At 60.3% G+C, this 55478-nt stretch carries 63 protein-coding genes, 2 tRNA genes and 1 riboswitch (1 of these 66 cut by a window edge); of the genes, 18 read left to right on the forward strand and 47 right to left on the reverse strand.

Annotation, left to right across the window (positions count from 1 at the left end; translation table 11 throughout):
* On the forward strand, window positions 1-559 hold the 3' portion of the coding sequence (locus I6E56_RS03280) for a glycine betaine ABC transporter substrate-binding protein (RefSeq protein ID WP_231606225.1). 335 nt of this gene lie to the left of the window's left edge; 559 of the gene's 894 nt are visible here — the last part of the coding sequence; its start codon lies beyond the left edge, outside the window; it ends in the stop codon at window positions 557-559.
* 109 nt (window positions 560-668) lie between these two features.
* Window positions 669-1904: a glycerate kinase gene (locus tag I6E56_RS03285; protein ID WP_255529366.1), complete on the forward strand. Its 1236-nt coding sequence runs from the start codon at window positions 669-671 to the stop codon at window positions 1902-1904.
* Between the two features lie 38 nt (window positions 1905-1942).
* Here the strand turns inward: I6E56_RS03285 and I6E56_RS03290 are convergent, their stop codons facing one another.
* From I6E56_RS03290 to msrA, 6 genes are all read right to left on the reverse strand, one after another.
* Window positions 1943-2410, reverse strand: coding sequence for a thioesterase family protein (locus I6E56_RS03290; protein ID WP_197136017.1), 468 nt, complete (start codon window positions 2408-2410; stop codon window positions 1943-1945).
* Window positions 2411-2412: 2 nt separating this feature from the next.
* Window positions 2413-4095 carry an energy-dependent translational throttle protein EttA gene (ettA, locus tag I6E56_RS03295; protein ID WP_197136019.1) on the reverse strand — a complete coding sequence of 561 codons (1683 nt, stop codon included), beginning with the start codon at window positions 4093-4095 and terminating at the stop codon, window positions 2413-2415.
* 68 nt (window positions 4096-4163) lie between these two features.
* Window positions 4164-4643: a hypothetical protein gene (locus I6E56_RS03300; protein WP_197136021.1), complete on the reverse strand. Its 480-nt coding sequence runs from the start codon at window positions 4641-4643 to the stop codon at window positions 4164-4166.
* Between the two features lie 70 nt (window positions 4644-4713).
* Window positions 4714-5220, reverse strand: a complete 507-nt coding sequence (locus tag I6E56_RS03305; RefSeq protein WP_231606226.1) for a single-stranded DNA-binding protein — start codon at window positions 5218-5220, stop codon at window positions 4714-4716.
* 202 nt (window positions 5221-5422) lie between these two features.
* A complete protein-coding gene (locus I6E56_RS03310) occupies window positions 5423-5635 on the reverse strand; it encodes a methyltransferase (protein WP_197136023.1) in 213 nt (70 codons plus the stop codon).
* A 127-nt stretch (window positions 5636-5762) separates the two neighbouring features.
* Complete coding sequence (gene msrA / locus I6E56_RS03315) at window positions 5763-6284, reverse strand: peptide-methionine (S)-S-oxide reductase MsrA (RefSeq protein ID WP_197136025.1); 522 nt, start codon at window positions 6282-6284, stop codon at window positions 5763-5765.
* A 90-nt stretch (window positions 6285-6374) separates the two neighbouring features.
* Here msrA and I6E56_RS03320 point away from each other — a divergent pair, with 90 nt between their 5' ends.
* From I6E56_RS03320 to I6E56_RS03330, 3 genes are all read left to right on the forward strand, one after another.
* On the forward strand, window positions 6375-7382 hold the full coding sequence (locus I6E56_RS03320) for an aldo/keto reductase (RefSeq protein WP_197136027.1): 1008 nt from the start codon (window positions 6375-6377) through the stop codon (window positions 7380-7382).
* Between the two features lie 100 nt (window positions 7383-7482).
* Entirely contained in the window at window positions 7483-7731 is a 249-nt protein-coding gene (locus I6E56_RS03325; protein WP_197136029.1) for a hypothetical protein, read from the forward strand.
* A 55-nt stretch (window positions 7732-7786) separates the two neighbouring features.
* The gene (locus I6E56_RS03330; protein WP_197136031.1) at window positions 7787-8443 is read left to right on the forward strand and encodes a hypothetical protein; all 657 of its coding nucleotides are present in this window, start codon (window positions 7787-7789) and stop codon (window positions 8441-8443) included.
* Window positions 8444-8463: 20 nt separating this feature from the next.
* Here the strand turns inward: I6E56_RS03330 and I6E56_RS03335 are convergent, their stop codons facing one another.
* From I6E56_RS03335 to I6E56_RS03355, 5 genes are all read right to left on the reverse strand, one after another.
* Complete coding sequence (locus tag I6E56_RS03335) at window positions 8464-8868, reverse strand: hypothetical protein (protein WP_197136032.1); 405 nt, start codon at window positions 8866-8868, stop codon at window positions 8464-8466.
* A 9-nt stretch (window positions 8869-8877) separates the two neighbouring features.
* Complete coding sequence (locus I6E56_RS03340) at window positions 8878-9315, reverse strand: DUF1801 domain-containing protein (RefSeq protein ID WP_197136034.1); 438 nt, start codon at window positions 9313-9315, stop codon at window positions 8878-8880.
* Window positions 9316-9340: 25 nt separating this feature from the next.
* Window positions 9341-9413, reverse strand: a tRNA-Arg gene (locus tag I6E56_RS03345).
* Window positions 9414-9466: 53 nt separating this feature from the next.
* Complete coding sequence (locus I6E56_RS03350; protein ID WP_197136036.1) at window positions 9467-9769, reverse strand: co-chaperone YbbN; 303 nt, start codon at window positions 9767-9769, stop codon at window positions 9467-9469.
* Complete coding sequence (locus I6E56_RS03355) at window positions 9747-10025, reverse strand: oligoribonuclease (RefSeq protein WP_197105993.1); 279 nt, start codon at window positions 10023-10025, stop codon at window positions 9747-9749. The genes I6E56_RS03350 and I6E56_RS03355 overlap by 23 nt, the downstream gene beginning before the upstream one ends.
* A gap of 67 nt (window positions 10026-10092) precedes the next feature.
* On the opposite strand from I6E56_RS03355, the gene orn reads away from it, so the two are divergent.
* Entirely contained in the window at window positions 10093-10713 is a 621-nt protein-coding gene (gene orn / locus I6E56_RS03360; RefSeq protein ID WP_197136037.1) for an oligoribonuclease, read from the forward strand.
* A gap of 46 nt (window positions 10714-10759) precedes the next feature.
* Window positions 10760-10835, forward strand: a tRNA-His gene (locus I6E56_RS03365).
* A gap of 104 nt (window positions 10836-10939) precedes the next feature.
* Here I6E56_RS03365 and I6E56_RS03370 read toward each other — a convergent pair.
* Entirely contained in the window at window positions 10940-12433 is a 1494-nt protein-coding gene (locus I6E56_RS03370; protein WP_197136038.1) for a CotH kinase family protein, read from the reverse strand.
* 136 nt (window positions 12434-12569) lie between these two features.
* Here I6E56_RS03370 and I6E56_RS03375 point away from each other — a divergent pair, with 136 nt between their 5' ends.
* Both I6E56_RS03375 and I6E56_RS03380 read left to right on the forward strand, forming a co-directional pair.
* The gene (locus I6E56_RS03375; RefSeq protein ID WP_197136039.1) at window positions 12570-12920 is read left to right on the forward strand and encodes a metallopeptidase family protein; all 351 of its coding nucleotides are present in this window, start codon (window positions 12570-12572) and stop codon (window positions 12918-12920) included.
* A gap of 47 nt (window positions 12921-12967) precedes the next feature.
* Window positions 12968-13582, forward strand: coding sequence for a hypothetical protein (locus I6E56_RS03380; protein ID WP_307842747.1), 615 nt, complete (start codon window positions 12968-12970; stop codon window positions 13580-13582).
* A gap of 7 nt (window positions 13583-13589) precedes the next feature.
* Here I6E56_RS03380 and I6E56_RS03385 read toward each other — a convergent pair whose 3' ends face one another.
* The 4 genes from I6E56_RS03385 to I6E56_RS03400 all read right to left on the reverse strand — a co-directional run bounded on the left by I6E56_RS03385 (window position 13590) and on the right by I6E56_RS03400 (window position 16951).
* Window positions 13590-14021, reverse strand: coding sequence for an ATP-binding protein (locus I6E56_RS03385; RefSeq protein WP_231606227.1), 432 nt, complete (start codon window positions 14019-14021; stop codon window positions 13590-13592).
* 109 nt (window positions 14022-14130) lie between these two features.
* Window positions 14131-14886, reverse strand: a complete 756-nt coding sequence (locus I6E56_RS03390; protein WP_197136041.1) for an energy-coupling factor transporter transmembrane protein EcfT — start codon at window positions 14884-14886, stop codon at window positions 14131-14133.
* Window positions 14883-16322, reverse strand: a complete 1440-nt coding sequence (locus I6E56_RS03395) for an ABC transporter ATP-binding protein (protein WP_197138040.1) — start codon at window positions 16320-16322, stop codon at window positions 14883-14885. Before I6E56_RS03395 ends, I6E56_RS03390 begins: the two co-directional genes overlap by 4 nt.
* The gene (locus tag I6E56_RS03400) at window positions 16319-16951 is read right to left on the reverse strand and encodes an ECF transporter S component (RefSeq protein ID WP_197136043.1); all 633 of its coding nucleotides are present in this window, start codon (window positions 16949-16951) and stop codon (window positions 16319-16321) included. The genes I6E56_RS03395 and I6E56_RS03400 overlap by 4 nt, the downstream gene beginning before the upstream one ends.
* 33 nt (window positions 16952-16984) lie before the next feature.
* Window positions 16985-17093: riboswitch (TPP riboswitch) on the reverse strand.
* 26 nt (window positions 17094-17119) lie between these two features.
* On the opposite strand from I6E56_RS03400, the gene I6E56_RS03405 reads away from it, so the two are divergent.
* Entirely contained in the window at window positions 17120-18046 is a 927-nt protein-coding gene (locus tag I6E56_RS03405) for an LLM class F420-dependent oxidoreductase (protein WP_197136045.1), read from the forward strand.
* Between the two features lie 12 nt (window positions 18047-18058).
* On the opposite strand, the gene I6E56_RS03410 is transcribed toward I6E56_RS03405, so the two are convergent.
* From I6E56_RS03410 to I6E56_RS03430, 5 genes are all read right to left on the reverse strand, one after another.
* Window positions 18059-18904 (reverse strand): DUF3097 domain-containing protein, encoded by an 846-nt coding sequence (locus I6E56_RS03410; protein WP_197136047.1) that lies wholly within the window; start codon window positions 18902-18904, stop codon window positions 18059-18061.
* On the reverse strand, window positions 18901-19344 hold the full coding sequence (locus I6E56_RS03415; RefSeq protein ID WP_197136049.1) for a VanZ family protein: 444 nt from the start codon (window positions 19342-19344) through the stop codon (window positions 18901-18903). The genes I6E56_RS03410 and I6E56_RS03415 overlap by 4 nt, the downstream gene beginning before the upstream one ends.
* A gap of 101 nt (window positions 19345-19445) precedes the next feature.
* Entirely contained in the window at window positions 19446-19940 is a 495-nt protein-coding gene (locus I6E56_RS03420; protein ID WP_197136052.1) for an SRPBCC family protein, read from the reverse strand.
* Complete coding sequence (locus I6E56_RS03425) at window positions 19937-21301, reverse strand: glucose-6-phosphate dehydrogenase (protein ID WP_197136054.1); 1365 nt, start codon at window positions 21299-21301, stop codon at window positions 19937-19939. The genes I6E56_RS03420 and I6E56_RS03425 overlap by 4 nt, the downstream gene beginning before the upstream one ends.
* A gap of 35 nt (window positions 21302-21336) precedes the next feature.
* Window positions 21337-21963: a hypothetical protein gene (locus tag I6E56_RS03430; RefSeq protein WP_197136056.1), complete on the reverse strand. Its 627-nt coding sequence runs from the start codon at window positions 21961-21963 to the stop codon at window positions 21337-21339.
* A 146-nt stretch (window positions 21964-22109) separates the two neighbouring features.
* Here I6E56_RS03430 and I6E56_RS03435 point away from each other — a divergent pair, with 146 nt between their 5' ends.
* From I6E56_RS03435 to I6E56_RS03450, 4 genes are read left to right on the forward strand one after another with little or no spacing between them, the layout of a single operon-like run.
* Window positions 22110-22550 (forward strand): hypothetical protein, encoded by a 441-nt coding sequence (locus I6E56_RS03435; RefSeq protein WP_197136058.1) that lies wholly within the window; start codon window positions 22110-22112, stop codon window positions 22548-22550.
* Between the two features lie 58 nt (window positions 22551-22608).
* Complete coding sequence (locus tag I6E56_RS03440; RefSeq protein ID WP_197136060.1) at window positions 22609-23109, forward strand: thioredoxin family protein; 501 nt, start codon at window positions 22609-22611, stop codon at window positions 23107-23109.
* 6 nt (window positions 23110-23115) lie between these two features.
* The gene (locus tag I6E56_RS03445) at window positions 23116-23865 is read left to right on the forward strand and encodes a cytochrome c biogenesis CcdA family protein (RefSeq protein ID WP_197123936.1); all 750 of its coding nucleotides are present in this window, start codon (window positions 23116-23118) and stop codon (window positions 23863-23865) included.
* Window positions 23866-23912: 47 nt separating this feature from the next.
* Window positions 23913-24332, forward strand: a complete 420-nt coding sequence (locus tag I6E56_RS03450; protein ID WP_197106008.1) for a DUF1761 domain-containing protein — start codon at window positions 23913-23915, stop codon at window positions 24330-24332.
* A gap of 64 nt (window positions 24333-24396) precedes the next feature.
* On the opposite strand, the gene I6E56_RS03455 is transcribed toward I6E56_RS03450, so the two are convergent.
* The 7 genes from I6E56_RS03455 to I6E56_RS03485 all read right to left on the reverse strand — a co-directional run bounded on the left by I6E56_RS03455 (window position 24397) and on the right by I6E56_RS03485 (window position 31083).
* Window positions 24397-24693, reverse strand: a complete 297-nt coding sequence (locus I6E56_RS03455) for a DUF1905 domain-containing protein (RefSeq protein WP_197136062.1) — start codon at window positions 24691-24693, stop codon at window positions 24397-24399.
* Window positions 24694-24748: 55 nt separating this feature from the next.
* Window positions 24749-25777 carry an alpha/beta hydrolase gene (locus I6E56_RS03460; protein ID WP_197136064.1) on the reverse strand — a complete coding sequence of 343 codons (1029 nt, stop codon included), beginning with the start codon at window positions 25775-25777 and terminating at the stop codon, window positions 24749-24751.
* Between the two features lie 180 nt (window positions 25778-25957).
* Window positions 25958-26509 carry an OsmC family protein gene (locus I6E56_RS03465; RefSeq protein ID WP_197106011.1) on the reverse strand — a complete coding sequence of 184 codons (552 nt, stop codon included), beginning with the start codon at window positions 26507-26509 and terminating at the stop codon, window positions 25958-25960.
* Window positions 26510-26589: 80 nt separating this feature from the next.
* Window positions 26590-27975: an MFS transporter gene (locus tag I6E56_RS03470; protein WP_197136066.1), complete on the reverse strand. Its 1386-nt coding sequence runs from the start codon at window positions 27973-27975 to the stop codon at window positions 26590-26592.
* 179 nt (window positions 27976-28154) lie between these two features.
* Window positions 28155-28487: a glutamyl-tRNA amidotransferase gene (locus I6E56_RS03475; RefSeq protein WP_231599668.1), complete on the reverse strand. Its 333-nt coding sequence runs from the start codon at window positions 28485-28487 to the stop codon at window positions 28155-28157.
* A gap of 42 nt (window positions 28488-28529) precedes the next feature.
* Window positions 28530-30047, reverse strand: coding sequence for an Asp-tRNA(Asn)/Glu-tRNA(Gln) amidotransferase subunit GatB (gene gatB, locus I6E56_RS03480; protein ID WP_197136068.1), 1518 nt, complete (start codon window positions 30045-30047; stop codon window positions 28530-28532).
* Window positions 30040-31083: a DMT family transporter gene (locus I6E56_RS03485; protein WP_197124117.1), complete on the reverse strand. Its 1044-nt coding sequence runs from the start codon at window positions 31081-31083 to the stop codon at window positions 30040-30042. The genes gatB and I6E56_RS03485 overlap by 8 nt, the downstream gene beginning before the upstream one ends.
* 71 nt (window positions 31084-31154) lie before the next feature.
* Here I6E56_RS03485 and I6E56_RS03490 point away from each other — a divergent pair, with 71 nt between their 5' ends.
* Window positions 31155-31709 carry a CGNR zinc finger domain-containing protein gene (locus I6E56_RS03490; protein ID WP_197136069.1) on the forward strand — a complete coding sequence of 185 codons (555 nt, stop codon included), beginning with the start codon at window positions 31155-31157 and terminating at the stop codon, window positions 31707-31709.
* Here I6E56_RS03490 and gatA read toward each other — a convergent pair.
* The 9 genes from gatA to I6E56_RS03535 all read right to left on the reverse strand — a co-directional run bounded on the left by gatA (window position 31706) and on the right by I6E56_RS03535 (window position 41568).
* On the reverse strand, window positions 31706-33211 hold the full coding sequence (gene gatA / locus I6E56_RS03495) for an Asp-tRNA(Asn)/Glu-tRNA(Gln) amidotransferase subunit GatA (RefSeq protein ID WP_197138042.1): 1506 nt from the start codon (window positions 33209-33211) through the stop codon (window positions 31706-31708). The genes I6E56_RS03490 and gatA overlap by 4 nt on opposite strands.
* A gap of 8 nt (window positions 33212-33219) precedes the next feature.
* The gene (gatC, locus tag I6E56_RS03500) at window positions 33220-33534 is read right to left on the reverse strand and encodes an Asp-tRNA(Asn)/Glu-tRNA(Gln) amidotransferase subunit GatC (protein ID WP_197136070.1); all 315 of its coding nucleotides are present in this window, start codon (window positions 33532-33534) and stop codon (window positions 33220-33222) included.
* Between the two features lie 50 nt (window positions 33535-33584).
* Complete coding sequence (locus I6E56_RS03505) at window positions 33585-34580, reverse strand: serine hydrolase (RefSeq protein ID WP_197136071.1); 996 nt, start codon at window positions 34578-34580, stop codon at window positions 33585-33587.
* Window positions 34580-35947 carry an alpha/beta hydrolase gene (locus I6E56_RS03510; RefSeq protein ID WP_197136072.1) on the reverse strand — a complete coding sequence of 456 codons (1368 nt, stop codon included), beginning with the start codon at window positions 35945-35947 and terminating at the stop codon, window positions 34580-34582. Before I6E56_RS03510 ends, I6E56_RS03505 begins: the two co-directional genes overlap by 1 nt.
* Window positions 35948-36075: 128 nt before the next feature.
* Window positions 36076-38397, reverse strand: coding sequence for an NAD-dependent DNA ligase LigA (gene ligA / locus I6E56_RS03515; RefSeq protein ID WP_197136074.1), 2322 nt, complete (start codon window positions 38395-38397; stop codon window positions 36076-36078).
* A 76-nt stretch (window positions 38398-38473) separates the two neighbouring features.
* Window positions 38474-39637, reverse strand: a complete 1164-nt coding sequence (gene mnmA, locus I6E56_RS03520) for a tRNA 2-thiouridine(34) synthase MnmA (protein WP_197124106.1) — start codon at window positions 39635-39637, stop codon at window positions 38474-38476.
* 36 nt (window positions 39638-39673) lie between these two features.
* On the reverse strand, window positions 39674-39928 hold the full coding sequence (locus I6E56_RS03525; protein WP_197136076.1) for a hypothetical protein: 255 nt from the start codon (window positions 39926-39928) through the stop codon (window positions 39674-39676).
* Entirely contained in the window at window positions 39928-40296 is a 369-nt protein-coding gene (locus I6E56_RS03530; RefSeq protein ID WP_307842354.1) for a winged helix-turn-helix domain-containing protein, read from the reverse strand. Before I6E56_RS03530 ends, I6E56_RS03525 begins: the two co-directional genes overlap by 1 nt.
* A gap of 93 nt (window positions 40297-40389) precedes the next feature.
* Window positions 40390-41568 carry a cysteine desulfurase family protein gene (locus I6E56_RS03535; protein WP_197136078.1) on the reverse strand — a complete coding sequence of 393 codons (1179 nt, stop codon included), beginning with the start codon at window positions 41566-41568 and terminating at the stop codon, window positions 40390-40392.
* Between the two features lie 116 nt (window positions 41569-41684).
* On the opposite strand from I6E56_RS03535, the gene ybaK reads away from it, so the two are divergent.
* Window positions 41685-42161: a Cys-tRNA(Pro) deacylase gene (gene ybaK, locus I6E56_RS03540; protein ID WP_197136079.1), complete on the forward strand. Its 477-nt coding sequence runs from the start codon at window positions 41685-41687 to the stop codon at window positions 42159-42161.
* On the opposite strand, the gene I6E56_RS03545 is transcribed toward ybaK, so the two are convergent.
* Complete coding sequence (locus I6E56_RS03545; protein WP_197136080.1) at window positions 42158-43102, reverse strand: tetratricopeptide repeat protein; 945 nt, start codon at window positions 43100-43102, stop codon at window positions 42158-42160. The genes ybaK and I6E56_RS03545 overlap by 4 nt on opposite strands.
* The gene (locus I6E56_RS03550) at window positions 43099-44847 is read right to left on the reverse strand and encodes a hypothetical protein (protein ID WP_307842750.1); all 1749 of its coding nucleotides are present in this window, start codon (window positions 44845-44847) and stop codon (window positions 43099-43101) included. Before I6E56_RS03550 ends, I6E56_RS03545 begins: the two co-directional genes overlap by 4 nt.
* Window positions 44848-45130: 283 nt before the next feature.
* On the opposite strand from I6E56_RS03550, the gene I6E56_RS03555 reads away from it, so the two are divergent.
* Both I6E56_RS03555 and I6E56_RS03560 read left to right on the forward strand, forming a co-directional pair.
* On the forward strand, window positions 45131-47470 hold the full coding sequence (locus tag I6E56_RS03555; protein ID WP_197136082.1) for a hypothetical protein: 2340 nt from the start codon (window positions 45131-45133) through the stop codon (window positions 47468-47470).
* A gap of 71 nt (window positions 47471-47541) precedes the next feature.
* Window positions 47542-48603 (forward strand): AI-2E family transporter, encoded by a 1062-nt coding sequence (locus I6E56_RS03560; RefSeq protein WP_197136083.1) that lies wholly within the window; start codon window positions 47542-47544, stop codon window positions 48601-48603.
* Window positions 48604-48613: 10 nt separating this feature from the next.
* On the opposite strand, the gene I6E56_RS03565 is transcribed toward I6E56_RS03560, so the two are convergent.
* The 8 genes from I6E56_RS03565 to rpsB all read right to left on the reverse strand — a co-directional run bounded on the left by I6E56_RS03565 (window position 48614) and on the right by rpsB (window position 55243).
* On the reverse strand, window positions 48614-49363 hold the full coding sequence (locus I6E56_RS03565) for an alpha/beta hydrolase (protein ID WP_197138045.1): 750 nt from the start codon (window positions 49361-49363) through the stop codon (window positions 48614-48616).
* Between the two features lie 372 nt (window positions 49364-49735).
* Complete coding sequence (locus I6E56_RS03570) at window positions 49736-50383, reverse strand: lytic transglycosylase domain-containing protein (protein WP_231606231.1); 648 nt, start codon at window positions 50381-50383, stop codon at window positions 49736-49738.
* 43 nt (window positions 50384-50426) lie between these two features.
* The gene (locus tag I6E56_RS03575; RefSeq protein ID WP_197136084.1) at window positions 50427-50978 is read right to left on the reverse strand and encodes a DivIVA domain-containing protein; all 552 of its coding nucleotides are present in this window, start codon (window positions 50976-50978) and stop codon (window positions 50427-50429) included.
* Window positions 50979-50992: 14 nt separating this feature from the next.
* A complete protein-coding gene (locus I6E56_RS03580; RefSeq protein ID WP_197136086.1) occupies window positions 50993-51871 on the reverse strand; it encodes a phosphatidate cytidylyltransferase in 879 nt (292 codons plus the stop codon).
* Window positions 51871-52422, reverse strand: coding sequence for a ribosome recycling factor (gene frr, locus I6E56_RS03585; protein ID WP_197124082.1), 552 nt, complete (start codon window positions 52420-52422; stop codon window positions 51871-51873). The genes I6E56_RS03580 and frr overlap by 1 nt, the downstream gene beginning before the upstream one ends.
* Window positions 52423-52530: 108 nt before the next feature.
* Window positions 52531-53244 carry a UMP kinase gene (pyrH, locus tag I6E56_RS03590; protein WP_197136088.1) on the reverse strand — a complete coding sequence of 238 codons (714 nt, stop codon included), beginning with the start codon at window positions 53242-53244 and terminating at the stop codon, window positions 52531-52533.
* A 167-nt stretch (window positions 53245-53411) separates the two neighbouring features.
* On the reverse strand, window positions 53412-54239 hold the full coding sequence (gene tsf / locus I6E56_RS03595; RefSeq protein ID WP_197136090.1) for a translation elongation factor Ts: 828 nt from the start codon (window positions 54237-54239) through the stop codon (window positions 53412-53414).
* A gap of 11 nt (window positions 54240-54250) precedes the next feature.
* Window positions 54251-55243, reverse strand: coding sequence for a 30S ribosomal protein S2 (gene rpsB / locus I6E56_RS03600; protein ID WP_197136091.1), 993 nt, complete (start codon window positions 55241-55243; stop codon window positions 54251-54253).
* Between the last annotated feature and the right edge of the window lie 235 nt (window positions 55244-55478).

Below are 55478 nucleotides of genomic sequence, written 5' to 3' on the forward strand. Positions count from 1 at the left end.
AGACCTCGGCGCATGGAACAGCGAAGCTGGCCTGACCGTTGCAGTCAACTCTGATGCCCCCATCGACTCGCTCGAAGAGCTCGCAGCAAACGCTGACGAATTCGGCAACCGCATCGTGGGCATCGAGCCTGGTGCAGGACTCACTGAAGCAGTCCTGAACAACACCATGCCGACCTACGGCCTCGACGACATGGAACTTCTCACGTCGTCGACCCCCGCAATGCTTGCTGAGCTGCAGGCTGCACTCGACAACGGCGAGAACATTGCCGTCACTCTCTGGCGTCCGCACTGGGCCTACGATGCATTCGACATCAAGGACCTTGCTGACCCCGAGGGAACGCTCGGAGACGTTGAAGAAATTCACTCCTTCGCACGCGACACCCTGAGCGACGACATGCCTGAGGTCACTGAGTGGATCTCTAGCTTCAAGATGGACTCCGAGCTTCTTTACTCGCTCGAGAACGTCATGTACAACGAGTACGAAGGAACCGACTTCGAGCCCATCGTTGCTGACTGGATTGCAGCGAACCAGGACTACGTAGACGGCCTCACCAGCTAATACTGTTTTAGCTTCCAGCACTTCGGTGCTGTAACTCACGAAAAGGGGTCGCCTTCGGGCGGCCCCTTTTTGCGTGCACGGCATCTTTCCTGTGTCACGCTAGGGTCGAATGGTGCCAGCTAACGAGAACCCCATCGTCATCATCGCTCCTGATTCGTTCAAGGGCAGCCTGACTGCTGCGGATGCCGCGGCAGCCCTCGAGCGCGGAGCCCGCGAAATGCTCCCCGAGTCCGCCACGGTGCTCACGTTTCCCATGGCTGACGGCGGAGAAGGCTCTCTTGACGCCGTATTGGCTGCCTGGCTTCAACCCGCCCTCACGATGACGACCGTTGACGCCATTGGCCGCAAACGCGAAGCGCGCTACGGACTCGACAGCGAAGGCCACCGCGCAGTCATCGAAGCAGCGCAGGCCAACGGACTCCCCCACGTCAGCGATGTGCCACTGCAAGCTCTGCGCGCCGATAGCTACGGCGTTGGCCTCATCGCCGCACGCCTCATCGAAGGCGGCGCCCGTGATGTGACGCTCTTTCTCGGCGGCTCCGCAGCCACCGACGGGGGTACAGGACTGCTGCGCGCGCTCGGTGCGCGATTCCTTGATGCCGCGGGTAATGAGTTGGCACCCGGAGGCGGCGCGCTAGCCTCCCTCTCAACGATCGACCTGAGCGGGCTCATCGCCGGCGCGCTCGAGACGCAATGGCGCATCGCCGTCGACGTGACCAATCCCCTAGTCGGAGCACAGGGCGCCGCTCACGTGTTTGGGCCTCAGAAGGGAGCTTCAGCATCCGATGTCACGATCTTGAATGCCGGACTCACCCGCCTAGCCGAAGTGCTTGCAGAGACGCCGCTGGCTGCCGAGCGCGGCTTCTCTGCCGCCGGAATCGCAGCGTTGCCCGGTATCGGTGCCGGCGGCGGAACTGCTGCTCCCCTTGTGGCGCTCTGTGGCGCTGTTTTGGTTCCCGGTGCACAGCTCGTGGCGGATGCCATCGGCTTGAGCAAGGTCATCGCAAGCGCAGACGTGATTCTTACCGGCGAGGGCCGCTTCGATTCGCAGTCGCTCGACGGCAAAGTTGTTGACTACCTGCGCGGCGCCAAGGGCCCAAGCGGTTGGCTCGCAGTTATCGCCGGCAGTGTGGGCATGAGCCCGAGCGAAGCGAAAGCGGCCGGGATCGATGTGGCCCTTCCTCTGGGCTCAGGCATCGAGAGCCGCAAAGAACTCTTCCAACTGGCGGCACCACTGCTCGAGGCACGGGGCGCGCACGCTATCGCCGAATGGTTCGAACCTACCGACCTCGACGCCGAGTTCAGAGACGAAGAGGGCGACGACGACGCGACTCTCGGCAACTAACGCTTGGCCGCTAGTGCTTCGAAGCTAGAGCGTGGCAACTAACGCCGCTTCGCGAACTGGAGCGGCTCTTCGGCGTAGTCGTTGAATACAGTGCGCTGGGCTTGACTAATACGCATGGGCCGCGAGGTCGCAGCATCAACAAGCACCAAAGTGGTGGATGCTCGAACGAAAAGCAGCTGCGGTTCAACGCCCTCAGGGCTGTAGATCTCGTAGCAAACTTCGAGGCTTGCTCCCCCGACACGTCCGATCCACATCTGAATGTCGATGGGCTCGCGCATATACGGAATCGGCAGTAGGTATTCGATTTCTTGACGCGCAATGAGCGTCATGGTGTCGCCGCCGGGGCGACCGTCGAGCACGGCGGTGAGAGGCGCATCCGCTCCCGCTACTGGCCAGAATGCGTGAATGCGCGCCTCTTCGAGGAGGCGAAACACTTCAGCATTGTTGACGTGTTGGTACGCGTCAACGTCTGACCAGCGCAGCGGGAGCGGGATGTGCAATCTCATGGCTAGTCGCGGGTGAGCTTGCGGTAGGCGCTGCGGTGAGGCTTGGCCGCGTCGGGGCCGAGGCGCTCGATCTTGTTCTCTTCGTAAGCGTCGAAGTTTCCCTCGAACCAGTGCCAGTAGCCGGGGTTCGTTTCCGAACCTTCGTAAGCGAGGATGTGGGTCGCGATACGGTCGAGGAACCACCTATCGTGAGTGATCACCACAGCGCAGCCAGGGAACTCAAGGAGGGCGTTTTCGAGGCTTCCGAGAGTCTCGACGTCCAGGTCGTTAGTCGGTTCGTCAAGCAGGAGAAGGTTTCCGCCCTGCTTGAGCGTGAGCGCGAGGTTCAAGCGGTTGCGCTCACCACCGGAGAGCACACCGGCCTTCTTTTGCTGGTCTGGCCCCTTGAAGCCGAACTGCGAGACGTACCCGCGCGACGGAATTTCTGTCTTGCCGACCTGGATATAGTCCTGGCCGTCAGAAACAACTTCCCACAGCGTCTTGTTGGGGTCGATGCCGCCACGAGTCTGGTCAACGTAAGAGATGTCGACTGTTTCGCCGACCTTTAGGTCTCCAGAGTCGAGTGGCTCAAGGCCAACGATGGTCTTGAACAGCGTGGTCTTACCGACACCGTTCGGGCCGATGACTCCCACAATTCCGTTGCGGGGAAGGGTGAAGCTGAGCCCATCGATCAGGATGCGCTCGTCGAAACCCTTCTTGAGGTTCTTGGCGTCGATGACCTGCGCGCCGAGGCGTGGCCCCATCGGGATGACGATTTCTTCGAAGTCCAGCTTTCTGGTCTTCTCCGCTTCGTTCGCCATTTCTTCGTAGCGTGCGAGTCGAGCCTTCGACTTGGTCTGGCGGCCCTTGGAGTTGGAGCGCACCCACTCAAGTTCGCTTGAGAGACGCTTGGCGAGCTTGGCGTCTTTCTTGCCCTGCACCTGGAGACGTTCTTGCTTCTTCTCGAGGTAAGTGGAGTAGTTGCCCTCGTAGGGGTAAAGGTGACCGCGGTCGACTTCAGCAATCCACTCGGCGACGTGGTCGAGGAAGTACCTATCGTGGGTTACGGCCAGTACGGCGCCCGGGTACTTAGAGAGGTGCTGCTCGAGCCAGAGAACACTTTCGGCGTCGAGGTGGTTAGTGGGCTCATCGAGAAGCAGCAGATCAGGCTTCTGCAGCAAAAGCTTGGTGAGCGCAACGCGGCGCTTTTCTCCACCGGAGAGTTTGTTGACGGGCCAGTCGCCTGGCGGCGTACGCAGCGCATCCATTGCTTGCTCGAGCTGGGAGTCGAGGTCCCACGCGTCAGCAGCGTCGATGTCTTCCTGAAGCGAACCCATTTCGGTCATGAGCGCATCGAAGTCGGCATCTGGTTCAGCCATTTCGAGGCCGATGGCCGCGTGACGGTCGACCTTGGCCTTGATCGGTCCGACGCCTTCTTGCACGTTTTCGAGAACGGTTTTGGTCTCGTCAAGCTCGGGTTCCTGCATGAGGATTCCGACCGAGTAGCCAGGGCTTAGGCGGGCTTCACCGTTGCTGGGGGTGTCGAGGCCCGCCATAATCTTGAGGATTGTGGACTTACCGGCACCGTTGGGGCCGACCACACCAATCTTCGCGCCGGGATAGAACGACATTGTGACGTCGTCAAGGATGAGCTTGTCGCCGACCGCTTTTCGCGCGCGCACCATGGAATAAATGAATTCGGCCATGTGACCATTCTACGGAGCGCTGAGCCTGAGTCGAACCCGTTGGGGAACGAGTCGAACCCGCTGGGGCGTTACCAGTCGATTGCGCGGGTTGTTCCGACGAGACAACCGCCAGTTCCCAAGAGCGGTTCGATGGATGACACGTAGTTATCGGGGGCGAACTGGCCAAGGAGGCACTCGCCTTTGATCCGTATCGACACCACGATGGAGTCGGTGGCGAGGCCGATCGCTGTGGTGTCGGCGGTAACTTCCATGTCTTGCTTCTCGAAGCCGTTCTCGACGAGGTTGTCAACGATGCTGCGGCCATCTCCACGGCCATTGGCTTCGTGGTATTCGATGTTGATCTGATCGAAGAATTGACGATTGGCCGCCGCATTCTCGCCAGGGCGCAGCATAGGGGCCGTCTCGCTGGCCTCGGGGGCTGGGGTGGTGGATTCGGCAGGAGTTGCCGAAGGTTCCGGCGTTTCCTGGATGCAACCGCTGAGCGCGACCGCCGTCGCAAGGGTGAGGGCAAGAATCGCACCGAGTCGGCGAGTGGGTCGTACGCGCATTGCATTCCCTTCGTCGGCCACGAGACTTCAGGGCCGCATCAAGTCTAGATTGCTTGCGCGCACGATCCGCTCAGAAGGGCTTGACTGCGCCGCTTCCTGCCGCAACGAGCTCGCCGTCTTCTGACGCCTGGGTTCCAGTTTCAGCCTCAGCCTCAGCCTCAGCCTCAGCGGCGGGGAAGGTGTCGTCGCTCTCGGTCTGGTTGCTCGCGGAGCTAACGCTGGAGATGGTGCGGGAGAACTGAGCAGTGCCCCACATGAGATCGTGGCCGAGTGAGTCGGCTTCGATTTCGATATTGATACCGCTGCGGTCAGCGTTCTCCCATTCGCGGATCTTCAGCCGACCGCTGAGAACCACACGGTCGCCCTTGCCGATCGACGAAGCACTGTTGATCGCGAGCTGGCGGAATGACGTGATCGTGTACCAGTTGGTTTCGCCATCGATCCAGCGCTGATTGTTGCGGTCGAACCGACGCTGCGTAGATGCGAGCCGAAACGACGTAATGGGCAAGCCTTCGCTCGTGACAATGTGCCGCGGCGTAGTAGCGACGAGCCCGGAAACGGTGATGGTGTCTGACATATCTGCTCCTTCGTCTGGGCCACGAAGCGAACAACGCGGCCGATGTGGGAGACAGATGCGGGCCGACACTCGTGCCGGGAAGCCGACCCGGCATCCGTCTGACACCAGTGTTCGTCAGCACGCAACAGCGAGCGAGGTGCGCCTCAGCATCTGTGGATGCAGGACACACCGCGCCCGCTATCAGGAGAAGTGGGCAGCCAGCCTAGTGCTCGCGGAACTCAGGCCAGGCCGTGCCGGGAAGCAGGTTTGCGTGCAGAGCGGACTTCGCGGCATCCAGAGTCGGATACACCGCTCGATAGTCTTCATCTTTCAATAACTTGAAGGTGAACCCGTCTGTTACCCGGTGCACCGAGCCAACTGCTCCTGCCTGAGTGAACGCCACCCAGGTTTGTCCGGTCAGAGTGTGATTTGTCATTTCCGAACCTCCTTCGAATTAGTGAGAAAACGACGCCACTGTCGCTTGTTAACGACCGTACGCCGCCTCGCGATGAAGATAAAGACCTTCACCTGAGACGGCGCACAGAATGTGTGGCTGTCGCGGATTACTTGATGTAACTCGAGAACGACGACCGAATCTTGTTGACCTTGGGCAATGCCACCGCCATGCAGTAACCCTGACCGGGGTTCTTGGCAAAGAAGTCCTGGTGATACGCCTCAGCGTTGTAGTACGTGTCGAGAGGCTCGATCGTGGTCACGATGCCACCATCCCAGTATTCGGATGCGCGGTCACGGGCGGCCTCAAAGAGAGCCTTCTGCTCGTCGTCTTCGTAGAACATCGCCGAACGGTACGACGTGCCGACATCGTTGCCCTGCCGATTGAGCTGGCGCGGGTCGTGGAGGGTGAAGTACACGTCAAGAATGACTTCGTCGGGGATGACCTCAGGGTCAAAGGTGACCGCAACCGCTTCTGCGTGGCCGGTGGTCTCAGTGCATACCAGCTCGTAGCTGGGGTTGGGCACTGTGCCTCCGGTGTATCCAGAGACTACGTCGGTGACGCCGTTGAGGGTGCGGTAGACCGCATCGAGGCACCAGAAACAGCCGCCTGCGAGATGAAATGTGTGCATAAGTTGAGCCTACTTTCTTGGGCTGGATGTCTCATACAACGCACACCTCGCGCGCTGTGTTCCCTCAGTCTCTGGGCATATGCTGAACGAATGCCTTACGAAGCCTCCCTCACCAGATACGACACCACTGAATACCACCGCGTAGGCCACAGCGGGCTAAAACTGCCCGCGATCTCCTTGGGATTGTGGAACAACTTCGGTGACGACCGCCCGCGCGCGACACAGCGAGCTATCTTGCGCCGCGCCTTCGATCTCGGCATCACTCACTTCGATCTGGCTAACAACTATGGCCCCGGAATCGGTGCCGCCGAGCGCAACTTTGGCGAGATCTTTGCCGACGACTTCGAGCCCTACCGCGATGAACTGATCATCTCGACCAAGGCTGGCTACACAATGGGAGTTGGGCCATACCAAGACTGGGGTTCACGCAAATACTTGCTCTCATCTCTCGATGCAAGCCTCGACCGCATGGGCCTCGACTATGTCGACATCTACTACCACCACCGCCCCGATCCCGAGACCCCCATCGAAGAAACGATGGGCGCATTGGCCACCGCAGTGAACTCGGGTAAAGCGCTGTACGTTGGCGTCTCGAACTACAGCCCCGAGCAGACCGTTGCCGCCGCCGCCGCACTCGCGGAGTACGGCATCCCGCTCACTATTCACCAGCCGCGTTACAACATGTTCGATCGCCACATCGAAGGCGGACTCTTTCCCGTGCTCGACGAGGTTGGTGCCGGCAGTATCGTGTTCTCTCCGCTCGCACAGGGCTTGCTGACCGACCGTTACTTGGATGGCACGATCCCCGACGGATCTCGTGCGTCAGAAGGTCGCTGGCTCCAGCCCGGCCCCATCGGCGACACCTACCTGCAACGCGTTCGAGCTCTGAACGAGATTGCTCAGAACCGTGGGCAGAGTCTCGCTCAGCTCGCACTCACCTGGGTGCTGCGTCATCCGCAGGTCACGTCGGCCCTCGTGGGGGCTAGCAGCGTCGCTCAGTTGGAGAACAGCTTCGCGGCCCTCGAAGGCCCAGCATTGACGGATGCCGAACGTGCCGCCATCGAGCCGCTCGCGGTCGACGGCACGGCTTTGCGCTAACCAAACCTCGTCATTGAGGTGCTCCTGACGAACGAATGTCAGTGTTCGAACATATATTCGAATCATTCCTATTCGCGTTCGATATCTGTCAGGAGCACCCATGACCACCACTCTCGACTTCGCTGGCCCCACGCGCTCGATTCGCTCAAACGTTGTGACGGTTCAACTCAACGACGATCTCTGGCGCATTACGCGCCCCGACGGCGAAGTGTTGGGCTACGTTCACCGCTGGCAATCCACTGCAGGGTTCCGTTTTCAAGCCAAGCGCATGCTTCAGCGCCAGCGCCGCTTTTTGCCGCTCGGAGATTTTTGGACCATCGACGATGCTCTGGATATCTTCCGGTTTTGATGTGACGCGCCTGTCGCTATCGGGCCACATGCGCTAGCCGGGTTACAGTGCCAACATGATTCTTGAGTGGTGGAACGACATCGTCGACTGGTTCAACTCCGATGCGGGCTGGACGTTTATCACGAACGCTCTTGTGCCCTTCCTCGCGATTGTTGTCGGAGGAATCATCGTCGGCCTGATCGCGCGCTCGTCGCTGCGTCGCCTCATCGGCCACCAAGACCGTCAGGCCAAAGCTGCCGCTGTTGCCGCGCTCATCTCTTCTGGCCGTCGCGCTGCCACCTGGAGCACTCTTTCCGCTGGCGAAAAAGAGCACGTCGACTATCTGGCGAGCGAAGCCGAAGTTCGCGTTCGCCTGCTCCCCCTCAAGGGTGCAGACATCGCCGCCGACTGGGCTTCTCACAAGCTCGCCGCGATGAAGAAAAACTCGGTCAACTACAGCTTCCAGGCTGAACAAGACCTCGCAGAGCTTCAAGAAGGTCTCCTCAATTGGCAAGCCCGCCCCGGTCGCGCCAAAAAGCTCTTCGCTCAAGACCTCGCCAGCTGGAAGTATGAGACCGGCGAAGCCGAAGACGAACTGGTCGTCAAGCAGCAAGAGTGGGCATCACGTCAAGCTGCCGAGGGCACAACGACGACGACCTCGACACCCTCTTCTGCATCAACAAGCGGTTCGGAAGCGACTCCCACCGTCGCCATCACTCCCGACCGCGACTAAAAATACGCAAAGCGGGCCTTCTACGCGTCGGGGCCTTCAACGGCAATTACACGCGCAGACCACGGACAAAAACTGTCTGAAACCAAAGCGTCATCTTCCACATATTGCGGAATACCGTCGCACTGCTCAGCCGTGATGTTGGTGAATGTGAAAGTCGCAGGATCGATGTGCCACGACCACGGTGCATTTACCGACGAATCCCCACGCACGACGACACCCTGAGGCACAGTCTCCAAGTTCTCCCCCGCCAACAACCCCTTGGCATGCTCAATGAGTTCCGGCGTCGCCAATTCAATCGTGAATTGCCCGCCACTGGAAACCTCAAAAATAGCGACCGTCGGCTCGGGTCCAGCAATACACCCCGAGAGCGTCGCCAAAGACACCACTGCGACAACGGCCGCGGCGAGAGCAGCCCGAGAATTCACGGCGATGCCTCAGTTGTCTGTGGCCAGCGCGTCGAAATCGAACCGGGCAACCTCGTAGCTGCGCGTCAGCAGCTCCTCGAGAACCGTCAGATCGACATCCGCTAACTTCTTGATATAGAGACAGCCCACTGCAAGTTCGTGGGCACCAAGGCGTTCCAACAACTCAGGGAACTCCCGAAAATTGCGAGCCGTATACAGCGAGATCTTGGCCTTGCGTGGTGAAAAACCAATCGTGGCCGTATCGCCTTCGCGACCAGTGGCATAGCGGTAATGACTTGACCCGAAGCCGATGATCGATGGCCCCCACATCACCGCGGACTGCCCCGAGGCCCGACCGAAGATTTCCAGCAGAATTCGCGCCTCATCTTGCCGGCGCTCGGTTGGCACGGAGTCAATGAACTCAGCGACAGTGACAGCGGTGGGGGCTGTCTTGTTCGATGCATTCACGTCAGAACCATCCCGTTCTCTGCGGTGCCCTCGGCAGGATTCGAACCTGCGGCCAAGAGATTAGAAGGCTCCTGCTCTATCCCCTGAGCTACGAGGGCGGGGTATACGCGTTAAACGATAGCGTGTCAGCCGCGTGGTGGCGTTTCAACCGCTACACGGCTTTCGCGAGCGCCACCAGCATCTGGTTGAGCGTAGGGGCGCCCTGGGCACGAAAAACTTCTTCTCCCTGCGCAGACACGATAACGATGGTGGGAGTAGAGGTGATACCAGCCTGCTCGGCGCGGTCCGACTCGCGGGCGACATCCAATTCTGCATATGTCACCGCGGGTACGAGGCGCGCCACCTCGTCGAGGGTTCGGCGCGCCGTCGTACACGGGTCACAAAAGGCAGAAGAAAAGAACAGCACGGTTGGCTGTTCAGAGGTGCTGCTGTTAGAGGTCGTTTCGTTCGTCAAGGTCTTCCAGAGGGTCGCTATCGGCCTGATCCCACGTGTAAGTGACGTGGACTTTATCGCCGACCTGCTTCGCTACCGGAGATTCGTAACGCAATTGCGTTTCGGAACCTACAGCGTCTGCGGCGATCAGGGTCACATAATCATCCCATCCCTCCTCGGTTGCAATACGCGTATCGTTCTGGCCGTTGTACGGGCCGCCGACAAAAAACACGATGTACTCGTCGCCGTGCGCGAGAGTGGGGGTTGATTCGCTCATGACCACAGGTTTACCAGACAAGAGTGGGCGAACGCTGGTGACATTTCGGGAGCGGTAGAATCGGTGCATGGCATCACACGCTGATTATCTGGTTTGGATCGACTGCGAGATGACGGGACTGGATGTCGAAATCGACGAACTCGTCGAGGTTGCAGTGGTTATCACTGACTACGACCTCGTTCCCGTCGATGAGGGAATGACAATTGTCATTAAGCCCAGTGAGGCTGCTCTTGAGAATATGGGCGAGTTCGTCACCAAGATGCACACCTCGAGCGGGCTCATCGAAGAGATGCCGAACGGCGTTTCTCTTGCGGATGCCGAGTTCGCCGTGAACGAGTACATCGTGCGCTACGTGCCGAACGCCCGCACCGCTCCGATGGCCGGCAACACTATTGGCACCGATCGCACCTTCCTAGCCAAGTACATGCCCCGCGTCGACACTCACCTGCACTACCGCAGCGTCGATGTGTCTTCGATCAAAGAATTGTCGAAGCGTTGGTTTCCCCGCGTGTACTTCAACGCGCCGGATAAAAACGGCGGTCACCGGGCCCTCGCCGACATTCTCGAGTCCATTCGCGAGCTCGATTATTACCGCAAAGCGGTCTTTGTGGGCGAGCCAGGACCGACGACAGAACAGGTTCAAGCAATTTCTGCTGACGTAGTGGCTGGATTCGCTCCGCGGTTGTAATACACTTATACAGTTGCTTATCGCCGCAAGGCGAAAAACAACCTTGGTGGGCGTAGCTCAGTTGGTAGAGCGCTGGCTTGTGGAGCCGGAAGTCGCGGGTTCGAGCCCCGTCGTTCACCCCAAGATAATGAGGCCCAAACCCTCGAGACGAGCACTATGTCTCGCGAGGGGTTGGGCCTCATTTTTGTTTCTCAGCTGTGCTTGTGCTGCAGCGAGCGCTCAATCATCAGTTGCCAGGTCGAGTGCCCCCTTGAGCCTCGCCTTCACCGGCGGTGTTTTCTTTCACTTCCCCGGAAGAGTAAGCAAGGATGTCGTCAATCTCGGATTGCAGTACGGCGGCATCGACGAGATCAGATGCATCATCAGAAAGCGTTTCGGAACGCGACTCGACGATGCTTTCGAATTGCCCACTCTCAAAGATCTCCTCCTGCAACTCATCGAGCGCATCCTCGTACATCGCAACAAACTCCGCAGTTTCTGTGAACCGCGTCGTCAGAATGTTGTTGTCTTGCTGAGACTGCCCACCGCCGGCGGCATCCCCGCCGGCGCCATCAGCGGGTAACCCTCCAGGAGCTCCTCCCTCACCAGCGCCGCCCGGACGCTCGCCCTCGCTAGGTAGGTCTGTTGCATCGCCTTCTGGCGCGCCTTCGGGAAGCCCACCTTCGGGAAGCTCGCCATCCGGAAGCTCGCCGCCGGGGGCCGCACCTTCGGCGGCTGCGTCGCCCGCGGCGTCACCCGCACTGTTTACCGTGCCGAACGCCAAGTTGTGGTCCCAGGCCACAACGGACATGAGGCCGGAATCTGGGTCGTAATAGAGGTACGAGTTGTTGCCAGGGCCATCGATGTCATCAAAATTGTCAATGAGGTCTTCAATCGCGAGATAACGCGCGAAGGCCTCCACATCAAGAACCTCGGGAAGTTGAGTGACAAACTCTTCATCTGTCGTGTTGTTCACGACATCGAGAAAGTCGACGAGGGGCTCGTAGTCCTCAGCCCCCACTTCAAGGTCGAACACATCCGCGTAGAGCTCCGTGTCGTCACCTAACCAGGAGTAGTCGCCTTCACTCTCCGCCTTCCAGAGGATGCCGTCATCTGAGGGAAGCAAACCGGCCTCATAGTTTCGCTCTAACCATGATTCGTTCGGTACTGCGACGGTGAGACGCAAAGTGTCTTCACTGCCGTTCACGGAGAACCGCGTCGCGATTGACTCTTCGGTTGCCAATCCAGCCGCGCTCAATGTCTCAAGAGCCACGGCCTCGTTCAGTGCAGTCTCAGTGTTATTCGAGCGCACGACAACATCGGTGACTCCTTCGATGCTTTGTCCATCGACGTATTTATCGAGCCGAATTCGCCACGGTAGTTCTTCAACCGGAGTGTCCGCTGTCACGCCGCGCAAGCTCGAGTTTCCTTTGAGCTTGATGCCTACTTGCTCATAGGTCGTGCCGTCGATCACCACGGTTGCCTCCAGCCACTCCTTCTCGCCGGAATCGAGATAGGTCTCGACCATGGCTAAGACCTCGTCGCTATCGACATCAAGTTCGATCGAGTGCACAACAGAAGAATCGAAAAAGGAGGACGTGTCGGTTGTGAGACTCACGTTCACAAAGTCTGTTGTGCCAGCACTTCCCGCGGTGTCGTTCGTACCCACGGAGCAGCTCGCGAGTGTAAGAGTGAGAACGACGGTAGTGCTGACTACGCCAAAGAGCTTTTTTCTATCCATGCCCGCAACGCTAAGAAAAGTTTCTATCGGTTTGCTAAGACCGCGACGCGAGTTTCACCCGAACTGCTCAGCGAACGAGCGCACGAATTACCGACCATGCCCCACGCGCGTCAGCGCCGACTGACAGGATGTACTCATGGAGAATCTCGACGAGCAACAGTTTGAGGCGCTCGTGGTCGAGGGCCTCGATGCGCTCTCAGACGACATCGTTGATGGGCTCGACAATGTCGTCTTCGTTACCGAGGATCGCCCCGAAGATGGCTCCCTGTCGATCCTCGGGCTTTACGACGGCGTCGCCCTCACGGAGCGGGGACAATATGGCTTTGGCGAACTGCCCGACCGCATCATCCTGTTTCGCGAACCGTTGCTGGCTATCTGTGAGTCGATCGACGAGCTCAAGGAACAGATCCACATCACACTCGTGCATGAAATAGCCCACTACTACGGCATCGACGATGCACAGCTGCACGAACTCGGCTGGGCATAGCCGGTCATTGAGCCGACATGGGGTCGCGACCGCGTAGGATTTCGTGAGTGTCACGAACCTCAGGAGGATTGATGATTTCGAGCAAGCGCGCGAGTGCGTTGGTGGTAGCCCCTGCGATCATGCTGGTGCTATCGGGTTGCGCACTGATCGAACCCGCCGATACCAGCGAGCCGCCCACGGCCATGGAACTCTGCGCGATGGATCACACGTGGACGCTCGACACGGCCGATCTTTCTGAGAAGCTGTTGACCGAACTAGAAGCAGATGACGTTCCTGTGACCGCTGTTGAGCCGAGCGGTGGTCAGACTCTCACATGGCAGAGCGACGGCGCGCTCACTATCGAGTCAGATCTCGTATTCACGATCAGCGCTGAACCGAAGTCGGATCAGGTGATGACGATCACGAAGTCTTACACGGGCACTGTTGTTGGCAAGGCCGAGATCAACGTGGATGTCGCGATCCCCCGCGACTGGGACATCTCGGATTACACGGTTGAAACCTCCGCGGTGCTCGACGATGAGCCTGTTGAAGAGTTGAAGTACACGATCCCTCAGAGCGACTTCGATGACATGCTTGGGCTCATTCTCACCTGCGAGGCTGACGCAATGACGATCAACCCTCGCGGAACTGACTTCATTCAACTGTGGAGCAAGGTCAGCTAGCAAGGATCTAAAGGCGACTGGCGAACCAGCGTGAGACATCGGCACCGTCGAGCGTCTCATCCGCCAGTTCGCGAGGATTTTCGCGCGCCATAAAGCGGAGCTCTTGGCGCGCCCAGCGCTCCCAATGAGGGGCGTAGGTGTCTCCATCGCGGTCGAGTGCTCGTTTCTTGCGTGACGCGTCGTCTAGGTCAACCCAAATGCTGTGGTCGACCAGAGGGGCGGATGCGCGGCTCAGGGCACCGATTCCCTCGAACACGATGGGGCGATCGCCGTCGAGCTCGTGCCGGGCCCCTAGCGAATCCGTGAGCCAGTTCCATTCCTGCCAGCGCAATTCGGTGAGGATGCGGGGCACTAGGGCGCTAGCGGCATCCAACCCATCCCATCCGGGATAAAAGTCATCGAGCTTTACTAGCTGCACTTCGGGCCACAGTGCAGCCATGGCACGACCCAGCTCTGTTTTGCCTGAACCCGAGCGGCCGTCGATGAGACACCGCCAGCGCGGGGCAGGCAAACTCGTAGGCTGCTGGGACTGGGGCTGCGGCTGCAAGTTAGCCAACAATGAGGTTCCAACTTCCCGTGAGCACGGCAACGACTGTAGCGGTGACGCCGATGAGTAGCCCCACGAAGAGCGTGAGCCACTCGGCCTGCCCCCACGGTGACTCTCGCGCCCACGTGCGAGTTGTGTCGCCGCCGAACCCGCGCGCTTCCATCGCAATAGACAGCTTGCTGCCTCGACGAATCGAGAGCACGAGAAGCGCGAAACCTTGACCGGCGATGCGGCGCACACGGCCGCGGTCTGCCACGCCGCGAGCGCGGCGCGCCAGTTCGAGCGAGCGCCAATCCTCGAGAAAGAGGCCAACCATCCGCACGGCGGCGAGTGCGCCAATAACGAAACGATTGGGCAATCGGAGCCGTTGGGCAAGGCCATCGGCAAAGTCGGTGGGATCGATCGAGATGAACAGCACAACTGCGGGAAGCCCGATCGCGAGCACGCGCAAGAAGGTTGCCAGAGCAAGCTCGATAGAACCGTCGCTGATTCTGATCAAGAGGAACTCGAAGTACACGGTGCCGTCGTAGCGGCCGTAGAGCAGGATCGTGAGCGCGGTCAGGGGTGCGGCCAGCCACACCGGCAAGGTGCGCAGCCAGAAGCGTTTCGGCTCAATCCCGAAGAACGCGATGATGGCAAGCTCGAGCACCAGCGCGGTCGTCGCCGATACCCAATCGATCGTGGCAAGCAAGAACAGGCTCACGAGGAGCGCTGCTCCAAGTTTGGCCACGGGATTCACCGACGCGATAGGGATCATTCGAGCGCCACCGTTGCGTCGGCGAGTGCAGCGACGAAATCGAGATCGTGGCTGACAGCGATCACGCTGCTGCCGTCATCCACGAGTCGAGCGAGCAGAGCCAGCAGTTCGCTCCAGGTGCGCGAGTCTTGCCCGAACGTGGGTTCGTCGAGCACGAGCACCTGCGGCCGCGTAGCGAGGGCTGTGGCGACGCTCAGGCGACGCTTTTCGCCTCCCGAAAGTGTGAACGGGTTGGCTTCGGCTAGCCGGTCTAGGCGGAGTCTTGTGAGCAACTCGTCAACGCGAACATCCACTTCAGAGTCCGGAAGCTTCAACGCCCGCGGGCCAACTTCTAGTTCAGCGCGCACCGTGCTGGTGAGCAACTGATGTTCAGGGTCTTGAAAGACTGTTCCGATGCGGGTCAGCAGCTCACGCGATTTCCAGCGGATCGGATGCTCGCCCGCCCCGCTCGCCAGCGCCGGGCTCGCCTCCACGGCACCACCGACGGGCGGCAGAAGCCCGCCCAGGGTGAGGGCGAGCGTGGACTTTCCAGCCCCGTTAGGACCCGTGATCGCAAGAGCGTGACTGCTCAGAATCTCCAGGTCGAGAGGAGCGCCAAGCGCGTTTTTGCTCCGGCCAACGGTCAGCTGGCGAGCACTGAGCAGAGTGTGTTGCGGGGCCCGCACTGCCCTTACCGGGCGCGGCGGCGGATACTGCGGGATCCAGACGCCACGGGCCGCGAGCTCTTTGCCCTGCCGTGCGAGCACGTCGGCGGGTACCCCATCGGCAATGACTCCCCCGCCGGCGGCGAGCACCACGATGCGGTCGACAACGTCGCTCCACACCGAGACACGGTGTTCGACAACCACAATCGTGGCGCCGGTCGATTCTGCGACCCGGATAACGGCATCCCGAACCTCGGTCACACCCTCAGGGTCAAGGTTGGCTGTCGGTTCGTCAAGCACGATCAGGCCTGGCCGCATGGCCAGCACCCCGGCGAGCGCGAGCCGCTGCTTCTGACCGCCCGAGAGCGCACTGGTGTTGCGGTCGAGAGCAACCTCGAGGCCGACGGAGGCGAGACTGTCACGCACACGAATCCAGATTTCGTCGCGCGGAACACCCAAGTTTTCACAACCGAACGCAACGTCGTCTCCGACGCGCTCCAAGATCACCTGGCTGTCGGGGTCTTGAATCACGAGACCGGTGCGCCCACGATGGGCGGCCGGATGCTCGCCCGCAACGAGCAGGGAACCTTCTGTTTCGCCTTCGTCGTCGCCGACTACCCCGGCGAGGGCATGCAGCAACGTTGACTTTCCCGCCCCGGACTCGCCGAGGAGTAACACGCGTTCGCCCGGTTCAATACGCAGATCGAGACCGCGTACCGCCCAAGCGAGCCTGCTGGAATGGCGCCACCCCCATCCTTCGACGGTGACGCCAACAGGCGTGGTGGGGCTCAGACCCGTTTCGCAATTTCGCGGCCAGCACCAAAGCGGTTGAGCGCTCCGGTTGCGGCAATACCGCGTGTCGCGAGCCACGACAGGAGGCCAGCAATGAGCATCCCGCCGACGATGGCGGCGATCGTGTAGATGATGATGAAGGGAAGCGCTGATCCCGGGTACCAGAGCAGCAAGTCAGTAATAGCCATCGCGAGGCCGGCACCGGCGCCCGCAAGAATCGCACCGCTGACGCGCCAGTTGGCGTAGAGGAAGGCAGCGAAGACGATCTCGGCACCAATGCCCTGTGTGAAGCCGCTCACGAGCGTGAGTACACCCCACTGGTTACCGATAAGGGCCGACACGGAGGCGGCGACCATCTCTCCGTAAATCGCGGCACCCGGCTTGCGGATGACGAGTGCGGTGAGCACACCGGCGAAGAGCCAGAAACCGCCACCAATCGCTTGCAGGCCGGGCAGGAGCGCAGCGAACGGGGCCAGAGCGGGAGCGGAGGCAACGTTCCAGACGACGAAGATCAAACCGCTTGCGACGCCGATAACGCTCGCCACGACGATGTCGATCACCCGCCACTGAAAACGCGATCCGGGCTTCGTCGGGGTAGACGTGGATGAGGATGGTGCTGTTGTGGTCACTTTCGTGCCTTTCACTAGTGAATGGCACGGGTTTCAAGAGTGTCTGCTCCCTGCGCTGGCATGATCCAGATCAGGTTCGACGGTCGAAGCTTGGAGAAGCTCCCTCTCAGCCCGGCTCACCGGACTCCCGTGTTCGCCACCCAGTCTAATCATCAATAGGCTCGCACTATGGACTTCCGCATTTTCACAGAACCTCAGAACGGCGCCAGCTACACCGATCAGCTTCTTCTTGCGCAAGCCGCAGAGAAGCTCGGTTTCAACGGCTACTTCCGTTCTGACCACTACGTGACGATGGATGACCGCAACGGCGGGCTGCCTGGTCCAACGGACTCCTGGACGACGCTGGCGGGGCTTGCGCGCGAGACTTCGACCATTCGTTTAGGCACCCTCGTCTCCTCCGCTACCTTTCGGCATCCGGGCATTCTGGCAATTCAAGTGGCACAGGTCGACGACATGTCGGGTGGCCGAGTAGAACTCGGGCTCGGCACCGGCTGGTTCGAACGTGAACATGCTGCGTACGGCATCCCCTTCCCGGCGAAGCGGTTCGGGATGCTCGAAGAACAGCTCGACGTCATCACGGGCATCTGGGCAACGGAGCCCGGAAAGACCTTCTCGTATGAGGGCAAGCACTACCAGCTGAGCCAGTCACCCGCGCTGCCGAAGCCCGTGCAGAACCCGTTGCCGATCATCATCGGCGGCAGTGGTCCAAGCCGTACGCCGGCGCTCACCGCTAAGTTCGCCGCCGAATACAACGCGGGCTTCGCAACCATCGCACCGCTGAAGGAACGCATCGCTCGGGTTCGCAATGCCTGCGAACACTTCGACCGGGACCCCGCCACGCTCGTGCTCTCTATCGCCGGCACAACTGCGGTCGGCACCACCGAAGCTCAGATCGAAGCGCGAGCGACCGCCGCCAACGGAACTCCCGCCGACCTGCGCCTTGGCGGTTTCGCCGGAACCGCCAGCGAGGTCGTCGACAAGATTTCAGAGCTGCAAGCACTCGGATTTACTCGCGTGTACTTCCAGATCATGGACTTCCACGATCTCGACCAGCTCGACTTCCTCGCTCGCGAGGTCGTGCCGCAGCTCGACTAGGCGCGCTCGTCGCTAGGAATCCTGATCAACCGTCACGAAGTCGATCAGGTGCTCGACGCGCCCCAAGAGCGCTGGCTCGAGGTCACCAAAGTTGGTGACCTTCGACAAAATAAACTGCCACGCCCGAGCGATATCGGCTTGGTCGTCGTGCGGCCAGCCGAATGCTTCACAGATGCCGTGCTTCCACTCGATAGTGCGCGGCACCGTAGGCCACGCAGCAATTCCGAGGCTCTGCGGCTTCACGGCCTGCCAGACATCGACGAATGGATGACCGACCACAAGCGCATGCTTGCCGTACTTGCCGCGCCCCACGGCATCCGCAATTCGGCTCTCCTTCGAGCCGGGAACAAGGTGATCCACCAAGATTCCCAACTTGCGGTCGGAGGTGGGGGCAAAGTCTGCGACGATCTTCTCGAGATCGTCGATGCCGCCGAGGAATTCGACGACAACTCCTTCAGCGCGCAGGTCGTCGCCCCAGACTTTTTCGACGAGTTCCGCGTCATGGCGGCCCTCAACGTAGATGCGACTCGCGAGCGCGGTGCGGGCGCGCTGATCGGGGGCGGCAAACGACCCGGAGGCCGTCTTGCGGGCGGCAGCAGCCTTGGGCGCTGGCTTGACGAGCTCTACGGGCACACCGTCGATGAGATAGCCGCTACCGAGAGGGAAGGCGCGAGCGGAGCCCCGACGATCTTCGAGTTCCATGAGGCCATTGGCGAAACCGACCAAGGCACCGACGTAGCCGTCAGCAATGACTTCGACGACCATTCCTGATTCGATCGGCACTTTCGGCAGCACGGCTGGCCCGCGCCTAATGGTGAAATCAGCGAGAACATCGTGGGAGTAGCGGTCGTCAGTCACCGCTTGAGGTTAAGTGGTGCCGCCGGGTTGCTGGCGGAGGCGCGACGAGAGCGTGCGAGGTTCCTCGACGGCTGTGCGTAAGCCGCATTCTGCTGTTGGGCATGTTCACGCACGACAGCGATACTGACGGCTATCGAAACTCCGATTCCGGAGCCGATTGCCGCGAGCAGAATGTCAACGACATCGGCGTAGCCGGCGGGCATCCACACCGTCTGGGCGGCTTCGAGCCACGCTGCGGCAACAATGCTGAAGGCGAGTGCTGCCCACCAACGGCGCCTGCCGAACATGCCAACCAAGAAAATGCCAACGGGGATGAACGCAACGGTGGTCCAGATCCAGAAGCGACCGTTGCTGCCCGGGGCGATCACGAAAGCGAGACTCGCCAGGGCGGCGAAGTAGAGCGCTGCGGCGGCCGCAACGGCAAATCTCGATCGGAACATTCAAACATTGTCACAAGCGCATCTTTGCGCGAGTTGTGAGAAGGGTGGAAGCGGGATGTGAACAACGCCATTTATGACAACGATTCGATAACTGCGCTCCCCTAGCGTGCCGCGAGCCGCTCCACTTCACGCGCGATGGGTGGCAGCACTCGACGCATGTAGCGCCCCCACCACAGTCGAACAATCAGCCACACAATCCAGCCACGGGCCGGTTTGGCGAAAAAGGTGTAGCTCCAGCGGATGCGCGAACCTGTCGAGCGGTCGTCGAAACGCCATTCAGCTCGGGCACCAGAAACGAGCATCCCGAAGAGTTTCTGAAAGTCGCTGAGTTCGTAGGCAAACAATTCAGGAGCATCAGCGTCGGTAATCGTTTCGATCACGTGGCCACCGTCGGAGAGAACAAGACGCCTAGAGTGCCCCACTGCGTTCCACGTTCCCGACTGCTCGAGCACCGTAACGACCGCTGGCAACGGGCCGAACCGGGGATAAAACTGCCCAGGGTCAAGCGGACCCGAGAACTCATACGCCTGCTGAGCATTCGTTCGAGTGCGGGCGTGCGCGGTTGCCGTCACTCCACGCTTAACGGCGCGAGTCATGCGGATTTCCACGATTCAGGACCGGGCGAGCCTGCCGGATACTCCTCAAGGGGAACCTGATTGTTGCGGAAAGCGTCGATCACGGGAGCGACTATTCGCCAGCACTGCTCGGCAACATCGCCCCGCACCGAGAGCACCGGGTCGCCATCGACGAGAGAGGCAATGACTTCGCCATAGGCGCTCATAGCCGGATCGCCAAGGGTTGTCGTCAGTTGCGTACGGTCGAGAGTGAAGGGGTCGCCAGCACCGTTCACGATGAGATCAAGTTCAAGAGTGGCCGGCTTGATCGAGATGGTGAGCTTCGCAGGATCTTCGCTGCCCGTGAGCCCGTAAGGAAGGTGTGGCACGGGCGCAAACGTGATCACGATGTCTTGGCGAGCTTTGCCAATGGCCTTGCCCGAACGCAGCACGAACGGCACGCCAGCCCAACGCCAGTTATCGATCTCGAACGTCACTTCAGCCAAAGTCTCTGTGCCGAGATCAGGATTCACACCATCTTCGTCAACGTAAGCCGGAAGAGTGCGGTCGCCGATCGTGCCCGCCGTGTAGCGCGCCCGCCGAGCGCACGTGCCATCTGCCGTCTGCACTCGCGTTGCTCGAAGCACCTGAGCCATTGACCCCCGCAGATCTTCTGCGCTCACACTCGCCGGCGGTTCCATCGCCGTGAGCGCCATGACAAGAAGCAAGTGGCTCTGAATCATGTCAACAACAGCACCGGCGCGATCGTAGTACCCGGCGCGGCCTTCGAGCGCGAGTGCCTCATCAAAAATCAACTCAACTTTTGCCACATTGGGCGCCGCCAACAGCGGCTCAAAAACGCGGTTCGCGAATCGCAAACCGATGAGGTTCAGCACCGTCGACTTGCCCAAGAAGTGGTCAACTCGAAAAATCTGCTGCTCAGGCACAATCGTCTGCAGCACTCGATTCAGATCGCGGGCGCTTGCCTCATCACTTCCGAATGGCTTCTCGAGGGCCAACACAATCCCCTCGGGCAAATCGAATGTCGCCAATACCGAAACAACCTGTTGGGCGATTGCGGGAGGCAGCGCAAAGTACAGCGCGACACGGCCGGTAGCCGATTCGATCACCTGGCGCACTTGCTGCGCGTTGGTGACGTCGGCCTGCACGTAGTGCGCTGCACTGGCCACGGCGTCGGCAGCAGACGAAGCCTGAGTCGCAAACGACGCCGCAACGCGCTTCTGCCAAGCCGCGTCATCCATTTCTTGACGATCAACGCCAATCAGAGCGAGCGTTGTGGCTTCACCACTGGCCAGATACGACGCAAGGCCGGGCAACAGCAGGCGGGACGTGAGGTCTCCGCCTGCACCCAAGATGATCAGTGTGTCAATCCGTGCCGTCATCATGCACTCTCTGCTCGATACTGCTGAAGGTCGTGCTACTTCGTTTCGCTCATGCCACTATCACCATCGACGCTCGGCGGCTGCTGAGTCGAAACGGCGGTAGCTGATGCCGTGGCGGTGACCCCAGCAAATTTGGACGCTGATCCGCGACGTGACCACGCCATCCACCACCACACGGCAGCGCCGACGATGGCAGAGCCGAGGATGCCCACGAGCGGGCCGAGAAGAACCGTGCCACCGACAGCCGAGTCAGTGACATTCGCGGCGACCGTGAGGTAGACCGCGAAGAGCGGAACGTCGAGCAACGCAACGATGCCGAGGGACTGGAATGTGACCTGCCAAGGCTTGCGAACCGCACCACGCTTGAGCAAGAACATGCTGCCGAACGCGGCGAGCGCCACCAAGAGCAGAGCGACAATACCCATCACGATGATGACGGTGCCGATCACGCCGCCTGCTCCACTCACAAAATCGCGCACTGCGGGAACATCGCCAAAGAGCCCGCTCAGGCTCGAAGCTGTGCCGCCGAGGAGCAAGGTGAGCCCGCCACCGACAGCAACGAAGCCAAGCATGAGCCAACCAATAGAGAACACGGCGTGCGATAGCGCGCCCGCGACAAGAGAATAACCCCGCTGTGCACTGGTGAGCTGCGCTTTTTGCATGGTTCGACGTTAGCGCAGCGGTACGACGAACGTGGAAATTCTGGGCAATCAAACGCACAGCCCGAAAAACCGTCGTGGCACCAAAACGCGGGTGATTTGGGCGCTTTGCACGACAAGAAGGTCCGAGAGTCGCTACGGTTTGGAATATGAAATCGTGGAGGGACGCGCTCAACGCCGAGCAGCAGGCTGACGTTGATCGAATTCTCGACTCTGCGCTCAATGTGGCACGCGGCCATTTGAGCCATGCGAGTGAATTCATGACGTTCGCGCTGATGACGGATGCCAGCGGCCGAGTGCTCGAGATGACTGCCGATGAGGCGCTGAAGAAGAAGCACTTGGATGCCGAGAAACTCATCGCCCAGACCGTGACTCAGCTGCGCCAATTGGCCGCGCTATCTCGCTGCAGCGCCATCATCTCGAACACGCGAGTTGCGTCGCTCAAATCCGACGCGATTGAAGTGAGAATCGAGCACAAAGCGGGCGCCGCACTCATGGTCTTGCTCCCGTATACGCGAGCCAGATTCACGGGTGCCCTGACTTTCGGCGATCTCAAGCTGTATTCGCACACCGCTGAAATCTGGGTATAACCAGAGAAACTTCGCCACTCGCGGAAGTTTTCTGAGGCTCCGTGCGTTACTGGATGGCATGAACAAGCGAATTATCGCGGTCATTGTTGCTCTTGCCGTCGTTGTGATTGCAGCAGTTTCGATCGTCGCAGCCCAGAATCCGAACAGCTCGGACGAGTCGACTGCCACCGACAGCACGTCTCAGAGCGCTGAGAGCTCGAGCGACTCCGGCGCCGAAGCCGAGGACGTTGTTGCTGTCGAGAACGACGGTGGCGGCTCCTACGTCGACTACAGCCCCTCGGCTGTTGCAGATGCCGATGGTCGCGTCATCCTGTTCTTCCACGCCACCTGGTGCCCCCAGTGCGTCTCGGCCGATGGCGACATCACGGCGTCAGGTGTTCCGTCGGGCATCACGATCGTGAAGGTCGACTACGACACCAACCAAGATCTGCGAGCCGAATACGGTGTTACTCAGCAGACGACGTTTGTTGAGGTCGATTCCAACGGCGAAAAGGTACAAGAAAACTTTGTTGCAACCGTCGAACCCACGTTGAACGCGGTTCTCACCGCCCTCGGCTAACCCCCGATGCTCAGCCTGATTCTGCTCTCGTTTGTGGCGGGAGTTCTGACGGTTGCCGCGCCCTGCGTGCTGCCGCTGTTGCCGGTCATCGTTGGCGGCTCGATCGCGCGCACCAGCAGTGACTCCACGGTGGCTGAACGCCAGTGGTTCCGCCCCGTTGTCATTGCGGTGAGCCTCGCCGGCTCAGTGATTATCTTCACGTTGCTGCTCAAAGCAACGACAGCCCTGCTAGGGATCCCGCAGCTGGTGTGGCAGATCATTGCCGGCGGCATCCTGATCATCTTCGGCCTCACGCTGGTATTCCCCGCTCTCTGGGAGCGCTTTATGCTCGCCACGGGCATCCAAAATCGGGCAAACGCCGTGATGAACCGTTCATATTCACGCGGCGGCCTTGGCGGCGATGTGATGCTCGGTGCAGCACTCGGCCCGACCTTCAGCAGCTGCTCTCCCACCTATGCGCTCATCTTGGCGACAGTGTTGCCGGTCTCGTTTGCCGAGGGCCTGCTCTACATCGTCGTATACGCCATCGGCCTCGCCGTCGCGCTGCTCATGATCGCGTTCCTCGGTCAGGCATTCGCTCGCAAACTCGGCTGGCTCGCTAACCCCAACGGCGTCTTCAAGCGCGTGATCGGCATCATTCTGTTGGTCGTGGGTCTCGCCGTCATCCTGGGTCTCGATAAGCAGTTCCAGAGCTATGTGCTCGAGCAGGGCTGGTACGACCCGATTCAACGGTTCGAAGAGAGCATTACCGGCTAGTCGCTCTGAGAGTAGGCTTCGGTGACCGTTATCGACCGGAGGTTGCCATGGTTCCCGAAATTAACTACATCGCCGTCATCCTTGCGACGCTATCGAGCATGATCGTCGGCACCATTTGGTATTCCCCGCGCGTATTTGGCAACTACTGGATGAAGGCAGCCAACGTCACCCCCAGCGGCAACACTGCGGATGCCGTTCGACCCATTGTGGTCACCGTCATCGTGAGTTTCTTCACAGCCTGGATTCTTGCCGGCGCCGCCTTCATCGCCTCTGACTTTTATGGCGGAAGCTTCTTTCTCAACACGGTCTTGACGAGCATCGTGTTGTGGGGTGGCTTCACCGCGGCCCGCTTCATTACTCACGACCAGTTCGATGGTCGCCCCAACGGCCTCACCGTATTGAACGTGAGCCACGAGTTCGTGACGATTGTGGTTATGGCGATCATCATCGGGGTGTGGCCGGCGTAACTGCTCTTTGGCACTGCAGCAACCCCAAGAGCCCTGCAACGGCTACCACTCGCGCTACAAACCGCTAGATGAGCTGGATCGACACGTGCACCTGGTCACCGAGCTCTAAACCCTCAGCGCGGCGCACAGCGGCCTTGACGGGAAGAAAGAAGCTGTCGTCCGCACTGCTGTTGGGAAAGATCGACGTCGTCCACGTGGTGGCGCCAATAGTGACCTCTACTGCGACCGCACCGAACCCCCGCGGCGGTGACGGGATCTCTTTAACGTCGGCTCCGACATCCGGCGGCACCTGCACAAAATACACGCTGGGCTTTGACGACCACGGGGTGATCTCAGACGTGAACTCGAACTCGGGCTTCATACGTTGAGCGTACTCGCCGCCCTGCCCAACGGGCTGGCCGCAGGACGTTCGCTAACTATTGCTCGACGGACTTCACAAAGGCGACCGTCGAGTCGAAGGCCGAACGGGCATCCTCAAAATCAAGGTGAAACTGGTACTCGTGCGGCAGCTGCTCGGCCTGATCGTCGGCATAGAAAACGCGGGTCGTCTCGACGCCAAGCGTGTCGAGGGCATCAGCGAACGCCACTGACTGCGACGGGGTGAGCGGATCAGCGTTGCCGCCGGAGATCCACGTGCTCGGAAAGTCAGCAGTGACATCGTCAATGACCGACATCTCGTCGCCACCGGGCTGATCAGACCAGTCCTTGTCGCCGATGTACGCCCATAACGCGATGCGGAAACCCCAACCGCCAAGCCCCGGAGCATTGGGGATGCCGCTGACGTCATAGATGCCGCAATTGAGGATGACCCCGCTCAGTTGGTCAGCGCTCAGGGTTGGTGTGAGCCCGAGCGTCGTCGCATAGCTGGGGTTCGTGATGGCCGTGGCGAGTTGGGCACTGAGCTGCGAACCAGCAGAGTCTCCCGCGAACACGATGTTGTCGGGATCGATGCGGAGCCGCTCCGCGTTATCGACGAGGTAGCCCATCGCGTCGTTCAGCTGAGTGAGCGCCGTGGGGTAGATCGCATCGGGAGCCACTGTGTAGTTCACCGCGACAACAGTGAATCCCTCGGCGGCCAGATTGCGGGCGTAGGGGGTGATGTTCGACTTGTCGCCCGAGATCCAGGCACCGCCATGAATCCAGACGACGGTAGTGAGGGGACCGGATGACGCAGCCGGAGAGTAGACATCGAGCGAGGTCTCCGCGCCCTCATCGCCGTACACCTCATCCAGCGTCGCGGTGAGGGGAACCGTCGTGGCGTGGCCGTCCATCTCGGCGATAACTTTGGAGGCATCGGCCTCGAACATCGCCCGGATGAGCAGTGCAGCGGGCCAGGGGCTCAGTGTCCAGACGAGAGCAGCAATGATGCCGAGAGACAGCGCGACTAAGCCGATCTGACTCGAGCGACGTTTAATCCAGGGACGTGGCTCGGTTGTGCGACTCATATCTCCAGCGTAGGGGCGTGCCGAAGCTGGAAGCGCGAAACGGTCTACCCCGTTCGGGGCGGGATTGTGCGGTTGTGCTGCCTGGCAGCGCAGGTCTTAACCGGCACGGGTGTTAAAAAACTCGACCGGTAGCCTGAGCTACCGGTCGAGCATGTCAGAGGGCATCATCATGGGGTGCCCTTAGCCTTTTACCACCTGAGTGGTGATTGAGGTGGGGTTCGCGAACAGGTCGAGTACGGGGCAGTGGGCGTCGACGGCGTCGCGCAACTCGTCGTAACGTTCCTGCGACTCTGGACCGGTGATGGTCGCGAAGAGACGGATGGCGCCGAAGCCGTTGCGCACGTTCTCGTCGATTCCGAAGAGGCCGCGAACGTCGAGGTCGCCCTCAGCCTTGACCGAGATGTCATCGACTTGGATGTCGAGCGCCTGGGCGTAGAGACGGAAGACGACTACCTGACAGGCGATCAGCGCGCCAAGAGCAATCTCGACGGGGCTCGCGGCAACGTCATCACCGGCGAGTCCCTCGGGCTCGTCGATGTGGAAAACGTGCTTTCCCGCCTTGAGTACGGTGCCGACAGAGCCAACGCCCTTACCTGTGACGGCGTAGGTGAGTTCGGCCGCGGCGGGCTTTGCGGCAATTCGCGAGTTCCAGGCAGCGCCGGCAGCGGTGAGTCGGGCTGCACGGTCGGCAGCGAGATCAATGGTCGTGGTTTCGTTCGTGAGAAGTGTCATGCGGCGACGGTAATCGCATTCCACCGCGGTCGCGAGAGCACGCCGTAACACACCGAAATAGTGCTTAACAAAGAGATTTATTACGTGCGGACTCGCAGCGCGACCGGCACGGATGCGATTGCCACAACCGTCGCCAGACCGAGCGCCGCTACGAAGCCGGCCCCATCCGCGAGGCCGCCGACGGCAGCGAAAACAAGACCGCTGAAGGCGATCGCAATGGCGCCACCAGCGGCATCCGAAATCGACAACGCAGCGCTATTGAAACCTTGGTCTCGAGCGCTGGATTGGCTGAGCACGAGGGTCGAGAGCCGCGGAAAGGTGATGCCCATGCCAGCGCCAGCGACGAGCCAGCCGATCGCGGCGACCCACAACGAGAGCATGAAATACGCGGTGATGAGCTGAGTGGCGATTCCCACGCTGAGCAAGAGTGCGCCCGCAACCACTACGCGCCCATGAGAAACAGATTCCGGAAGGCGGCCCTGCAGCGCTGAGCCCACCGCCCACGAGACGGCACCGACCGTGAGGATGAGACCCGCGGCCCAGGCGGGCAAACCGTAGCGTTCGTTCAGCAAGTACGGCAAATAGACCTCGGTCGAGAAGAAGGCTGCGGCAAAGAAACCGCGCAACACGATCGTGGCGGGCAGCCCGCGTCGGAAGCTCAACGAACCGGTGGGCAGCAACGGCCGCAGCGCAATGATGACGATCACGAACGCTCCCCCGGCGAGTGGCCAGGCCAGAGCACCTTCCCGTTCACCACCGAGGCTGATGCCCATCACTGCCAGCGCGGCAATGATCGCCCAGACCACAGCGCGGCTGCCCGACGACTTCTCGGCAGGTACCACCGGCTGACTCACCAGGATGCGAATAGCAGGCAGGATCGCGAATGCCGCCGCCAGCACCAGAAACACGACGCCGAAGAAAACCCAGTGCCAGCTGATCTGTTCGGCAACGACGCCAGCAAGAGGCGGACCGATCAGCGAGGGCAATACCCACGCCGAGGCGAAGAGCCCAAAGATTTTCGGATGCAACGCCGCCGGATAGAGGCGCGCGACGACCACATACAGCGCAACAATGAGCCCTCCGGAGCCAAGCCCTTGCAGAAAGCGGCCCGCGATGAAAATACTCATCGTTCCGGCAAAGCCCGCCGCCAGAAGACCGAGTGTGAAGACTGCCATGGCCGCGATCAGCGGCTTGGCCGGCCCGGTGCGGTCTGACCACTGACCGGCAAGCACCATTCCGATCACGCTCGCGGCAAGAGTGCTCGAGAACGCGACCGAATAGAGCGCCTGACCGTCGAGATCACGACTAATCGTCGGCATGATCGTGGTGACTGCGAGCGTCTCGAAAGCGCCCAAGAAGATCAGAGCAAAGGCCCCGATCGTTGTCCACAGTAGGTGGGCCGAAAAAATGCTCGTCGGAATAGGGATAGGGCCGGTGGTTGCGCCCATGGGGATGTTGCTTGTCATGGTGTTGAGCTCTTCAGTAGTGCGAAGCTACTGCAGACGGAACGGATGGTTCCTCGTCGGTGCGGCGGGTGATCACGCGCTCACACTGGCGGCTGCGGTGCCATTCCAGTGTATGCCGCCCGCTCTCCAAAACAAACAAATTTGACTAAGTTTGGATGCGGGCGCGATTGCGCGTGCGACTAGGAAATCTCGACGACCGTGCCCTGCCCCAACTCGTCAGCATCGGCATCCGTGACCACAGCAAAAACGCCGGTCGGGATGCCGGGAAGGTTCGCCACACGATTAGCCACGCCGGTGAGCGTCGACTCGTCGGCACCCGTGATCACGATGACATAAGCGTCGTTGAACACGTCGCCCTCTTCGACAACGAAAATCTCGCCGCCCTCTTCGAGCTCGTTCGTGAACTCCACGAGCGATTCGATCCAAGGGAACCGCGACTCGCCCTCGGCCGCATTGGCGTCGGGGGTAAGCGGTACGTGGATTTCGACAACGAGTTCAGCAGAATCAGACATGACCACAACGGTACTGCCTGCAACCGACAAGTGCTGCCCGCCCTATTCGGCGGAAGCGCGCTCCAGAACAAGTTCACGCACGCGAGCGGCGTCAGCCTGACCCTTCATTGCCTTCATGACCGCACCGATAACCGCACCGGCCGCCTGAACCTTGCCATCGCGAATCTTCGCAAGAACATCAGGCTGAGCAGCAAGCGCCTCATCGATCGCCGCAATGAGCGGGCCGTCATCCGAGACCAACTTGAGTCCACGGCTCTCGACGACCTCGGCAGGCGAACCCTCGCCAGCAATGACACCCTCGAGAACCTGGCGGGCCAGACTGTCGTTGAGAACACCATCGTTGATGAGCGTGACGAGAGCCGCGACATCCACAGGGGTAATCAATGAGCTGGGGTCTGCACCCTGGATGTTCGCGAGTCGAGCGATTTCGCCCGTCCACCACTTGCGGGCCTGAGCTGCAGTCGTGCCTGCCTCGATGGTCATCTCGATCTCAGTGAAGAGACCAGCATTGTTGACATCGCGGAACTCAAGATCGGTGAAGCCCCACGCGGCCTGCAGACGCTTGCGACGCTCGGCCGGAGGCTCGGGGAGTGCCGCGCGCAGCTCTTCGATCAGTGCGAGCGACGGCTCAACAGGCAGCAGGTCAGGCTCCGGGAAGTAACGGTAGTCATCAGCGTCGCTCTTGGGGCGACCTGCACTGGTAACACCGGTGTCTTCGTGCCAGTGGCGCGTCTCCTGAGTGATCGTGCCACCCTTCTGGAGAATGGCCGCCTGTCGTTGAATTTCGTAGCGAACCGCGCGCTCAACGCTGCGCATCGAGTTCACGTTCTTGGTCTCCGTGCGCGTGCCGAGCTTTCCGGAACCCCGTGGGCTCAACGAAATGTTCGCGTCACAGCGCAAGTTGCCGCGCTCCATGCGGGCTTCAGAAATACCGAGCGAACGAACGATGTCACGAATAGCCGACACATACGCCTTGCCGACCTCGGGAGCATCCGCTTCGGTGCCCGTAATCATGTGCGTGACGATCTCGACGAGGGGAACACCCGCGCGGTTGTAATCGACGAGCGAGTACTCGGCACCCTGGATGCGACCGGTAGCGCCGCCCACGTGAGTGAGCTTGCCGGCGTCTTCTTCCATGTGAGCGCGCTCGATCGGAATCGTGATCGTGCGACCGCTCTCGAGCTCAATATCGACAGAACCCTCGAATGCAATCGGCTCATCGAACTGGCTGATCTGGTAGTTCTTCGCCAGGTCGGGGTAGAAATAGTTTTTGCGGGCAAAGCGTGAACTCGGCGCAATCTGGCAGCCGAGCGCCAGGCCGAGAGAGATCGAATACTTGATCGCCTCTTCGTTGACGACAGGCAAGCTGCCGGGCAAACCGAGATCTACCGGAGTGATCATGGTGTTCGGTTCGCCGTGCTCAGCACCGGATGCTGCCGGGTTCGGCGCATCCGAGAACATCTTGGTCTGGGTATTCAACTCGACGTGCACCTCGAAACCGAGCGTCGGCTCAAATAGTTCGAGTGCTTTGTCGTAGTCCATCAATTCAGCTTTAGCCACCAGATGATTGTACGTGGCGCAGCGGCACCGTATCGGTACCCGGTTCGAGCGGCGCGGATGCTGGGGCCAAAATTGGTTCATCGTCGTCGCTCGGAATAGCTTCAGCCTCAATCGTGAAGTCGCTGAACTCTTCAGACTTCTCGGAGCGAACGAAGGCGATCCCGGCCAAAATCAGGGCTCCCCCGATGAACTGCATGATCGACAGGTTCTCGCCGATCAATAGCCAGGCGTAAATCGCCGCCGTGACAACCTCGAGCAATCCGACGAACGACGCGAGACGAGAACCGAGCATTTCGCTCGCCATGATGCTCGTCGAGTACGCGATACCGGTCGCGACGATACCCACGATGAGCAGCGGAACCCACCACGGAGCCACGATGCCGAGCACCGTGACATCCACCATCGGCATATCGAACGGCACAATGCCCACGAGACCGACAAGACCGAGAATGAGCCCACCGAGCAGCAGGCCAGCCGATGCCAGCGCGACGGCCGGAAGCCCCTCGCTCGTTCGCGCGGCAACCACGTAGTACACAGCCGCACCGACAGCGGCGCACGCTCCAAAGATGATTCCGAGCGGATCAAGAGCACCAGACCCCTCAGGAGAGACGACCAGAATGAGCCCGCCGAGGGCGACAACGGAGCCAATAAGAACAACAGCCTTGGGCGTACGCCGTGACGTTACCCACGCGAACGCGACGAGCAACAGCGGCGCCATGTATTCCAAGAGAATCGCGATGCCGACCGGAATGCGTTCGATCGCCGCGAAGTACACCAACTGGGTTCCTGACACGCCAATGATCGCCATGAGAAGGATGCGACTGCGCGCGTACCAGAGCGCGAACCAGCGACCTTTGAGGGCGATAATCGCGAACGGCGCCAGCACCGCACCACCAATAAGCACTCGAAGTGTCACGGCAGCCGCTGGGCTCCACCCTGCTTCGAGGACGGGCTTCACGAGTGCTCCGGAGAGCCCGAAACTGGCTGCAGCAACTAGTGCAATGAGCATGCCGAGGGTGGTGGATGAACGTTTCATGGGCGACTGCTTCGAACGAGATTGACGAGTATTTCTGCTGACGCTAGTCTCGAAACAAATAAGGAGTCAAATTGCAATTTGCCCCTGACACGGTGGAAAGTCTCGAGTTTGCCGTTTTGCTCGGAAACACGCACAAGCTCGCGAGTAGATCCGGCGACGATGAACTCGAATCGGTCAGCCAAGTTCAGGCCCTCATCACCCAGTTTCGCTTTAGCGGTCGCATCGATCGCGACAACAACGAAGTCGCCGAAGTGCGCACGGTGCGCGACCGCATTCGCGGCGTCTGGAAGCTAACCCGCGATGACGCTGCTACCGAAATCAATGCCATGCTCGCCGAAGCGAAAGCGCTGCCCTTCTTGGCACGACATGGCGACTTTGACTGGCACCTGCACGCCAATGATCCCGAAGCGCCCCTTGCCGAGCGCATTCAGGCCGAAGTTGGCCTTGCGCTCGTCGACGTCGTGCGCTCCGACGCGATGTGGCGCTTACGACGCTGCCAAGCCCCCGATTGCGAGGGCCTCATGGCCGACCTGTCACGCAACGGCTCACGCCGCTTCTGCAGCATCCGTTGCGGAAACCGGATGAATCAAATCGCGTACCGCGAACGGCAAGCGGCCGACGACTAGCCCAGCGAAGGAACCTGGCTCGGCAGGGTGTGGCCCCACTGCTGCTCAAGCAAGCGCTCGAGCGTTGCGCCAACCTCATAGAGGCGGGCGTCGCCGCGAGCGGGCGCCATGATCTGGAAACCAGTCGGCAGACCATCCTCGGGAGCGAGCCCCATGGGGAGCCCCATTCCGGGGATACCGGCAAGGTTCGCCGGAATCGTGGTGACGTCGTTGAGGTACATCGCCATCGGGTCTTCGAGCTTTTCACCGAGCTTGAACGCGGTGGTCGGTGCTGACGGCGAGACGAGCACATCGGCCTTCTCGAAGGCCGCAGCGAAGTCGCGCTGAATGAGCGTGCGCACCTTCTGCGCACTGCCGTAGTAAGCGTCGTAGTAACCAGCGCTGAGCGCATACGTGCCGAGGATGATGCGGCGCTTGACCTCGTCGCCGAAACCAGCCTCGCGGGTCGCTGCCATCACGTCTTCGACAGTTCCGCCGCCCTCGGGATTCACGCGCAGTCCGAAGCGAACCGAGTCGAACTTGGCGAGGTTGCTCGACGCCTCGGCGGGGAGAATGAGGTAGTACGCCTCGACGGCGTATTCGAAGTGCGGTGCATCCACTTCAACGATTTCGGCGCCGAAATCGGTGAGCAACTGCAGCGCTTCGTGGAAACGCTGTGAGACGCCGGCCTGGAAGCCAGGGCTGTCGAGCTGCTTGATGACACCAACGCGAACGCCCTTGAGGCTTTCGGCGGCGGCACCGGCACGAGCGGCAGCAGCAAACGACGGCCACTGCTCGTTGAGCGACGTGGAGTCGCGCGGGTCCCAGCCACCAATGACGTCATGCAGCAACGCCGAGTCGAGAACGGTGCGCGAGACGGGACCAACCTGGTCGAGCGACGACGCCAACGCGATAGCACCGTAGCGCGATACGCCACCGTAAGTGGGCTTGACACCAACAGAACCCGTGACGGATGCCGGCTGGCGAATCGATCCACCGGTGTCAGAACCGAGGGCGAGCGGAGCTTCAAACGCGGACACTGCCGCGGCCGAGCCACCACCGGAGCCACCGGGGATGCGGTCGAGATCCCACGGGTTATGCGTCGGACCATAGGCCGAGTGCTCGGTTGACGACCCCATGGCGAACTCATCCATGTTGGTCTTGCCGAGCGGAATCAGGCCGGCCGCACGCAGCTTCGCCACGGGAGTGGCGTCGTAGGGCGGAACCCAGCCTTCAAGAATTTTGGACCCAGCAGTGGTGGGCATATCGATCGTGCACAGCACGTCTTTGACAGCAACGGGCACACCAGCGAGCTCGCCGAGCGACTCCCCTGCCGCACGACGTTCGTCGATGCGCTTGGCGTTGGCCAGAGCATCCGCCGACACGTGCAAGAAGGCGTGAACCTTGTCATCGACGGCAGCAATGCGGTCGAGGTGAGCTTGAGTTGCCTCAACCGAGGAGACATCGCCAGAGCTCAGCTTGGTAGCCAGCTCGGATGCCGACAGGCGGGTGAGGTCGTTCAGATCTGCCATTACTGCTCTTCTCCCAGAATCGCGCTAACCGCAAAACGTGAACCATCGTGCTCGGGTGCTCCTGCTAGGGCCTGCTCAGTCGTGAGCGTAACGCCGGGAACATCAGGGCGGAACACGTTGCTCAGCGGGATCGGATGACTCGTTGCCGGAACATCGTCGGTAGCGACTTCGCTGACCTTGGCCACAGAATTGACGATTGCGCCGAGCTCGCCAGTGAGCTTCTCGATTTCGTCAGTGGTGAGGGCGATGCGGGCGAGCGAGGCGAGGTGCGAAACAACCTCGCTGGTGATCGCACCAGGATTGGTGTCAGTCATGGAGCTCCGAAGATGGGAAACAGACAGGGAACCGTATAAGTGTATTCGGCTTAGCGAGCGGCGAGGAGCGACAGGGCGAGAGCGTCAACACTCACGGCCGTATTGCTCAGCACGACAACCGCCCGCGAGCGCTCTCGTTGAAACCCGACAAAACTCGCAAAACCGCCCGTCATTCCGTTGTGCCAGGTGATGCCGTCGGGGTTCGTGAGCCAGGCGTAGCCGATCTTGCCCTGCCGCGGCACGGCGATGCGCGAGGTCGTGGCGGCAACGCCAGGCGCGCTGCCATCGAGTTGGGCTTCGACGTAGCGCATCATGTCGGGCAGGGTAGAGCGGATGTTGCCCGCCGGCCCATACGCATGCATTGTCCACGCGTCACTGGCTCTGCCCCGGGCATCGAAGCCCGTTGGCACATCGAGGGGAAGTTCGGCCGCGGTCGCGAACGAAGCCGTGTGTGCAAGCTTCAACGGAGCGGCTATGCGCTCGGCAACGAGCTCGGAATAGCTCCGGCTGGCCGCTACGGCGAGAGCCTGCCCCAGCAGAGCGAACCCCAGATTTGAATACGAAAAAACTCCCGGCTTTCCTAGCGGAGTGGCAGCAGTCTGGCTGACGAGCTCAGCGACGGATGCCGTGTACGGGTCACGGCCAGCCTTCACCGCCCGGTTGCCCCGACGGAACTCGGCGAAGCTCACCGGCAGCCGCGGTAGCCCGCTGTGCTGAGTTGCAATGCTTTCCAAGGTGAAGGCTGCCGCGGGGCTGCCCCCGAGCTCCAGCAACTCCCCCGCGGTCGTTGCTGTAGTGACTTCACCGCACTCGAGCGCACGCGCGAATAGTGACGCCGTGATGGTTTTGGTGACGGAACCGATTTCGAAAGCGCGGTCATCCATCGCACCGAACTGAGCCGTGCGCCACTGCCCCGCATCATGCAGCGCGACGCTCATGACGTCGTGACGCGTGGCTCGCACACGGTGCTGAACGAGTTCAATTAACTCGTGATCGCCAGCCAAGGGTTCAGCCAGCTGCAGCCAGCGCTTGGGGCGTCGCGCCATCAACTCTGGTTGTGTGCTGCTGAGGCGAACGCCCGCTGCACAGCAGGAACGTCCTCGGGGATTACAAGGTCACCGCGACCGATACACATCAAAGCGAAGTTGCGCATAGCTTCGCTCCCGGGCGTGAAGTACTCGTTGTGGCCAACAGAACCGCTCAGTTCTTGTTTCATGATCACATCAAAACTGCCGCTCACGCCGAGCGACTGTGCACCGAATGACGCGGTGCCAGGATCGGCACCAAAATAAGAGCTGTTAGGAATCGGGTCCCACGCGGCCTCTCCCACAAAAACGTTGCCAGCGCGCACATTCAAATCAGCGACCGACTCGGCGGGACTACCGGGCGAACCCACCATCGCCAAGGCATCGATCTCGAAGTCGTATTCCGACAACGCCATCATCGCCGCCGTCGTTCCATAGGAGTGCGCAACAACCGAAATATACGGCTGATCAGCGCCGCGCTGCGCCTGCAGACCGAGAATGGCATTTGCGAGAGTGTCGCGCCCCTGCACAGCGTTATCGATCGCCCCCACATTAGTCAGGTTTGGGGTGTCATAGCCGATCCACGCGACCGTCGCGACCGTCTCGTTGCTCGTGAAGACCGACTGGTCATCAAAGTACTCAAGCCACGACTGTTGTTCGGTGTAGAGCGAGTTGGCGGCATCCGCCCAGTACGACATCTGGCCCTCGATAGTGAAGAACATGCCCGGCACCAAGAAACTCACGTAGTCGGCGTCGTTCAGATCGCCAAGCACGATGGCAGCGCGGCCCTGCCCCGTGACGTCCAAGGTGACCAGAGTGCGCTCGGGGCTCGCGCTATCGAAAACGAGAGCCTCCGAAATGGAAGACAACATGCTGAGCTGTTGGCGTGCGCTCTGCTGCACGGCACGACCGGCATCCGAATCTACGACCGAAGAAAGTTCTGAAATCGTCTCGTCAAGCACCGTGCGGTTGCTGACGTCGCGAATCGTGTACGGCACCCCTTCAAGGTTGCCGAGAAGTTGCGGACTCGCTACTTCGAGCGCGGCTCGGCGATCGGTAGCCAAATCGCCCCACCACAGAGCCACTTCTTGCGCGGGCGGTTGCGAAAGGAGGATCTGCTCGACAGCGCCAGGGCGAGCCGCGAGGTACTCAGAAATGCCGGCGGCGGGGATGCTCGCGAGCGCGGTAAGAGTGCGGCCGCTGAAGGTTGTTGTGCCCACTGCTGAGCCGCTCACCACCCCGGTGGTGTCCACAACAGGGCCGACGAATGGAGCTGGCGCGTCGCTCGTGACAATCGAGCTGAACTGCGCTTCGGGCGCGCCAGAGACCTCGGTGGCGGGTAAGCCGATGACCGAGGTAGCTAAAACGAGTGCAATTTCAATCAGCAACGACGGGTAATCCCCTCAGGAACATTGACCGTGCGCCATCCCCGCACACGAACACGTTCAGCTAATCCTAAGGGCACCGAACCCTGTTCGGGGGTAAACCAACGGCATTACTGTCGTTTTGCCTAACTTTAAAGAGCTTCAGGGCCCTGTTCGAGTAAGCGCGCAAATTGTGCAGCATCGAGCACCGGGATTCCCAGTTGCTCGGCTTTGGTGAGTTTGGAACCGGCACCGGGCCCTGCGGCAACATAGTCGGTCTTTTTGCTCACACTGGAGGCCGCTTTAGCACCCGCCGCGATGATCGCCTCTTGTGCTCCTTCGCGAGTGAATCCCTCAAGGCTTCCGGTGGCAACAATCGTTAAACCGGCGAGGATTCCGTCGCTGGCTTGAGCCGCACCGGGGCCAGCGTGACCGGGAGTTGACCACTGCACGCCCGCATCCGCCCAGCGCTGAACAATCTCCTGGTGCCAATCCACCTCGAACCAGTCAGCGACCGAGTCGGCGATGATTCCTCCAACGCCATCCACGGCAGCGAGCTCTTCTCGCGTCGCCTCTCGAATAGCGGCGAGCGAACCGAAATAGTCGGCAAGAGCGCGCGCAGCGACGGGCCCAACGTGGCGGATACTCACACTCACGAGAAGCCGCCAGAGGGGTTTGGTTTTCGCTTCCTGAAGGTTGGCGATGAGCTTAGTGGCGTTGCTCGAGGGCACCCAGTCGGGTGTTCCCGCAAATTCGGTCGCGTCGGCATCGAACTCGGGGTCAGCATCTTTGCCCGTGAACTTGCGAGCCCGGCGGAACGGTGTGACGAGTCGCTCAGTGCCGTCGTCGTTGGTGAGCACCTCCCCCGTCTCGGAGTCACGAACCGCAACAACAATCGGAAATATGTCTTCCACTGTGAGGTCGAACAGCCCCGCCTCGTTGATCAGCGGGGGCACTTCTGGTTCGCGGGGTTGAGCCAGGGCGCGAGCAATCACTTCGCCAAGCACCTCAATATCGAGCCCACCTCGACTGCCAGCGTGCTCGATACGACCGCGCACTTGGGCGGGGCAACTGCGGGCATTCGGGCACCGCAAATCGATGTCACCCTCTTTCATCGCCCGCAGCGGTGTTCCACATTCCGGGCAATTCGTGGGCATCACAAACGCGTACTCGCTGCCATCACGCAACTCTTCGACCGGGCCCAGGATCTCGGGGATCACATCACCCGCCTTGCGCAGCACCACGGTGTCGCCGATGAGCACACCCTTGCGCTTCACGACATCCTGATTGTGCAAAGTCGCTTGCCGCACCACGGAACCAGCGACAAGCGCGGGCTCCATCACGGCATAAGGGGTTGCTCGCCCCGTGCGCCCTACGCCAACCACAATGTCGAGCAGTTTCGTATTCACTTGCTCGGGCGGATATTTATAGGCAATAGCCCACCGCGGTGCCCGAGAAGTGGCACCGAGCTCGTCGTGAAGCGCGAGCTCATCGACCTTGATCACAATGCCGTCGATCTCGTGCTCGACGCTGTCACGGTGTTCGCCGTAGTAGCGAATGAAATCTTCGACCTCGCCCGCTGTGGGCACCACCCGGAAGTATTTGCTCGTGGGCAGACCCCAGGTCGCCAGCACGCCGTAGATCTCACTCTGAGTGCGAATGGGATCGTGGCCCTCGCGCTCACCATTCCACGCACCGATACCGTGCACGAGCATGCGCAGCGACGACAACCGCCGCCGCATGTTGGCAAGTTTCTCTTCAGACTTGCCCTCAGATTTTTGACGAAGCGACCCTGCCGCAGCGTTGCGCGGGTTCGCGAAAACCTTCTCCCCAATGCGAGTCTGTTCAGCATTCAGCTCGCGGAACAGCTCGAGCGGAATGAACACCTCTCCACGCACTTCAACGATGGGCGGATGCCCGGTGCCGGCCAGCCGCTGCGGGATGCCTTCCACACGCACGATGTTTTCGGTCACGTCTTCGCCGACGCGCCCATCGCCGCGAGTGGCGGCGCTGACGAGCACACCATCGATGTAGCGCAAGTTGATCGCAAGCCCGTCGATCTTGAGTTCGCACAAGAAATCGACGTGGCGCGCTGAATCGCGCTGCACCTTCGCCGCCCATTCAGCGAATTCTTCTAGGGAGAACACATTGTCGAGGCTGAGCATTCGTTCCGCGTGCTCGACGGGGTCAAAGAGCGTTGCCGCTTTGCCGCCAACGCGCTGCGTCGGGCTATCTTGGCCCTGAAGCTCTGGATGCAGCGCCTCAAGCTGCTCTAAGCGCTGAATCAGACGGTCGTACTCGGCATCGTCAACCAACACTTCGTCGCGCACGTAGTACGCATCGCGCAGTTCAAGAATGCGCGTAGTGAGGCTTTCGGCCTCATCGCGTGCCTCGGCAAGCGAGGGGTCGGCGGTCTCGGCGACCTGACCGTCGGACGAGTGGGAGGAACCTGAGTTCTCGGTGCTAGTAGCCACGCCTCAAGTGTAAACAGCGGCACTGACTTCTGAGTGTGCGAATGCGCCGCAGAAGCGCACGCGTCGAGCGAGGTGTTTAGACCCCGACGGGAACCGCAGACACCGTGCGCGCAATCGTGCACTGGCCAAGCACTCGCGTGCCTACGTAAAGAACCGCCGTCTGGCCGGGCGAGACACCAATGAGTGGCTCGTGGGGCCGCACGATGAGCTCGGGGCCCTTCGCATCGCCGACGTTGTCGACGCCCTCGGTTGCCGGTGCGATGCGAGCGGTGGCCGGCATCGGGTCGGAGTGTGCGCGCACTTGAACGTGGCACTCAAAGCTCGCACCGGGCTCGCTGATGAAACCAGAGGCGAGCGGATCGAGCCCCGCCCACGAAAACTTGGTGCCAGCGACTTCGGAGAGGGCAAGAGCTTCGCGGGGTCCGACAACGACCTCGTTGGTCTTGGGACGAATCTCCAACACGAAACGGGGCTTGCCGTCATCCGTGGGGTAACCGACGTTGAGGCCCTTGCGCTGGCCGATCGTGAACGCGACAGCACCCTCGTGCTTGCCGAGAACCTCGCCGTTGCGGTCAAGAATTTCGCCCTGCTCTGCACCAACTTTGTCGGCCAACCAGCCGCGAGTGTTGCCATCAGGGATAAAGCAAATGTCGTGAGAGTCAGGCTTGTTCGCTACCGAGAAACCACGTTCTGCGGCCTCAGCACGAATCTCTGCCTTCGACGGCGTAGACCCGAGCGGGAACATACTGTGCGCAAGTTGCTCCGTCGTGAGCACGCCGAGAACGTAGGACTGGTCTTTCGCCCAGGCCGCGGCACGGTGAAGTTCACGATTGCCATTTTCATCTTCAACGATGTTGGCGTAGTGACCGGTCGCAACCGCATCGAACCCGAGAGCAACCGCCTTCTCAAGGAGAGCCGCAAACTTGATGCGCTCATTGCAACGCATGCAGGGGTTCGGGGTGCGCCCAGCCGAATACTCGGCGATGAAGTCATCGACGACATCGAGCTTGAAACGCTCGGAGAAGTCCCAGACGTAATACGGAATACCAATCATGTTGGCCGCCCGTTGGGCATCCATAGAATCTTCAATCGTGCAGCAACCGCGGGCACCGGTGCGCAGAGTTCCTGGCTGCCGGCTCAGCGCCAAATGCACCCCAACAACCTCATGCCCTGCCTCGACTGCACGCGCGGCAGCAACCGCAGAGTCCACTCCGCCACTCATCGCCGCTAAAACCTTCATCAACCAAGTGTACGAGACGAGTTGCTGGGCAAGTTCTTACTGCGGGATGTCGGTGAGCGTCTTCTCGACGCCAGCGAGGCGCTGTTCGACGGCATCCAGTCGCTGAATGAGCATCTGGTTGGCTTCGAGCGTCTGCTCGGCAAGTGCCCGATAATCGCCGCCCGCTTGCGCATCTGCAACGTATTTGGCCGCTTCGGCTTTCTTATTGACCGCGTTAGTGATGACGCCCGCGATGATTCCGGTGACGGCAATAATTGCGATCCAAAACCAGAGGGTATAGAAGATTTCCATTATTTTCCTTCGTGAGAATTGCTGTTGTGGTGTGGAGTTGCGTCGCCGTCGGCGATTTCAGAAGCTGCGGTTGTCGCCGCCGACTTCGCCACCGCTCTCGCCAGGAGAGCGGGGGTCACCGTGACGCGAAAAGGAACTACCTCGAAGAGCTTCAGCGCTTTGCCGTCGTCGCTTAGTTCGTGATGCCCGGCAACAAAGCCCGCCTCTTCAAGCTTGGCGAGGTGCATGTAGAGCAACGGGCGGGACATTCCGACGCGACGAGCGAGCTCGCTCACGTGCTTCTGGCCGGTCGATAATTCGGCCAGAATGCGCATGCGCTGCGGATTAGCCACTGCAGCCAACCACGCTCCGAGCTCTTCTGAATTCACGAGAATCCTTTCACCTGTAATAAAAAACTTACACATAGGTGACGGCAGCGTCAAGCCCCGCGGTGAGCACCACCGCGAGAACAGAAAACGGCGTTAGCGCCCCAGGACTGTCACGCGATCCGAATAGCCAGCGGCTCGCGCCTGCTCGACCGCGGCCGGCAACGCCGCCACGAACTGAGCAACCTCGTCGGCCGTCGTGGACTCCCCCAGCGAAATACGAAGTGCGCCACGAGCAGTGGGCTCGTCGAGACCCATAGCGAGCAAAACATGGCTCGCTTCGGGCACCCCAGCCTGACAAGCAGAACCGGTGGAGACGCTGAAGCCCGCGACATCCAACAAGAACAACAGCGAATCGCCCTCACAACCCGGGAACGTGAAGTGCGCATTGCCCGGCAGCCGGTCGTGCGGGTCGCCCCGCAGCACAGCCTCGGGCACTGCCGCTTGAACCCCCGCGATGAGCGAATCCCGCAACGCGGTGAGCCGAGCTGCCTGCTCCACTAGGTCTGTGGTTGCCTCGCGTGCCGCCGTCGCAAAAGCGACAGCACCCGGTGCGTCCATCGTTCCCGAGCGCGCCCGCTGTTGGCTTCCCCCATGAATAAGCGGAGTCACGGATGCCGAACGAGCGATAACGAGAGCGCCAACGCCGACCGGTCCGCCGATCTTGTGTGCCGAAAGACTGAGCGCAGCAACGCCGGCCGCGTGGAAGTCGATGGGCACATAGCCGAGAGCGGATACTGCATCGACGTGCACCGGAACGCCAACAGCCTGCGCGAGCGCTGCGACTTCGGAAGCGGGCTGGAGGGTGCCCACCTCATTATTGGCCGACAGCATCGACACAAGCGCGACGTCATCCGCGAGCGCCTCGCGAACATAGTCCACGTCAATGCGGCCGAGAGCGTCAACAGGAATCCAGTCGAGCACTGCACCCTCGTGGGTGCGCATCCACTCAACAGCGTCGATGGTGGCGTGGTGTTCGGCTTGGGCTACCAGAATGCGGCGGCGTTCGACGCCGCCGGAATTACGAGCCCAGTACAGACCCTTGATACCAAGATTGATCGCCTCGGTACCACCAGAAGTAAAAGTAATTTCTACCGAGTCCGCACCAATACTCGCAGCAATAGCCTCACGCGCCTCTTCGAGCATGCGTTTGGCCGCTTGGCCCTGCGAGTGAATCGATGAGGGGTTACCCACGACCGGCAACGCCTGTACGAACGCCTGCACTACAGACGGCCGCATGGGCGTTGTCGCCGCATGGTCAAGATAGATCGTCACCGTAACTCCGCTACTCCCCCACAGAATCCAACCGGATGCCCGTGTGTCATTACTCTAGATCGCATGCACTCTTGCTTCGACCTCGGCTTCCCTCGCCTCATTGCGGAAGCACGCTGATGGCACTCGGTACTCCGGCAACGGTGGCGCTTGATGCGCTCGGAATCTCATTCATTCCGCACCCCTACGTTCACGATGCTGGCACGAGCGAATTCGGCTTGGAAGCGGCAACGGTTCTCGGCGTTGACCCCGAACAGGTTTTCAAGACGCTCATGACGATGGTGGATGACGAGATGATCGTTGCCGTCGTGCCTGTCTCGGGAAAACTTGATCTCAAGGCGTTCGCCTCCACCCTCGGTGGAAAGAAGGCGAGCATGGCCGATCCCGTTAGCGCCCAACGGCGCACGGGCTACGTACTCGGAGGGATCAGCCCGCTCGGCCAGAGAACAGCCCATCGCACCGTGATTGACGAAACTGTTGAGCTATTCGACACCGTCTTCGTGAGCGGAGGCACACGAGGTTTTGACATCGAACTGACGCCCCACGACCTTATCCGCGCCACCGCGGCAATCACTGCCGCGATTGCGCGCGCCTAGTAGAGCAGCAGCGTCAAGCGACGACGAGCGTCAGCAACCCGAGGATCTTCGGCACCCGCGATTTCGAAGTAATCGAGAAGTCGCGTGCGAATGGCACTCTTGCCGTCAGCATCGACCGACGGAAATAGCTCTAGCAAGCGATCAAAGGCATCACCAAGGTGACCCCCGGAAACGTCGAGATCGGCAACCGCCAACTGCGCCTCCACGTTGAGAGGCTCTTGGCCCGCTGCGCTGCGCACAGCATCAGCCGTGTGGCCCTCCAAGCGCGACAGCAATGACACCTGGGCGAGCCCGGCAACTGCCTGCTGGTCACGCGGGTTCTGCGTAATGGCCGACTTGTACGCGGCGATTGCCGCGGGATAGTCGCCAGCCGAAATGGCATCAAAGGCTTCTTGGTGCAGCGGCGGCAGTGGTTCCTCTACGGGCTCTTCTTCGGTCTCCTCAGATCCCTCAGCCGCAGGCAGCGTGCCCGTCACATTGTTTTGCGCAGCCAACTGCAACACCTGCTCGAGCACCTCTTTGAGGTCCGTCTCTGGCATGATGCCGCTGAAGAGCTGCACTGGGCGCCCGCCAATAACCGCGGCCACCGTTGGAACCTCCTGCACCTGGAACGCTTGCACCAGCTGCGGGTTGCTCGTGGCATCCACCATCACAAGAGCGAAACGCCCCTTGTACTGCGCGATCGTGGGCTCAAGTGCCGGTTCAACGCCTTGTCCGTAGAACTCAACGATGACGGGAACCGTATTTGACAGTTCAAGCACCTGAGTGAACGACGCATCGTTGGCGCTAGTCGCGAAACCGCTCGGCTTCGACGCCTCTCCCGCAGGCTGATCGCTAGCACCCTCGCCGACCTCAGGGGTTGGCGTGTTGTGCTGACGTACGAGGGATGAGAGATCCACCGCGCCGCGAAGGCTAGCGGCATTGAGGGGGGCGTTAGTCATTTCAACTCCGATGCTGCAACGAGTCCTTGGGTGTAGCCGAGCAGGACGATTTTCTCATCGCTGCCTGCGGCCGGGACATAAAAGAGTAGCTGATCACCGTAGGTAGATTTGATGCCTTCTTCGGTGATCGATATTCCAGAGAGTGCTTTGGTCTGGCCGCTGAACGTGACAGCAGACCCTTCTTCCTTCGGAGCAGCGACCTTGGTTTCGTAGAGATGTACGGCGACAATCGCGCCAGCATCAATTGTGGCCATCGCGATCGGATCCGCCGAACCGAGCTCGTGCCCATAGGTCAGTGTTGCCGTGCTCGAGAGCTCCGCTTTCTCTGCCGTCTTCACCGCGAGACCGACGCTCTCGCGAAGGCTATCCCCCTCGGCGTCAAAGTCGAGATAGGAATCACTTTCAATGTCCTGCTCAAGAATTTCCGCGTAGTTGAGGGCAACTTCGGTTGGCGAGGAACGCAGAAGACCGCTGTCGGCGGGGAGACGCGAGGTGCCAACGCTAGCTGCGGCGACATCCGGGAACACGACAGAGGGCTCAAGGTTGACGGCATAGCTCACCTTGTAGTTGTCCCGAGGCGTTGCTTGCTCCAGATACAGCGCGATCGGAGCAACCGAGGAATCTGTTTCATCGAGGATGATCGTGAAAACAGTGCGTGGCCACGTTTCTGTCTGTTGCGGCAAGGTCAGCTGAACTGGGCCATCCGGAATGGAAACGGGGAGGTCGATCGAATCGTCCGCATCGCGCATCTTGTAGTTCGCGAGGCGATACTCGAGTGCAGCTTCAGCAAAACGAGTCTCGATGAGATCAGTGTCGCCCTCCTCATCTGCTTCTTGAGACACGGCGCTAATCTGCGCGACGATCTTCTCGATTTGGCGCACCGACACAGCTGGCGTGAGCGCAGCGCCCGCCTCAGAAGTGGAGGTGGGAGTGGGGATGGGGTCACTCTGGTCTGCGGTGGAGTTCGGAGCAGACGACGTCGTGCATCCGCTCAGAATGAGCACGCTGACCAAGACCGTAGGCACAGCAAATCTCGCAGTCGTGCGAAGCGTGGTGTTTTCGCCCGCCTTGGCGCCGCGCTTAGAAGGCTTGTATCGGGCCTTCTTGGGGACCTTTGGCATCTTTTGCGGCTTGCGGCGAGGACCACCAGCACGGCGCATGTGGTGCACGGCCCACATCAAGAAAATGAGACCGAGCAGCAATACTGCTGCGCCACTCAGAATGAGCGGGCCGGCCCACGGAGTGGTGTTGTCGAGAGGCCATGAGATCGATAGTGCATTGGGTGCGGGATCGATGCCATCAGCGGCCACGATGAACGACACGTCGCTGGGGATCTTTACCGTGAGAGCGAGTTCATCTTCAGCTTCGTAGTTTTCGAGCCACAAATCAGAGTTGTAAGGGTCGGGAACTTCTTGTTCCGTGCCGCTAATGCTCTCGGTGGCGAGTTCCCCGGTCTCAGGATCGAGGGTAACCATGTTGTAGCTGGCGTCGCCCACCCAGGCGAGCACGTCAATCGTGCGACCGTAGGCGGCGACAATACGTCGGTCACCCTCGATGCGGATGGTTTGGTTGCCCGAGAAAGCATTGAATGCTTCGCCGCTAATAACCGTGAGCGGCGCAGCGCCGCTCGTTTCGGTCGATGCGGTGACCTGATCTGGGGTCGCAAGTATGGTCTGCTGTGCAATGCCGTAGCCGATGAGTCCGGCTGCGAGCATGAAGCTAACTATGGCGAGAACGAATCTCACTATCTCTCCTTTCGTGTTGCCCAGGATTACTCGCCACATGAAGACCCTCGCCACACTGGCAGAACCTCGGTTGGTTTGGAGGTAGGGGCCTCATCCACGCGGGTAGGCAACAACAAAGACGTTCAAGAATAGCCGATTGCGTTCTGGCCACCTAGTTACTCCTCTGGGAACTTTCTGAGAGAAGGGTGTACGTCTCACGTTGGATGAGGAAACCGGAATGACAGGAGGCCTCTTCATCCCACTAAACTCAGAGGGTTCATTCCGCTGACATCGAGGAGAAATCTTGGCCGCGAACGATACCGATTTCGGCACAGAGATGCGCGGTTACAAGAGGGACGATGTCGACAAGCTCATTGGTGAGCTTCGTCGTGAGCTGGTGGCAGCTAAAGCAGACCGCACTTCTTCCACCAAAGAGGTAAAACGTCTTCTGGCCGTAAACGAAGATCTTCAGGCAGAACTCGATGAATCCGGAAGCCCGACCTACAGCGGCCTCGGTTCCAAACTTGAGAGCATGCTGCGAGTTGCTGAAGAGCACTCCACCCAACTCATCAGCCAAGCCGACATCGATGCCGAGAAAATGCGCAAGGCTGTTCAGTCGGAAACCGCTGCGCTGCGTGCCGACACCGCCAACGAATCCGAACGTATCCTCAACGAAGCGAACAGCGAAGCAGCAGCACTCGCCAAGTCATCCCGAGCCGAAGCCGAGGCTCTCGTCGCCCGAGCGAAAGACGAAGCCTCACAGCTCGTTACCGATGCCTCTCGCGAAGCCGCCACGATTCGCGGTGCCGTAGCAACTGAAGCTGCGGATGCCCGCACCTCTGCCAAGCGTGAATCGGCAGCTCTGCGTGCCGAGACCGAACGCGCGATGACCGAACTGCGCGCTAGCACCGCAAACGAAGTTGCCGACGCCCGCGAGGCTGCAGAGTCCTTGGCTCGAGATGCCGAACTCGGCCGCGCCACGTTCGAGGCCGAGAACACCAAGCAGCGCGAAGATCTCCAGCGCGATATCGAGCAAGCTCGCACCGACCTTGCTCGCGAGATTGAGACGGCACGCGCAGACCTCGAAGCCGAGACAACAACGGCACGCGAGAAGCTCGCCAACGAAACCAAAGCCGCCAACACCAAGCTCGCCAACGAGACCAAGGCCGCCCACACCAAGCTCGCCAACGAAACCAAAGCAGCCAAGGCCACACATCAGGCAGAACTCGATGCCGCCTACGCTGCGCTTGAAGCAGAAGCCGAAGCAACTCGCACAGCAGCAGCCACGGAAGCCGCAAACACTCTCGCTGAACTCGAAAAGACTGTGCTCGCAGCGCAAGCGTCGCTCGAGACTGAAATCTCTGAAGCTCGCGAACTGTGGGAGAACGAAGAGCGCGAAGCCCGTCACCACCTCGAGAGCGACGTCACTACAACGCGTGCGGCACTCGAAGACGAGGTCAGCACCACCAAGGCGGCGCTCGAGCACGAAGTAACCAGCACCCAGGCAGCGCTCGAGCACGAGGTTACGAGCACCAAGACCGCACTCGAGCAGGAAGTTAAAGTCACCCAAGCTTCGCTCGAACAAGAGGTTACAACCACTCGCGCTGAGCTCGAACGAGAAGTTGCCACAGCGAAGGCCGCTCTCGAAGACGAGGTCACGACCACGCAGACTGAACTCGAGGCCCACGTCAAGGCCACTCGAAAAGAACTCTCAGCCGACGTCAACGCGCAAAAGAAGGCGCTCGACAAGGAAGTCAGTTCCACCAAGAAGGCGCTCGCCAAAGAAGTTTCAACGACTCGAGCCGCTCTAGAGAGCGATGTAGAGACCACGCAGGCTGGGCTCGAAGCAGAAATCACGAGCGCTCGCGCCGCCTTCGAGCACGAGAGCTCCACCGCTCGAGCCGAGTTCGAAGCCGAGATGAGCACACGTCGCAACGAACTCGAAGCAGAAATCGCCGCGGCAACGGCCGGCCTCGAAGAAGATATGGCACGTCGCCACGCTGAACTGGATGCCGAGATCGACAGCAAGCGCACCGAGCTCGAGAGTTACGAATTAGAAACACGTTCAACCCTCGCCCACGATGTCGAAAAGCAGACAACCGACCTCGACCGCGATGTTGCACGCCAGCGTGCAGAACTTGCCAATGAAGTGGAATCGACGCGGGCGACCATCAAACACCAGCTCGAAGAAACTCGCACCACGATCGAGCGTGAGGCCGAAGAAGCCCGCATCTCGCTCGAGAAAGAAATTGCTGTGCGACGCGATGAGGCCGAGAAAGAGTTCTTGGCACAGCACAAAGAAGCGACAGCCCAAACTCAGAACTACCTCGAAGAAGCTCAAGCGCAATTGGCTGAAGCCGTGCGCGAGGCAAATGCTAAGCGTCACGAAGCTGAAGAGCTCACTAAGACCTCACAATCCGAAGCGAAAACGCTGCTTGCAGACGCATCAGACCAGGCCAGCGACCAAATCGCAGATGCTGAGCAGCGCGCCAAGTTGATGCTTGACGATGCTGAAAAGCGCTCCCACGATCTCGTAAGCGAAGCCGAAGACCGCCTCGCCAAGATCAAGGCTGAACGCGAAACGGTTGCGGGCTACTTCGAAAACCTTCGCGGAGTTCTGAACAAAGCCGAGGAAGTTAGCTAGCAACACGCTGAGCGGCCCCTAGAATTGCGCTCAGCCCTGCGCAGTTGCGTGAGGTCGAACGGAGCCATGCAATGAAGATCCTCAATCCATTCCGCCTCGGACTTCTGGGCGGTCTGGGTGTTCTCGTCGCGGTCGGAATCGGCGAGGCCATTATTTCGCTCGCGACGATCCTGACGTATGTCGGCGCGGCGCTGTTCCTTGCACTCGGTCTTGACCCCGTCGTCACGTGGCTCGAAACCAGAAAGTTTCCGCGGTGGACAGCGATCCTCACGGTGCTCGTGGGAGTGCTTGGCGTGTTCACCGGACTCGTTTTTGCGATCGTTCCCGTCATCGCCGAGCAGGTCAGCAACGCGGCCCAGGCAATCCCGCGTCTCGTCACAGCATTTTTCGATGGCACGGTTCGTGAGAGCGTAGAGACCGCGTTCCCGTGGCTTGATGTGCAGGATCTCCTCGACGGCTTCAACGCGTGGGTCGTAGACCTCGACTTCACGACCATCGGCGGCGGAGTGTTCGCCGTAGGAATCGGGATCGCCACCGGAATCACCGGTGCCATCATCGTATTGATCCTCACGATCTACTTCGTATCGTCGCTTAACAGCATCAAGTCCGGTGTCTACCAACTCGTGCCGGCCACCAAGCGCGCAAAGTTTATCGACCTCGCCGAGCAAGTGAGTGCCGCCGTCGGTCGCTACGTGATCGGCCAGAGTTCACTCGCTCTGGTCAACGGTGTGCTCTCGTTCCTCGTGCTCACTCTGATCTTCCCGGCCTTCGGGTTTCCCGTGAAGTACTCGGCGTTGCTGGCATTCATCGCCTTCGTCGGATCCCTCATCCCTCTCGTGGGAACGCTGAGCGGATCCGTCGTCATTACGTTGCTGGTGTTCCTGTTCAATGGCCCACCGAGCGTGATTGCCGTAGGAATCTACTACCTGATCTACATGCAGCTTGAGGCCTACGTGCTCAACCCCCGCATTATGAACAAGGCCGTGAAAATTCCAGGCGCCCTCGTGGTGATCGCCGCACTCGCCGGCGGAACGCTGCTGGGCATTTTGGGTGCTCTAATCGCCATCCCCGTTGCCGCGGCGATCCTGCTGATCTTTCAGCAGGTCGTCGTACCGCGCCAAGCTGATCTCTAGCAAAGAGCAGCTAGACGGCGCTAGCCGGCTCCGGTGGCCATGTGCGCGGCAAAGGAAGCACCATCGGGTTGAGGCGGGCCACGATCTCGGTGAGCACCCGATACGTCTGAGCCTCCCCCACCCATAAGTGTTTGCCGCCCTCGACCGCGACAAATTCCAGCTCCGGCACCGAGGAGAATCGTTGCGCGGCTTGTTCTGGGCGCAAGTAGTCATCGAGCTCAGGGATCACCGCCACCAGACGGCGCTCGTCGCCTGCCCACGCGGCCACCTCATCCGGGCTCGCACGATGTAGCGGTGGGGAAAGCAGAATCGCACCGGTGATCGGATGCCGCAGACCATATTTGAGCGTGACTTCAGTACCAAACGACCACCCCAAGAGCCAGACGTTGGGAAGTCCACGCTCACGCACGAAGTCCATCGCTGCTGCAAGGTCGTGAGCTTCAAGCTCACCCTCGCCGAAGGAACCCTCTGAGGTTCCTCGTGGCGACGTCACTCCGCGGAAATTAAAACGTAGTACCGCGACATCGGCCAGCGCTGGTAGCCGAGCGGCAGCCTTGCGAATGATGTGTGAATCCATAAACCCGCCTGCCGTTGGCAAGGGGTGCAAAGTCACTAAAGTGGCAGCGATGTGACCAGACTCCGGAAGTGAAAGCTCCCCGACCAGAGTGAAGCCGTCATCAGTGTGCAGCTCGATGTTTTCGCGGGTCGCCGGAAGCTCAGTCGCGCCTCTAATCGGTTCACTTGGAGACGCCGCGTTCACACCGGAATCGTTCGTGGAGGTCTGGGTCACGGGGAAATCGCTCACAATCTAATTTTCCAACAGTGTTGGTGCCAGTGACGCCGAGCTGCCAAGTCGTCAGCTGAGCCCATGATGCCGTCGGCACGCCACGTCACAGTGTGAGCAGTGCCCGAACTAATAGTTTGCGAGCATCCGGGGCAGGTGTAATTTTTAACTGCCTTGGCTGGCGAGACCGGCTGAACATTCCATTCGCCGTCACGCTTCATTTCCGTTCGACGTGAACCAAAAATGGCGTTCCTGATATCGCCGTTGTCATCGTCGTCGGGCCGGCGTTTTCCGCGAGGACGATTAGAACGAGGCATAACTCAAGCTTATGCGGTGTCGCGACGCCGCCTAGTACCAGCCGTTGGACTCGGAATAGGCCCAGGCTCCACACGGCGTTCCGTAGCGGCCGTCGATGTAGCTGAGACCCCAAGAGATCTGGGTGGCAGGATTGGTGGCCCAATCAGCGCCAGCGGACGCCATCTTGCTGCCAGGAAGCGCCTGAGGGATGCCGTAGGCACCGCTCGAGGAGTTCTGGGCGTACACGTTCCAGCCAGATTCGCGATTCCAGAGGCTAACGAGACAGTTGTACTCGCTCGTGCCTAGACCACGAGCGGTAAGCATTGAAAGCGCCACCGCCTGGGCTGTTCCGGGATCAGGAGTTCCTACGGCAGGCGCGACAGGAGATGCCACCACAACAGGCTCAACCACGATCTCTTTGATCTTGAGTTCATCACGCGAGACTTCGTTGACGAAGCCCTCGGCCACGGTGAGCGATTGCACTTCTGCACGCTCCATGGCGTTGAGCGGCACTGGCGCCGCTGACACCGTGCTTGCGGGGGTAGGAGCCGCCATCATCAAGGTGGCGACGAAGCCTAAGCTCACGGCAGAAGCGAAAACAGGCAAGCTCCACGAGACGCGTTTGTGGCGTCCGGAAAGATCCGCGCTCTGGCTCTTGGCTTGGGCGCGGATGATTGCGGCTCGGGAATTAATGAACAAAGTACGGCAATGCTAGTCGACTCACCTGAAAAAAAGGCGGGAACTAGCGAACAGCGAGCATGACGTCGATGACGGAGTCGATCAAGTAATCGACCTGGGCTTCGCGATAGCCACCCTTAGCGCTGCGGAACGCGACGGTACGAACGCGGTCGATGGTCAGCGGAGCGCCATGCTGAAAGTAGTTGGCGAGCTCTTGAGCAAAGGCATCAACATCTTTGATCGAATAGCCGATCGTGAACGAATTCGAGCGAGCAAATCTCTTTCCTTCGCGTCGCGCGAGACGGTTGAGGATCTCCTGCGCTTCGGCCCGAGCGTTCGCGTACCACGCTGTCTCGCCCAATTCTGCGATCGAGCGATCACGTTCACGTGCCGCGAATGCGTCTTCGAGGCGCTCAAGAGCCGAGTCAACATGCACCGGGGAGTATCCGCCCTTCTGCATGGCAAAAGCTAACTTGCGAATGGACCGCGAAGACACGATCGAGGAGTCACTACGATCGGCCGTGTAGGCACGACGCGCCTCCTCGAGGAAATCCTCGACCTGATCGACGTTGTACCCGAGCTTCGACTTGCGGCTGCGGGGAAATGTGGTGCTCACGGTTCTATTGTGCCTTACGAGAAGATAAGAAAGAGCGCATAGCCAGCAGCAGCCGACAAAAGCGACGAGTCAACGCGATCTAGGAAGCCTCCGTGGCCCGGAAGCCAGGTACTAATGTCTTTAATCCCGAGGTCACGCTTGATGAGTGACTCCGCTAGATCTCCCATGGTGGCGGTACCCAAGATAACGAGACCAAAGATGAGTCCAACCCACCAGGGCTGATCGATCATGAAGAGGGCAAGCAGAATGCCTGCGGTAATCGCCGCAAGCGCTGCTCCGGCAAACCCTTCCCACGTTTTGCCGGGGCTGATGGTGGGAGCCATCTTATGTTTGCCAAACGAAAGCCCACTCGCGTACGCTCCGATATCGCTGACGACGACGACAATCAGCATCGCGAGTGTCCACCACTGGCCACCGTCTTGAGCAGTGAGAATCACGGTGAAGCTCGCAAGGAATGCAACGTACAACATGACGAAAACGCCAGCGCCGAGATCGCGCATGATCGATTTCACCGAACCACGGTGGCTCGGCATCACAACTACTTCAACAAGCCGCCAGAGCCACACGAAGACGATGCCACCCAGCGTGACAAACCACTGGCCTTCGGCCTGCCAATAGAACGACGCGGGAACAACCGCGACTGCGGCAATGACCGCTGCGACGCGTGGAATTTTCAGGCCGGCAAAACGAAGCGCACTGGCGAGCTCGAATGCCGTGAAAGCAACCAGCACGCCCGCAAAGAGCATGTACAGCTCTTTGACAAAGATCAGGCTGAACAACAAAGCAAGACCAAGACCCAGCCCCACGGTGAGAGCCATCGCCAAAGGACGCCCCGTGCGGGCGTTAATCTTGTCGTTTGTAGCTCGAACGTGAGCTTCGAATTCGGAGACCATTAGACCTCGAGAAGTTCAGCTTCTTTGCGCTTGAGAGCGTCGTCGATTGTGTCGACATGAGCCTTCGTGCTCGCTTCTAGTTCTTTCTCGGCGCGCGCGACCTCATCTTCGCCGACCTCAGTGAGCGCCTCAAGGTCGTCTTTTGCCTTACGGCGCACGTTGCGAAGCGAGACGCGAGCCTGCTCAGCCTTATCGCGCACAACCTTGACGAACTCCTTGCGGCGTTCTTCGGTGAGTTCCGGCAGCGTGGCACGGATGACGTTGCCATCGTTGCCGACGCTCGCACCGAGGTGGTGAGCGCCTGCGATTGCCTTCTCAATGTCTTTGAGCGCGGACTTGTCGAACGGGGTGATCAGGAGAGTACGAGCCTCTTGGTTCACCATGGACGCAAGCTGCTGCAACGGAGTGGGAGTTCCGTAATAGTCCACTAGGACTTTCTGGAACAACGCTGGGTTAGCGCGGCCGGTACGAACCGTGCCGAAGTCATCTTTGGCAGCTTCTACTGCCTTGTTCATCTTTTCGCTAGCCTCGGCTAGGACATCACTGATCACAGGGGCACTCCTCTAGGTCTTACTCGAGTTTAGCGTGCAGAGGTAGGAACAACTGCGGTGCGGCACTCGGAAATCGTTTGGCTGGGGCGGTAATTAGAGCGCTGAGCGCTATCCGTGCACGCGAGTGCCGATTTGCTCCCCCACGATGGCGCGGGTGAGGTTTCCTGCTGGCTCCATACCGAAGACCAGCATCGGCATCGCATTGTCCATGCACAGGCTAAAGGCGGTCGAGTCGACGACCTTGAGGCCCTGCACGAGAGCATCCTGAAAGCTGATTGATTCGAGCTTGCGAGCATCGGGGTTGCTGCGGGGGTCAGCGTCATACACGCCGTCAACACCGTTCTTCGCAACAAGCACTTCTTCCGCGCCGATCTCGAGAGCGCGCTGAGCTGCAACCGTGTCAGTGGAGAAGTATGGCAAGCCTGCACCGGCGCCGAAGATGACAACACGGCCCTTCTCGAGATGACGTTCGGCACGCAGCGGAATATACGGCTCCGCGACCTGTGTCATCGCAATAGCTGACTGCACGCGGGTTGCTGTGCCTGCCTGCTCCAAGAAGTCCTGAAGGGCGAGGGCGTTCATTACCGTGCCCAACATCCCCATGTAGTCGGCGCGGCCGCGATCCATCCCACGCTGGCTGAGCTCAGCACCACGGAAGAAGTTGCCTCCACCAACAACGATGGCGATTTCTACCTCAGCGGCTGCCGCAGCGATCTCCTTTGCAAGAGCCGAGACGACATCCGGGTTAACACCCAACTGGCCACCACCGAATGCTTCTCCCGACAGTTTTAGCAGCACTCGGCGTTTGCGTTGAGTAGTCATCGTCTTCTTTCGCTAGCGGTTCTCTATTACAGGGTATTGCGTTGCGGAGAGTTCAGCACGGGCGTACAGCACATTCGCCGTAATGACCGTGCCGGGCCGCCTGATCCGCGGCGGCACACAACAAAGGCCCGAGGCAATAGAGCCTCGGGCCTTCGTCGATATGCGTGTTAGGCGCCTACCTTGAAGCGTGCAAAACCAGTGATGGTGATGCCCGCGTCAGCGGCAACCTTGGCGACAGAAACCTTGTTGTCGCGAGCGTAGTCTTGGTCAAGCAGGGCAACCTGCTTGAAGAACGCGCCGAGACGACCTTCAACGATCTTGGGAAGAGCAGCGTCAGGCTTGCCCTCTCCGCGACTGATCTCTTCTACGATGCGACGCTCGTTCTCGACATCATCTGCCGGAACGTCTTCACGCGAGAGGTAGGTCGGAGCAGCGAACGAGATGTGCTGCGCGATTCCGCGAGCGGTCTCTGCATCGTCACCCGTGTATGCGACAACAACGCCGACCTGCGGAGGCAGGTCCTTGTTGGTGCGGTGCATGTAGACCTCGAACGAGTCACCCTCAAGCTTGGCAAGGCGACGCAGTTCGAACTTCTCACCCAAGATTGCAGCTTCATCGTTGATGAGCTCGTCGACCGTCTTCGAGCCTGCGGATGCCGCAAGGCCCTCTTCTACGGTCGATGCGCCCGCAGCAGCAACTGCTTCGGCAACAGCCTCGCCCAGAGCGACAAACTTGTCGCCCTTGGCAACGAAGTCGGTCTCGCAGGCGAGCTCGATGATGGTGGTCGATCCGCCAGCGGTCTTCGCGGCGATGAGGCCTTCGCTGGTGGAACGGTCAGAACGCTTCGCGTTGCTCTTGGCACCGCGCAGACGAAGAAGCTCGGTGGCCTTTTCGAGGTCACCGCCTGCCTCAACGAGAGCGTTCTTGGTTTCAACCATGCCGGTGCCGAGGCGCTCACGCAGGGTCTTGAGGTCTTCGAGGCTGAAGTCTGCCATTGTTCGAATCCTTACTTCTTGTCGTCAGCTGCGTCTGCAGCCTTCGCGGGGGTCTTCTTTGCTGCGGGCTTAGCTGCGGCCTTCTCAGCCTTTGCCTCTGCCTTGGCGGGCTCTTCAGCCTTAGCTTCTTCAGCCTTGGGCTCTTCAGCCTTAGGCTCTTCGGCCTTAGCTTCTTCAACCTTGGGCTCTTCAGCCTTAGCTTCTTCGGCCTTGGGCTCTTCGGTCTTTGCTGCAGCGGCATCCGCGTCAGCCTGGCCGAGAAGCTCAGCTTCCCATGCAGCCATGGGCTCTACTTCTTTGCCCTCTTCTGGCTTCTGGTGACGCTGGATGAGGCCCTCAGCAGCAGCGTCAGCAACGATGCGCGTGAGGAGACCGACCGAGCGGATGGCGTCGTCGTTACCCGGGATCGGGTACGCAACGTCGTCGGGGTCGCAGTTGGTGTCGAGGATAGCGATGACGGGGATACCAAGCTTGTGAGCCTCGTCAATGGCGAGGTGCTCCTTCTTGGTGTCAACGATCCAGATCGCCGAAGGGGTCTTCGTGAGGTTACGGATACCACCGAGGCTCTTCTGCAGTTTCACAAGCTCGCGCTTCTGAATGAGCAGTTCCTTCTTGGTGAAACCACGCGTGGTGTCATCGAAGTCGACCTCTTCGAGTTCCTTCATGCGCGCAAGACGCTTGGAAACCGTCTGGAAGTTGGTGAGGAGTCCACCGAGCCAGCGCTGGTTGACGTAGGGCTGGCCTACGCGCAGTGCCTGCTCAGCGATCGTTCCCTGTGCCTGCTTCTTGGTACCAACGAAAAGAATGGTTCCGCCGTGGGCGACCGTCTCCTTGACGTAGTCATAAACAGCGTCGATGTGACCCAGCGACTGCTGAAGGTCAATGATGTGGCTGCCCGAGCGCTCGGTCAGAATAAAGCGCTTCATTTTCGGGTTCCAACGACGAGTCTGGTGTCCGAAGTGTACGCCGCTGTCAAGCAGCTCGCGGATGGTTACGACGGCCATAGCCGTTCTCCTTTTCTGGCTCACTGGCGCACATGGCGGCAATGGCCTTCTCAGTTAATACTCGCGACCGGTTGGCGCGAATCCTAGTGCCCGGGCATACCTCCGCCCCTGCCGCAATGGTGCGCGAGAGGGGACTGAGTGGAGATAGCGGCCGTGTGCTGCGGTAGTTGTACTGCAGCGGGGCACGCGTAGTCACCGCGAATACACGCGGTGCTGCCAAAATCATACCATCGCT

Origin of the sequence: Salinibacterium sp. NK8237, assembly GCF_015864955.1 — a bacterium.
Lineage (GTDB): Bacteria > Actinomycetota > Actinomycetes > Actinomycetales > Microbacteriaceae > Rhodoglobus.

Excerpts from the sequence above, each read along its gene's own strand:
- I6E56_RS03285 (WP_255529366.1), top strand. The coding sequence starts at position 669 with ATGGTGCCAGCTAACGAGAACCCCATCGTCATCATCGCTCCTGATTCG.
- I6E56_RS03290 (WP_197136017.1), bottom strand. The coding sequence starts at position 2,410 with ATGAGATTGCACATCCCGCTCCCGCTGCGCTGGTCAGACGTTGACGCG.
- ettA (WP_197136019.1), bottom strand. The coding sequence starts at position 4,095 with ATGGCCGAATTCATTTATTCCATGGTGCGCGCGCGAAAAGCGGTCGGC.
- I6E56_RS03300 (WP_197136021.1), bottom strand. The coding sequence starts at position 4,643 with ATGCGCGTACGACCCACTCGCCGACTCGGTGCGATTCTTGCCCTCACC.
- I6E56_RS03305 (WP_231606226.1), bottom strand. The coding sequence starts at position 5,220 with ATGTCAGACACCATCACCGTTTCCGGGCTCGTCGCTACTACGCCGCGG.
- I6E56_RS03310 (WP_197136023.1), bottom strand. The coding sequence starts at position 5,635 with ATGACAAATCACACTCTGACCGGACAAACCTGGGTGGCGTTCACTCAG.
- msrA (WP_197136025.1), bottom strand. The coding sequence starts at position 6,284 with ATGCACACATTTCATCTCGCAGGCGGCTGTTTCTGGTGCCTCGATGCG.
- I6E56_RS03320 (WP_197136027.1), top strand. The coding sequence starts at position 6,375 with ATGCCTTACGAAGCCTCCCTCACCAGATACGACACCACTGAATACCAC.
- I6E56_RS03325 (WP_197136029.1), top strand. The coding sequence starts at position 7,483 with ATGACCACCACTCTCGACTTCGCTGGCCCCACGCGCTCGATTCGCTCA.
- I6E56_RS03330 (WP_197136031.1), top strand. The coding sequence starts at position 7,787 with ATGATTCTTGAGTGGTGGAACGACATCGTCGACTGGTTCAACTCCGAT.
- I6E56_RS03355 (WP_197105993.1), bottom strand. The coding sequence starts at position 10,025 with ATGAGCGAATCAACCCCCACTCTCGCGCACGGCGACGAGTACATCGTG.
- orn (WP_197136037.1), top strand. The coding sequence starts at position 10,093 with ATGGCATCACACGCTGATTATCTGGTTTGGATCGACTGCGAGATGACG.
- I6E56_RS03370 (WP_197136038.1), bottom strand. The coding sequence starts at position 12,433 with ATGGATAGAAAAAAGCTCTTTGGCGTAGTCAGCACTACCGTCGTTCTC.
- I6E56_RS03375 (WP_197136039.1), top strand. The coding sequence starts at position 12,570 with ATGGAGAATCTCGACGAGCAACAGTTTGAGGCGCTCGTGGTCGAGGGC.
- I6E56_RS03385 (WP_231606227.1), bottom strand. The coding sequence starts at position 14,021 with ATGGCTGCACTGTGGCCCGAAGTGCAGCTAGTAAAGCTCGATGACTTT.
- I6E56_RS03390 (WP_197136041.1), bottom strand. The coding sequence starts at position 14,886 with ATGATCCCTATCGCGTCGGTGAATCCCGTGGCCAAACTTGGAGCAGCG.
- I6E56_RS03405 (WP_197136045.1), top strand. The coding sequence starts at position 17,120 with ATGGACTTCCGCATTTTCACAGAACCTCAGAACGGCGCCAGCTACACC.
- I6E56_RS03415 (WP_197136049.1), bottom strand. The coding sequence starts at position 19,344 with ATGTTCCGATCGAGATTTGCCGTTGCGGCCGCCGCAGCGCTCTACTTC.
- I6E56_RS03420 (WP_197136052.1), bottom strand. The coding sequence starts at position 19,940 with ATGACTCGCGCCGTTAAGCGTGGAGTGACGGCAACCGCGCACGCCCGC.
- I6E56_RS03425 (WP_197136054.1), bottom strand. The coding sequence starts at position 21,301 with ATGACGGCACGGATTGACACACTGATCATCTTGGGTGCAGGCGGAGAC.
- I6E56_RS03430 (WP_197136056.1), bottom strand. The coding sequence starts at position 21,963 with ATGCAAAAAGCGCAGCTCACCAGTGCACAGCGGGGTTATTCTCTTGTC.
- I6E56_RS03435 (WP_197136058.1), top strand. The coding sequence starts at position 22,110 with ATGAAATCGTGGAGGGACGCGCTCAACGCCGAGCAGCAGGCTGACGTT.
- I6E56_RS03440 (WP_197136060.1), top strand. The coding sequence starts at position 22,609 with ATGAACAAGCGAATTATCGCGGTCATTGTTGCTCTTGCCGTCGTTGTG.
- I6E56_RS03445 (WP_197123936.1), top strand. The coding sequence starts at position 23,116 with ATGCTCAGCCTGATTCTGCTCTCGTTTGTGGCGGGAGTTCTGACGGTT.
- I6E56_RS03450 (WP_197106008.1), top strand. The coding sequence starts at position 23,913 with ATGGTTCCCGAAATTAACTACATCGCCGTCATCCTTGCGACGCTATCG.
- I6E56_RS03455 (WP_197136062.1), bottom strand. The coding sequence starts at position 24,693 with ATGAAGCCCGAGTTCGAGTTCACGTCTGAGATCACCCCGTGGTCGTCA.
- I6E56_RS03460 (WP_197136064.1), bottom strand. The coding sequence starts at position 25,777 with ATGAGTCGCACAACCGAGCCACGTCCCTGGATTAAACGTCGCTCGAGT.
- I6E56_RS03465 (WP_197106011.1), bottom strand. The coding sequence starts at position 26,509 with ATGACACTTCTCACGAACGAAACCACGACCATTGATCTCGCTGCCGAC.
- I6E56_RS03470 (WP_197136066.1), bottom strand. The coding sequence starts at position 27,975 with ATGACAAGCAACATCCCCATGGGCGCAACCACCGGCCCTATCCCTATT.
- I6E56_RS03475 (WP_231599668.1), bottom strand. The coding sequence starts at position 28,487 with ATGTCTGATTCTGCTGAACTCGTTGTCGAAATCCACGTACCGCTTACC.
- I6E56_RS03485 (WP_197124117.1), bottom strand. The coding sequence starts at position 31,083 with ATGAAACGTTCATCCACCACCCTCGGCATGCTCATTGCACTAGTTGCT.
- gatC (WP_197136070.1), bottom strand. The coding sequence starts at position 33,534 with ATGACTGACACCAATCCTGGTGCGATCACCAGCGAGGTTGTTTCGCAC.
- I6E56_RS03505 (WP_197136071.1), bottom strand. The coding sequence starts at position 34,580 with ATGGCGCGACGCCCCAAGCGCTGGCTGCAGCTGGCTGAACCCTTGGCT.
- mnmA (WP_197124106.1), bottom strand. The coding sequence starts at position 39,637 with ATGAAGGTTTTAGCGGCGATGAGTGGCGGAGTGGACTCTGCGGTTGCT.
- I6E56_RS03525 (WP_197136076.1), bottom strand. The coding sequence starts at position 39,928 with ATGGAAATCTTCTATACCCTCTGGTTTTGGATCGCAATTATTGCCGTC.
- ybaK (WP_197136079.1), top strand. The coding sequence starts at position 41,685 with ATGGCACTCGGTACTCCGGCAACGGTGGCGCTTGATGCGCTCGGAATC.
- I6E56_RS03545 (WP_197136080.1), bottom strand. The coding sequence starts at position 43,102 with ATGACTAACGCCCCCCTCAATGCCGCTAGCCTTCGCGGCGCGGTGGAT.
- I6E56_RS03560 (WP_197136083.1), top strand. The coding sequence starts at position 47,542 with ATGAAGATCCTCAATCCATTCCGCCTCGGACTTCTGGGCGGTCTGGGT.
- I6E56_RS03580 (WP_197136086.1), bottom strand. The coding sequence starts at position 51,871 with ATGGTCTCCGAATTCGAAGCTCACGTTCGAGCTACAAACGACAAGATT.
- pyrH (WP_197136088.1), bottom strand. The coding sequence starts at position 53,244 with ATGACTACTCAACGCAAACGCCGAGTGCTGCTAAAACTGTCGGGAGAA.
- tsf (WP_197136090.1), bottom strand. The coding sequence starts at position 54,239 with ATGGCAGACTTCAGCCTCGAAGACCTCAAGACCCTGCGTGAGCGCCTC.
- rpsB (WP_197136091.1), bottom strand. The coding sequence starts at position 55,243 with ATGGCCGTCGTAACCATCCGCGAGCTGCTTGACAGCGGCGTACACTTC.